This is a genomic window from Achromobacter sp. JUb104 (assembly GCF_024806975.1).
GTDB lineage: Bacteria > Pseudomonadota > Gammaproteobacteria > Burkholderiales > Burkholderiaceae_B > Achromobacter > Achromobacter spanius.
The window spans coordinates 113,219-169,648 of the sequence record NZ_JANUEY010000002.1; the positions used below are offsets into that span (position 1 = coordinate 113,219).

Consider the following 56,430-nt stretch of genomic DNA (forward strand, 5'->3'; position numbering starts at 1 on the left):
GCCACGGCCAGTGCCAGCGTCATCAACTGCGCGCCCAGCACTTCCCATTGCGCGTCCGTGAAATGCGGGTTGGGGATGTCGCGCACGGCGTTCAGCCGGCGCACCCAGGCGGCCTTGTCGTCCGCCGCTTCCAGCCATGCCACAAAGGGTTCCTTGTGCGCGCACTTGGCCGGAAAGCCCAGGTTTTTGTTGACGGTCTTGCGCAGGCTGCCGGTGCCCGTCAGCAGCAGATGGGCCACGGCGCGCCACTGGTCCAGCATGTCCGCATCAGGCGGCAGCTCTTCCGTCCAGTCCAACAGCGCCAGCAGCTTGTTGTCGTCTTCGCCGTCTTGCAGATGAGCCGCGGCCAACCGGGCCGGGCCGCACAGCGCGTCGGCCCAGCCATAAGGCATGGCTTCGCAAAGCGCGTCCAGGTCTTCGCCGATGGCCTCGGCCAGCATGGCTTGCATGCCGGCTCGGTCGGAACCGTGGCGCAGCAGCGGCAGCCATTGGTCGCGCTGACCCAGCATGTCGGCGATGGCGTCCTTGGCCGCTTGCACGTCCACGTCCAGATGCTGCAACAGAATGCGCACGGCGTCGTAGTCGTCGGCCAGGTCCAGCGTGGCGCGGGCCGCTGCTTCGTAATGGGCGCGCGCGTCGTCGGTGATGTCCGGCATGCCGCCCAGTTCGGACAGCCACGGCATGCTGCGCACCAGCCCCGCGCAGAACGAGTCGATGGTGCGGATTGCCAGGCGCGCCGGGTGGTCCAGCAGATGCCAGCCCTGCTCGGCGTTGCGGGCCAGCGCGGCGCGCGCCAGTTCCCAACTGTGGCGTTCGTGCATGGCCTCGGGCGGCCCGTCCAGCCCGCGCCGCAGCTTGCTGAGCACGCGCGCATGCATCTCGGACGCGGCCTTGCGCGTGAACGTGATGGCGACGATTTCCTCGGGCCGGTTCACCGTGGCCAGCAGGGCCAGGATGCGGTCGGTCAGCAGCTCGGTCTTGCCGGAGCCGGCCGGGGCTTGCACCAGGAATGAGCGGGTGGGGTCCAGCGCGTCGGTGCGCGCGGCGTGATCCTGTGGCAGGCGTTCTGTGTCGGCCATGGCTCAGGCGTCCTCGTCGTCAAGATGCAGACGCAAGAACGGCAATGCATCGCAGTATTTCAGGTCATCGCGGCGGTAGGCCACATTGCTGGCCACGCCCGCCACGTATTCATCGGCCAGCGCCTCGATGGCCACCCGCCACCGCTGCCGGATCTCCGGCCAGGTCAGGCCGTCGAAAAACTTGCTGTCGCTGGCCAGCGTCACGCCGGGCACGCCCAGGTCTTCGTCGGCCAGGCCTTGCGCGGCCACTTGCCGCGCGTGAATCTGCGCCAGCACCAGGCCCGCGACCTCGCCGCCCGCGGCATCGGCCAGCACCGACGCATAAAACGGCAACTGCACGTTCACGGGACGGCTGCGCGACCAATCGGGTTCGGGCTTGGCGGCGGCCACGCCGGTCTTGTAGTCGACGATGACGTTGCGGCCATCGGCCAGGCTATCGATGCGGTCCAGCCGCAGCTTCAAGGTCAACGCGCCGCGCTGCCACTGGTGGCTCTTTTCGACCTGCGCCACCGCGAACGGCAGGCGCTGCGCCTCCATGTGGAGCCACGACGCCAGCACGGTCTGCGCGCGCTGGCACTCCAGCGTCTTCAACGCGGGCGCATAGTCCTTGAGTTCTTCATCGGCGGCCTGGGCCACGGCTTGTTCCAGCAAGGCGGCCAGCCGCTGGGTGGCGATGACCTCGTGCAGCGCGTCCTGGTCGGGCATCATGCCCCACACCAATTCCAGTGCCTTGTGCAGGAACTGGCCCCGCACGTTGACGGTGGCGCTGTCGGCATAAGGCGCCAGCTCGCGACCGCCCAGGCGGTGCCGCACGAAGGCCCAAAGCGGATTGCGCGCCTGCGTGTCCAGCACGTCCAGCCCGCCGCCACCACGGTTGCCCGCCGCCAAGGGCGGGCCCTGCCTGTCGTCCAGCGATTCCTGCGGCAGCGCCGCCGTGGCTTCGACCAGCGGCGGCGTCCAATCGGTCAAAGTAGCGCCGGCAATCAGCGGCGAGGGCCGCAGCTCGCGTTCGCCATCCATATGGGCATGGCTGACGATGATGTCGGGTGCGCAGCGGCACAGCGCGGCATACATGCCTTCGGCCCATTCGCGTTCACGTTCCGGCGTGGCGCGCGGGGCCTTGGCCTGGCGCAGCACGGCCAAGGGCAACAGCGGGTTGGGCTTGGGCGACGCGGGCAGTACATCGTCGGTCAGCCCCAGCATCCACACGCCGTCCCAGTAGCCGCCTTCGGCCTCCAGCAAGCCCAGCACGTCCAGCCGCGCGGTGGGATCGCGCTGCGGCTGGAACGACGCCGACCGCGCCACGCTTTGCAGCAGGTTGACCGCCGCCACACCACCCAGTCGGCCGGCCGCCGGCGCCAGCGCCGAAAAGCTGCCCAGTGCATCACCCAAAGCGCCCATGACCTGATACGCCACGCTGTCCAGCGCGCCTTCGCCCGGAAAACCCAGCGCCGTCAACGCCGCCTTCATGCGCAGCATCCAGACGTCGCACGTGGCCTGGCGGCCGCCCTGGGTCCAGATGTCCAAGGCCTGGTTCCAGGCCTGCGCCAAGGCGGGCGTGTCGGCCAGCAGCTTCTTCCAATCGTTCGGGCTGACGCGCTGCACCGCCTGACGGCGCCAACGCGCGTCGATAGCAGCCAGACGCGCGCGGTCGCGCACGTCGCCGGCGCAATGGCCGGCCAGCAGCGCCGCGCCCAGCACGTCCACGCCGCAGCCCTTGCCGCCCGCGCATTCGGCCAACGCGCGCAGCCACGCCAGCGCGGCCCGCGCCATCGGCCAGTCATTCAGCGGCCGGCCCACGGCCACGTTGAAGGCATAAGCCGGCGCGCCGTCGCGTCCGGCCAAGGCCTGGCTCAAGACACGGCGCGCAAACGGGGATTCGGCTTCCAACTGTGGGGACACGATGGCAAACCGCCCCTGCGGATGCGCCCGCAACTGGCTGGCGGCCCAAGCCGCCGCCGCGCGCCATTCCGCGCCCTGGTCGGCGGCTTCGAAGCGGCGGGCCACGGTTTCAACGCGCTGTTCGTCGCGCCATTGCGCAACCCGGCAGCCCTGGTCTTCAAAGGCGCGCAGCAGGCGGCGAAAACGTGGCGATACGTCGGTGAAGCCGGCCAGCACCAATTGCCCGGGAATGGGCAAGCGGCCTTCTTCCAAGGCGCGCAGCACGCGGGCATAGCCTTGGTTGGCGTCCTCGGCGTCGATACCCGCCAGCGTTTGCCGGTAGCGCTCGCGCCACTTGGCAAAGCCGCGGTATTCATCGGTGTCGGCGCCGGAGGGTACATGCAAGTCCCATTCGTCCATCAGCAGGTCGGCGTCCATGGACAGCTTGGCTGCCTGGCTGGCGTCCAGCAGCACGCGCTCGGCCTCTTCGGCGCGGATGGCTTCGGTCCAGACCAATTGCGTGGCGAAGCTATCCAGCCGGTAGGCGGGCACGTCGTCGTCGGCTTCAAACGCCAGTTCGTTCGCGGATTCGGCAAGCCAGGCGGACAAGGGCAAGATGCGCGGCAGCTCGCTGACCTGGCGTTCCAGGCGAAGCAGGCCGGCCAGTTCCAGCGTCAGCCGGCGCGACAGGCGGTTGTTCACCGTCAGCACCAACGTGTCGGCGGCGGCCAGGGCGCCGATGTCCGGCAGGGACAGCAGGGATGCTGAAAGCAAAGGAGGGGAAAGCGGCGCGTCCTGCATGGGCATCCGAAAAAGAAGCGGCTAGAAGCCGCACAGGGCGGCCAGATTTTCCCAATGCAGCTGCATGTCGGGCGTGGTGTAGCCCCAGAACGCCAGGCCCAGCACCGCCACCAGCGCCAACACGCCCACGGCGCGCCAGCCTCGATGGCGGCGGACGGTGGGGGGAGTGGCGTGCGGCATGGTCAGGGGTTCCATAGGGCAGGCAGGCGGCAGGCGGGTAGCGGACGTCGGTGACGGCAGGGTTGCAGTCGGTCGGGTTGCAGTCGGGTCGCGGCGATATCAAGTTGCCACGGGTCGGGGTTCGGCCACATTCACCGGCTGCTCGCGCACCGGCAGGCACAGCAGCGCGGCAATGATGGCAAGCGCCAAGCCCAGCCACCAGACCATATCGTAATTGCCGGTCTTGGCGTAAGCATACCCGCCCAGCCAGACGCCGATAAAGCTGCCCAACTGGTGCCCCAAAAAGACAATGCCCGACAGCGTAGCGGCGTAGCGCAGGCCGTAGATCTGCCCGATCAGCCCTTGCGTAAGCGGCACGGTGCCCAGCCAGAACAAGCCCATCCACGCCGCGAACACATACAGCACCCAGGCCGACAGCGGCACCGCCAACAGCAGCACGATGCCAAAGGCGCGCATGAAATACACCAGGGCCAACAGGCGCTTCTTGCTGTATTTGCCGCCCAGCTTGCCGGCATAGAAAGAGCCCACCACATTGAACAGCCCGATCAGCGCCACCGCGGTCGCGCCCTGCCCGGCCGTCAAGCCGCCGTCGGTCACGTAGGCGGGCAAGTGCAGCGTGATAAAGGCCGTGTGAAAGCCACAGACGAAGTAGCTCAGGAACAGGAAGTGGAACGACGGGTGACGCACCGCCTGGCGCACGGCGGCGGCCAGCGATTGCTGCGGACCCGACTGCGCTTGCGGGCGGCCGCGCAGGAAGTAAGCCAGCGGCGCGGCGCAGGCCACGAACAGCGACAGCACCCATAACGCGCCCGGCCAGTCCATGCCGGTGATGAGCGCCTGCCCGGTCGGCACCACCGCGAACTGGCCCAACGAGCCGCCCGCGCTGGCGATGCCCATGGCCGTGCTGCGGTAGGCGGGCGGCACCGCGCGCGCCACCACCGGCAGGATCACCGGGAACGTGGTGCCCGCCTGGCCCAGCCCGACCAGTACGCCCGCCGTCAGGTACAGCGTGGCTTCGTCGGTGGCGAAGCGGGTACCGATCATGCCCAGCATGTAGAGCACCGCGCCCAGCGCGATCGTGCGGCCGGAGCCGTAGCGGTCGGCCAGGATGCCCATGAAGATACAGGCCACGCCCCAGACCAGGTTCTGCAGCGCGAACGCCATCGAGAACACGTCGCGCCCCCAACCGTGCGCCAGGCCCATCGGCTGCATGAAGAGGCCAAAAGTGGCGCGCACGCCCATCGCAAGCAGCACCACCAAGGTGCCCAGGATGAGGGTGCGCGTGGAAATCGTATCGGTTTGGTTAGACATGAAACCCGTGTCTGGTTGTTGTTTGGGTTTGCGTCCCCTCCTCGGGACCCGGCCAACATCATATACAAGTCGCCGCCCGCGCAAAGGGAATAGCCCTGTTGCCGAATCGCACTTTGCGCGCCCTGTCACTAGGGCCTACCCCCTACGACCAAGGTCGTGTGTGCGAGCCTGTGATGCGTCTCTATATTGGGCAGAGGCCCGCGAGGCATCGCCAAACGAGCCGATCCGGATGCGCTGACGGCGCCCGGCCATAACAACAAGGAGCCCTATCGTGCCCACCCCCAAACACGTGCCTTCACCCCACGTGCCCTCCCCCCACGTGCCCCCCTCCCCCCAAGCACCCGAACCCGAAAGCAGGGTCGCCGCCGTCATGCGACATCCCAAATATCAGGAACTGCTGCGCCGCCGCAGCCGCGCCAGCTTGTTGTTCTTTGCCATCACGGGCGTGATCTACGCCGGTTTCATCCTGACGCTGGCGTTCGACCCCGTGTTCTTCGGCAGCCCGGTACCCGGCATGACGATGAGCATCGGCGTGCTGACGGGCACGCTGGTCGTGTGCAGCGCCGTGGTGCTGATTTCCGCTTACGTGCATATCTCCAATTCCGTGTTCGACCCGCTGCTGGCCGCCATCATCAAGGACGTGTCATGAAAAACAAGAAACTGGGCGCCGCATTGATCTTCATCCTGGGCTGCTCGCTGGCGGGCGCGGCGCGCGCCGCCACCGGCGGGCAGGCCAGCATGTCCGCCATCGTGATGTTCCTGGCGTTCATCGCCGGCACCATGGGCATCACCTACTGGGCCGCCAAGCGCACCCGCACCACGTCCGACTTCTACACGGCGGGCGGCGGGCTGTCGGGCTTTCAGAACGGCCTGGCCATCGCGGGCGACTACCTGTCGGCCGCGTCGTTCCTGGGCATTGCGGGCATGGTCTACGTTAGCGGATTCGACGGCATGATCTACGCCATCGGCTTTCTGTTCGGCTGGCCCGTGGTCATGTTCCTGATCGCCGAACGGCTGCGCAACCTGGGCCGCTACAACTTCGCCGACGTCACCTCGTTCCGGCTGTCGCAGACGCCGATGCGCGTGCTGGCGGCCAGCGCGTCCCTGCTGATCATTGCGCTGTACCTGATTGCGCAGATGGTGGGCGCGGGCAAGCTCATCGTGCTGCTGTTCGGGCTGGACTACAACGTCGCCGTGGTGATCGTCGGGTCGCTGATGATGATCTACGTGGCCTTCGGCGGCATGACCGCCACCACCTGGGTGCAGATCATCAAGGCGGTGCTGATGCTGCTGGGCGCCACGCTGATGACGGTGCTGGTGATGGCCGCGTTCAACTACAGCCCCGACGCCCTGCTGGCGGAAGCCACGCGCGTGCACCCGTCCGGCAGGGAACTGCTGGCGCCGGGTGCGCAGGTCAGCAGCAACCCCTTGAACGCCCTGTCGCTGGGCATTGCGCTGGCGTTCGGCACCGCCGGGCTGCCGCATATCCTGATGCGATTCTTCACCGTGTCCAACGCCAAGGAAGCGCGCAAGTCGGTCATCTACGCCAGCTCATTCATCGGCTACTTCTACCTGCTGACATTCATCATCGGCTTTGGCGCGGTGGCGCTGCTGGTGCGCCATCCCGAGTATTACGTGACGGGCGCGGACGGCCAGTTCGACATGCTGAAAAGCCTGATCGGCGGCACCAACATGGTGGCCGTGCACCTGGCCAATGCCGTGGGCGGCAACCTGCTGCTGGGCTTTCTGGCGGCCGTTACTTTCGCCACCATCGTCGCGGTGGTGGCAGGCCTGGCGCTGGCGGGCGCGGCGGCCATTTCGCATGACCTCTACGCCAACGTCATTGCGCGGGGCCGCGCCACCGAAGCCCAGCAGATGCGCATCTCTCGGCTGTCCACCATTGCGCTGGGCGTCATGGCCATCTTGCTGGGCATCGTGTTCGAAAACCAGAACGTGGCGTTCATGGTGGGCCTGGCGTTCGCGATTGCGGCCAGCGCCAACTTCCCGGTGCTGGTGCTGTCGATTTCCTGGCGCGGCTGCACCACGCGGGGCGCCACCATTGGCGGCTTTCTCGGGCTGGCCTCGGCCACGATCTGGGTGGTGCTGAGCGACACGGTATGGGTCGATGTATTCGGCTTTGCCACGCCCATCACGCCGTTCCCCAACCCCGGCATCCTGTCCATCCCGCTGGCGTTCTTTTCGATCTGGCTGTTCTCCAAGCTGGACAACAGCCCCCGGGCGCATCAGGAAGCCGAGGCCTTCGACGCCTTGACCGTCCGCAGCCAGACAGGCATCGGCGCCACAACCGCCGTCGCCCACTAAACATGCCCATTAGTTACGCCTGTTAGTTACGCCTGTTATTTACGCCCATCAATTACGCCCATCAACCACGCTCAGGAGCCATCATGGAACCCATACGCGATCGCTATCCCGTCCCCCAAGGTTTTGCCGGACCGCACACGGTTACGCAGGACCAGTACGACGCCGCGTACGCGGCCTCGATGCAGGACCCCGATGCGTTCTGGGCGAATGCGGCCAAGCGCCTGCAGTGGTATCGCGAACCCACCCAGATCCGCGACGTCAATCTGTCGCCCGACGACTTTCATATACGCTGGTATGCCGATGGCGAACTGAACGTCAGCGTCAATTGCCTGGATCGACACCTGGCAACACGCGGCGACAAGACCGCGCTGATCTGGGAATCCGACGACCCCGGCACACCGTCGCAACGCCTGACCTACCGCGAACTGCACGCCAAGGTCTGCAAGATGGGCAACGCGTTGCGCCGTCTAGGCATCGGGCGCGGCGACCGCGTCACGATCTATATGCCGATGATTGCCGACACCGTGGTGGCGCTGCTGGCGTGCGCGCGCATCGGCGCGGTGCATAACGTGGTGTTCGGCGGGTTTGCGCCGGCGTCCATTGCCGACCGCGTGCGCAACTGCGGCGCTTGCGCCATCATCACCGCCGACGGCGGCCGCCGCGCGGGCCGCGGCGTTGCGCTGAAAGCCAACGTGGACGCCGCGTTGGACATGCCGGGCATGGAAGGCGTGCGCACCGTGCTGGTGGTGCCGCACACGGGCGAATCCGTCAACATGACGCCCGAACGCGACTACTGGCTGGACCGCCTGATGGAACGCGAACCGGACGACTGCCCGCCTGAACGCATGAACGCCGAAGACCCGCTCTTCATCCTCTACACCTCGGGCAGTACCGGCAAGCCCAAGGGCATGCTGCACACCACGGGCGGCTACCTGGTCTATGCCGCCTACACCCACGCCACGCTCTTTGACATCCGCGACAGCGACGTCTTCTGGTGCACGGCCGACGTGGGCTGGATTACCGGCCACAGCTACCTGGTCTACGGCCCCTTGGCCAACGGCGCCACCACCCTCATGTTCGAAGGCGTGCCCAGCTACCCGGACGCCTCGCGCTTCTGGCAGGTCATCGACAAACACGCCGTCACCATCTTCTACACCGCCCCCACCGCGATTCGCGCGTTGATGCGCGAAGGGTCCGAGCCCGTGCTGCGCACGTCGCGCAAGTCCTTGCGACTGCTGGGGTCGGTGGGCGAACCCATCAACCCCGAAGCCTGGCGCTGGTATCACGACATCGTAGGCGGGGGCCGCTGCCCCATCGTGGACACCTGGTGGCAAACCGAAACGGGCGGCATCTTGATTTCGCCATTGCCCGGCGCCCGCGCCAGCAAGCCGGGCGCGGCCAGCACGCCCTTCTTCGGCATCCGCCCCGAGCTTGTCGATGTGAAAACCGGCGCCATCATCAACGGCCCCGGCGAAGGCAATCTTTTCATCCGCGATTCCTGGCCCGGCCAGGCGCGTTCGGTGTACGGCGACGAGCAGCGCTACATCCAGAGCTGCTTCAAGGATTATCCGGGCATGTACTTCACGGGCGACAGTTGCCGCCGCGACGAAGACGGCGACTACTGGATCACCGGGCGGGTGGACGACGTGCTCAACGTCAGCGGACACCGCTTGGGCACCGCTGAACTGGAAAGCGCATTGGTGTCGCACCCCAAGGTGGCCGAAGCCGCCGCCGTGGGTTTTGCGCACGACATCAAGGGCCAGGGCATCTACGTCTACGTCACGCTGAAAGCCGGCGCGCAGCAGTCCGACACGCTGCGCCAGGAACTGGTGGCGCATGTGCGCCGCGAGATCGGCCCGATTGCAACGCCCGACCACCTGCAATGGGCGCCCAGCCTGCCCAAGACGCGCTCGGGCAAGATCATGCGTCGCATCCTGCGCAAGATTGCCGAGAACACCATCGACGACCTGGGCGACATCACCACGCTGGCCGATCCCACCGTGGTCCAGACGCTGGTGCGCGAGCGGCGTGTGGCATGATCGGCCCATGCCTGTCCTGCTGATCGCCGACGACCACCCGCTGTTTCGTGAAGCCCTGCGAGGGGTGATCGGCCGTGTGTTCCCGGACGCCGTCATACACGAAGCCGACCAGATCTCCGTGCTCTACGATCTGGTTGACTCGTGCCCCAGCGCCGACCTGCTGTTGCTGGACCTGGACATGCCCGGCTCGTTCGGCCTGGGGCCGCTTGGCCATTTGCGCAACCAGCATCCGCAACTGCCTATCGTGATTGTGTCGGCGCATGAAGACCCGCTCTTGATACGCCGCGCGCTGGATCACGGCGCCATGGGCTTCATCCCGAAATCATCAGACGCCGATACGCTGGGCTCGGCCTTGCTGCATGTGATGGACGGCGGTACCTGGGAGCCCGATGCGGGTCACGCCACCATTGCCGCCACCATTACCGCAACCCGCGGCGCCCTGCCGCGCGAGCCGGCCATGGCGGCCCATGTGCGCGAACTGACACCGCAGCAGTTCCGGGTATTGCAGATGGTGGGCGCGGGATTGCTGAACAAGCAGATTGCGCACGAATTGCAGGTATCGGAAGCCACCATCAAAGCCCACATGACCGCCGTGATGCGCAAGCTGCGGGTATCGAATCGCACGCAAGCCGTGCTGATCGCCGCGCGGCTGGGCCTGGGTACGTGGCGCTATGGCGCTATCGCGTCAAACCCCAGGGGTGAAGCGTGATGCGGCCAAGCCATGCTGCTCCGAACTCCGATGCTCCAAACCCTGCGGCGCCAATCCTTGATGCGCCAATTCGTGGTGCGTCAACATCTGCGCGCGCAGCTTTGCCGTCAGCAAGGCACGCAGCGACGCCGGCTTGATGGGCTTGGTCAGCACCCGATAGCCGCGCGCCCGCGCCGCCTGCGCCAAGGCATCCGCGCCATCCGCCACCAGCAGCGCGCCTCGCGCGGCAGGCGAGCCGGCGCGCAGGGCGTCCAGGCTATCCAACCCGTTCATGCGGTCGCGCAGAAGGAAATCCACTAATAGAACATGAGGCTGATGGCGCATCAGCGTCATGGCGTCGTCCAGCGTGGTCGCGCACCACACACTGGCCTGCCAGCCGCCCAACAGCGCTTGCAGGCCGCCGAGCACGTGTGAGTCGTTGTCCAGGCACAGCACCCGCAAGCCCTTTAGCGAGGCATGCACGGGCGGCCATTGCAACCGCGACGCCGCGCCGCTCAAGCGCGCCGGCGCGGGCCTCGGGTTTGCAACGCTGGGCACGCTGACCGAAAACACGCTGCCCCGGCCCAGGGCCGAGCGCGCGTCCAGCCCATGCCCCAGCAACAACGCAAAGCGACGGCATATGGACAACCCCAGGCCGAAGCTGCGCCCTTCCCGGTTCTGCGGCTGTTCGTAGCGCTGAAACTCGTCATAGATGCGGCGCAATTGATGCGGGGGAATGCCCGGCCCGGTGTCCCACACTTGCAGTTGTACTTGCCCACCCCGCGACCGCGCGGACAGCAGAATGCGGCCGTCACCCGTATAGCGCAACGCATTGGCCAGGAAGTTCTGCAAGATGCGGCGCAACAGGCGCGGGTCGCTGCGCACCAGCAGCGAAGGTTTGGCGTGCAGGCGCAACTGCAAGCCGGCCCGCAGCGCCACGTGGCCGTACTGGTCGGCCAGTTGGCGCAGCATCGGCTCCACGTTGAAGTCACTGAATTCAGGCTTGAGCACCCCCGCGTTCAGCCGCGATACGTCCAGCAGGCCGTCAAGCAGTTCTTCCGCCGCGCGCAGCGACGTGTTGATGCGGCCCGCCAGATAGCGCTGTGCCTCGGGCCGGTCTTCCTCGTTCAGCGCCGACGCAAACAGGCGCGCCGCGTTGATGGGCTGCAGCACATCGTGGCTGACGGCTGTCAGGAACTGGGTGCGTGATCGCTGCGCCGCTTCGGCCTCTTGCGCCCGCGCGCTGACGCGTTGCTCAAGCGTGTTGTTGATGTCGCGCAGCGCGCTTTCCACGCGCTTGAAGTCGGTGATGTCGCTATAGCTAGTGACGTAGCCGCCGCGCGGCAATGGCCGGCCACGCAGTTCCACCACGCGCCCTGACCGCAAGGTGCGCTGCCGATGGTAGACGGCGCCGGCTTGCATCAAGGCGATGCGCTTGCCTACCAGGGCGTCGATGTCCAGGCCCGGGTCCGACCCGAACTTGCCGCGATGCGCGTTGAAGCGGATGAGGTCGGCCACGGGTTGGCCCACGCGCAGCAGGCCGTCGGGGTAATCGAACAGGCGCTGATACTGCTGGTTCCACGCCACCAGCCGCATACGCGCATCCACCACGCTTACGCCCTGATCCATGCTGTCCAGCGTGGCCAACAGGTCGGGCATGCGTAGCGGGTTGTGCCTTAGGGCGGCATACGCCAGCAGGGCGAAGGTCAACAAGGCAAGCGCAAGCCAGCCCAGCATCATGGTGAAAGTCTCCTGCGTCAGTGGTCGGGCCGCGGGCGCAGGTTGTAATTGTGTGGCGTCCCGTCGGCACTGCGCGCATTATGACGCCGCCTTGGTACGGGTGGCACATGCCGACGGCATCTGGACCGCAATTTCAGACGAATCCTAAATCGCCAAGCGTGTGCGCTCGGCGGTCACCGCGCTAGTGATTTGCGCCATGGCAACAAGCGGTTCGGTACGGCGGTTAAGCCCCGCGGTTCAGCACGGCAGTTCAGCACGATTCAATGCCGGACACTTCGCATTTCAGAGTGGGGAATAGGCGACAGGCGCGAATGGCCTGGCTGGAAAGAAAGGCAGAAAGACAAGCTGGCGTCTCCGACAGGAATCGAACCTGTATCTAGGACTTAGGAGGTCCTTGTTCTATCCGTTGAACTACGGAGACACGCTGCGGGCGGAATTGTATCGCTTTTCAGGGACGACCCGGCAACGCAAGGCGGATTATGAATTGGGCCCCACGACTCAGGTGCGCAATGTAGCTCGCGTCCGCGTTCGGCCAGGTGGCTAACCTGTTCGGACGGGCCGCCTTGCGAGCTTTGTCTTGAAGTCCTGACGTGTGTCGCAGATGACGTGGATATAGACGATCTTCCCTACCACCTCATAGATGACGCGGTTCTTCGCAGCGATGATTTCGAGGAAATGCGTGGCAGGCAGTTCGAGAGGGGCGTGGCCGACCTGCGGAAACTGCTCGAGGTTAAGGATTGCTTTCTTTATCTTGGCATAAGAAGCCTGCCAAACCGCCTGAGAAAAGTGCTTTCTAATGTAGCGGCGAATTTCATGCAAATCGTCTACAGCGGACTGAAGAAAAACAACCTGGTGGCTCATTCCGAACCTTCTTTGTCCATTGCCTCAATCTGAGCGAAAACATTGGCAGCTGGAACGACCCGGCCCTCTTCAATCTCGCGGCGTCCGCGGGCCAACAGTTGCAGTAGCGCAATCGTTTGTTCTTGCTCTTCGTAGCTCAGAACATCCATCACCACGAGTTTTGCCTCCCCGTTTTGAGTGATGAGCATCGGTTCTCGATTCTCAGAAATCTCCTTGACGATTTCTGCCGCGTGGCTTTTCAGGTAGCTGATGGGCTTGACTTGGGTTGAGTATTTCATGGTTGTCCTCGGATCCAATGAGACTGATTCTAGACTGAATTTAGTCTTCTAAAGACGGCTACTACCGACGTTCAGCCAAATGAGGGTTATTCCGGGCTACGCTCACGCGCGTTCAGCCGTTAGCTTCTCACCTCACGCCTGTGACAAATTGCATCCACGACACATGCGTCACTATTATTTTTTTATGACAAGATCGCGAATCGCCTTGCGCGCCTCTTGATGTACTGTTTAAATTCATCGCGTAAGCCCCTAATTCATCTGGACTTTTCCTGAACCGACGATACGCCGGCTTGCGAAACACTTCTTCACAGACTGATAAGCCTGCTCAACCATGGCATTTTCCTGGACACGTGCAATTGCGAACGCGGTAGCGCCCATGGCGCTGGCGATGTGCGCGCTCCTGCCCCACGCCGCGCAAGCCGCGAAAAATTCCGACCCTTGCAAGACCAACGCCAAATCGGCGGCTTGCAAGGCGCAACAAGCCAAGAAGGCCCCCGCCCCGAAGGCGGCTTCGGGCAAGAGTTCGTCCGGCAAGCAAGCCGCTGCCAAAGCCTCTCCCAGCGCCAAGAAGGCGCCTCCCAAATCTTCATCAAGCGCCAAGAAAGCCCCGCCCAAGTCGTCGTCCACCGCCAAGAAGTCGCCGCCCAAGGGTGGCAAGCAAGTGGCCGCCAAGGGCACGCCGCCCAAGAAGGGCGCCGCCGGCAAGAGTGGCAAACCCAACAAGCCGAACCGCGCGCAACGCGCCGCGGCCCTGGCGGCATCCGCCGCCATGCCGCCCGCCGCTTCGTCGGTGCGCGCTGAAGCCGCCGCGCTGCGCTCCAGCACGGCCTATGTGCAAGACCTGGAAACGTCCACCGTTCTGTTCGCCAAGAACGAAAACGTGGTGCGCCCCATCGCTTCCATCTCGAAGCTGATGACGGCCGTTGTGGTGGTGGACGCCAACTTGCCGATGGATGAAATGCTTGAGATCACCGACGATGACATCGACGGCCTCAAACACACCACGTCACGCTTGCGCGTGGGCACCAAGCTGTCGCGCGGCGACATGCTGCACCTGGCCTTGATGTCGTCCGAGAACCGCGCCGCCAACGCGCTGGGCCGCCACTACCCGGGCGGCCTGCCCGCTTTCGTGGCCGCCATGAACGCCAAGGCGCAATCATTGGGCATGACCAGCACGCGCTTTATCGAGCCCACCGGTTTGTCCAGCGACAACGTGTCGTCGCCGCATGATCTGGCCCGCCTGCTGCGCGCGGCGTCGCAACGCCCCCTGATCCATCGCTACTCGACCGACACCGAGTACGACGTTGAAATCAACAACCGCACGCAAACCTTCCGCAATACGAACCTGCTGGTGCGCAAGCCCGACTGGGACATCAAGGTGTCCAAGACCGGCTACATCAACGAGGCCGGCGAGTGCCTGGTGATGCTGGCGCGCATCAATGGCCGCGACCTGGCCATCGTGCTGCTGGATTCGCAAGGCAAGCTGTCGCGCATTGGCGATGCGGTGCGCATCCGTCGCATCGTACAAAACGAAGTGGCGCTGGCGTCCATACAGCCCGGGGGCTGAACACTGACGGCGGGGGCACCCATAGCGGGCGGCCCCACATCGCGCAACAATGCATAAGGCCCGATCTGATCGGGCCTTATTTTTTTGACCAGCCTAGGCGGCGACGCGCCGTTTGGCGCGCAGCGGTTCCGCGTCGTACATCGATGCCGGCAGTCCTTCCAGCACCGCTTGCGGGTTCAGCGACCGGATCGGCACTGAAGCATCGTGAGGAATGCGCCCATCGGCCTGCAGCAACTGATAGCGCAGGCAGCACACGCGCAGGAACGACGTGAAATTGGCGGCCTCGCCGCGATATTCGATCAGCTCGTCGTACAGCCGTTCGATCAATTGCGTGACGCGCATGCCGTCACGCCCGGCAATTTCTTCCAGCACCTGCCAGAACAACTGCTCCAGCCGCAAGCTGGTCGCCACGCCATGCAGGCGCAGCGAACGGGTTTCGGGCGCGTAGGACTGCTCGCTCGCGCGGATGAAGATTTCACACATATAAGCTCCCGGACGAGAGGTCAGGGGCACCTGCCGGGCCCACCTCGCGAAGAACCACTTTACGACGTTTGCCGCAGCGCTCGCAACACGCCAGGCGGCTTACGTCCCCGACACCCGATCCCGTCAACGCGTTGCGCGAAGCCACCTGTCCCCCACCCTTTGCATGCGGTCCCGATTGATAAAAATCATGGTGTCTACTACGCAAGCGGTCGAGCATAGAAGAACTGACCTGACTTCGGAGCAGACTATGGACAAGACAATGAAGGCCGCGGTTGCACGCGCATTCGGCGAACCCCTGGTGATTGAAGAAGTGGCCGTGCCGCGCCCAGGGCCAGGCGAATTGCTGGTCAAGATAGAAGCCTGCGGCGTGTGCCACACCGACTTGCACGCCGTCCAGGGCGACTGGCCCGTCAAACCCAAGCCGCCCTTCATTCCCGGCCACGAAGGCGTGGGCCACGTGGTGGCGGTGGGCGCCGGGGTAACCCATGTGAAGGAAGGCGACCGCGTGGGCATCCCCTGGCTGTATTCCGCCTGCGGCCATTGCGAACACTGCCTGGGCGGCTGGGAAACATTGTGTGAGCAGCAACAGAACGCCGGCTACTCCGTCAACGGCGGTTTCGCCGAATACGCGCTGGCCGCCGCCGACTACGTGGGGCTGTTGCCCAAGAACGTGAGCTTTGTCGACATTGCCCCCGTGCTGTGCGCGGGCGTCACCGTGTACAAGGGCCTGAAGATGACGGATACGCGGCCGGGCAACTGGGTCGTCATCTCCGGCATCGGTGGGTTGGGCCACATGGCGGTGCAATACGCCCGAGCCATGGGCCTGAACGTGGCCGCGGTGGACATCGACGACAGCAAGCTGGAACTGGCTCGCCGCCTGGGCGCCGAGGTCACCGTCAACGCCAAGACCACCGACCCCGCCGCTTACCTGAAGCGCGAAATCGGTGGCGCGCATGGCGCGCTGATCACGGCGGTATCGCCCAAGGCGTTTGAGCAGGCAATGGGCATGGTGCGGCGCGGCGGCACCGTGGCGCTGAACGGTCTGCCGCCGGGCGACTTCCCGCTGTCGATCTTCGACATGGTGTTGAACGGCGTCACCGTGCGCGGCTCTATCGTCGGGTCGCGGCTGGACCTGCAAGAGTCCTTGCAATTTGCCGAAGCCGGCAAGGTGCGCGCCACGGTGTCCACGGATCGGCTGGAGAACATCAACAGCGTGTTCGACCGCATGAAGCAGGGCCAGATCGAAGGCCGGGTCGTGCTGGACTTTGCCTGATTCCATCCAGCGCGGCCCCGCGCATCAGGGCGTGATCTTCGTGCCCAGCACCACCAGGAATTGCGACAGCCACGCCGGGTGCGCGGGCCAGGCCGGCGCCGTCACCAGGTTGCCATCGGTATAGGCTTGATCGATACCGATCTCGGCATAGGTGCCGCCCGCCAGCCGCACCTCGGGCGCGCACGCGGGGTACGCCGAGCACGTGCGCCCTTTCAGGATGCCGGCCGCCGCCAGCAGTTGCGCGCCGTGGCACACCGCTGCAATGGGTTTGCCGGCCTGATCGAAGTAGCGCACGATATCCAGCACTTTTTCATTCAGTCGCAGGTATTCCGGCGCGCGGCCGCCGGGTATCACCAAGCCGTCGTAGGACGCGGGCTCGACGCGATCGAAGTCGAAGTTCAACGCAAAGTTGTGACCGCGCTTTTCACTGTAGGTCTGCGCGCCTTCGAAATCGTGGATGGCGGTGGCAATGGTGTCGCCGGCCTTCTTGTCCGGGCAGACCGCGTGCACCGTGTGCCCCACGGCCAGCAGCGTCTGGTACGGCACCATGGTTTCGTAGTCTTCGGCGTAATCGCCGACCAGCATCAACAGTCTTTTGCTCATGAATGTCTCCTTGGAATGAAGGGCGCCCGGTTCAGCGCCCAGCATGGGGCTCCGGTTCTTGATGTTGTGGGAGACATTGTGCGCGCGTCCGGCGGGCGGGGGGTGGTAATGGGATACCACACGCTCAGCGCGGCAGTGATGCGCCGCCGCAGATTGCGATGTCCTGACCGGTGATGGCGGCGGCCTGGGGCGACAGCAGGAATTCGACCAGCGCGGCCACCTCCTCGGGTTGGATCAATCTGCCTATCGGCGGCATCCGTGGCGCGCTGGCCGCCCGCGCGGGATCCTGCAACATACCTGTCTGCGTGGCGGCCGGCGACACCACGTTCACGGTGACGCCCTGAGGCGCCAGTTCCGCCGCCCAACTGCGCGCCAGCGCCACCAGCGCGGCCTTGGACGCCGCGTACTGGCTACGGCCGGGCATGCCCTGGGCCGTCCGGCTACCCACCAGCACCACGCGGCCGTCACCACGCTCGGCCATGTCCGGCGTCAGTAGCTGGGCCAGCCTGACGGCAACGTCCACGTGCAGCTTCCACATGCGTTCGCCGTCGGCGGGGTCCAACTGCGCCAAGGGCCCCACCCGCATGATGCCCGCGGCATGTACCAACGCCCGGGCCTGCTTGCAACTATCCAGCGCCTGCCGGGTCGCGGCTTCATCGCACAGGTCAACGGTGATGTGGCGATAGGCCGCGTGCCGCGCCACGGCCGGCCCGATGTCCAGGCCGGCCACCTGCCAGCCCGCGTCCAGCAGGCGCTGCACAATGGCCAGGCCGATACCGCCCGTGGCGCCGGTCACCACCGCCAGTCCGCCCGCCGGATTAATCGACATGGATGTTTCCTTCCTCGATGATCTTGCGCGACCGTGCCATGTCGTCTTTCTGAAAGCGTGCAAACGTCGTGGCCGACCCCGGCGTCAACGACACGCCCAGTTGTTCGTACTTGGCCGTCATGCCGGATGACAAGGCCTTGTTGACCTCGGCGTTCAGCTTCTCGACGATGGGCCCAGGCGTGCCCGCCGGCGCCCACAGCCCGTACCAACTGTAGAACTGATAGCCGGGCAACACTTCGCTGACGGTCGGCACGTCAGGCAGATTGGGCAGGCGCGCGTCAGACGTTACGGCAAGGATCTTCAGCATGCCGCTTTTGTAGTACGACACCGCGCCCAGGACCGGGTCGATGAAGCCATCAATGCGCCCGCCCACCAGATCCTGCAACGCGGGCGACGTGCCGCGATAGGGGATGACCATGTAGTCCAGGCCCCCCTGGCGTTTCAAGAGCTCGGTGGCCAGGTGACCCGCGGATCCGATGGAGCCCACGGCAAAGGTAAGCTGGCCCGGGTTCTTCTTGGCGTAGGCCAGCAATCCGGCCAGGTCGGTAACGGGCAGGTCTTTCTTCACCGAGACCGACAGCGGCGCCTTGCCCGCCATGGCCACCGGCACGAAATTCTTGTCGACGTCGAAGGGCACCGCCTTCATGGTCATGGGCGCCGTCGTGAACGTCGACGCGTTGAACAGCAAGGTGTAGCCATCCGCCGGCGATTTGGCGACGACGTCGGCGCCGATAATGCCGTTGCCGCCCGAACGGTTTTCCACGATGAAGCTTTGGCCGGTCTGTTCGCTGAGCTTCTGCGCCAGGTCGCGGCCCAGCATGTCCAGCGTGCCGCCCGGCGGAAACGGGATCACGAACCGGATCTGCCGTGACGGATAGGCGTCCTGCGCATGGGCCACGCCGCCCCCAATAGCCAGGCACAACGCGACCATGGCGCGCAACGCGATTCTCTTTTGCATGATGTGTCTCCTCTTATTTATTTTGCTTGCGGCATCGTGCAGGGGGTTGGCGTCATGCCACCCCGCTGCATCCGTGCCGCTACAGACGCGAGTGCTTCAGCGAGCCAACAAGCCCGCACCGGTCAACGCAGTGCGCAACGCCTGCATGTCGGCGTCGTTGGGCGCCTCGGTAGGCGGGCGCACGGTCGCGCTTTCCAGCACGCCCGCCAGATACATGCCGGCCTTCATGCGGGCATGGGCTTCCCCGGTGGGTTCGCCGCCGCCGTAAACGGCGTCTTTCAGCGGCGTGATCAAGGCCTGCACCTGCTGCGCGCGCTTCAGGTCGCCTGCCTTGACGGCATCCCACAGGTCGATGATCAGTTGCGGGATGAACGTGGCGAAGCCGACCAGCGCGCCGTCCACGCCCTGCACCATCGACGCCAGCAGATATTCATCGTGGCAGGTCAGGATGGCCTTGGACGCATCGGCGTCGCGCAGCGACTGGATGTCGCGCGCATATTTGTTCATGTCGCGCTGGCCCACCTTGAACGCCTGCACGTAGGGCAAGCGGGCCAAGTCGCCCAGCAGCTTGGACGAATAAGAAGCCCGCGTCCACGCCGGATACACGTGGCACACCAGGTCAAGATCAGGCGCGGCCTCGTGGATCGCCTGGAAATACTCCAGCGCATGACCTGGCGTGAAGCCAAAGCGCAGCCAGTGGTGCGGCGGCATGACGTCCAGCGCGGCGGCGCCCGCTTCGCGCGCCGCGCGGGCATGCTCCTGCGCCTCGGCAATGCCTTCGCAGACAATCGAAGAAATCACCGGCAACTTGCCGCGCAGCTCGTCGGCCACGATGCGAGTCACCTGGGCGCGTTCCGACGGGGTAAGGGAAAACACCTCGCCCGTATGCCCGTTGGTCATGACGGCGACAACACCATCATGTCCCGCCAGCCACGAGGCCAGACGGCGCAGGGCGGGTTCGTCGATACGATGATCGTCGGTAAAGGGGCAGGAAATTGCCGGGATGATGCCGCGGTAATTCGAGATGGAAGCCATCGTTGTCTCCGTATCTTATGGGTAGGGAATGGCAGTTATGATTGCGGCACCCCCATGGGGTCGTCCAATACTCGAAACGCATAGAATTATGTTTGCCATGGCGCACACCTGACATGGGACCTGGAAACCGACCCCTGGACATGAATTGGCTGGAAGACTTTTGTTCTCTGGCCGAAACGGGTAGCTTTTCGCGCGCGGCGGAAGCCCGCGCCATCGCGCAACCGGCGTTCAGCCGACACATCCGCGCGCTGGAAGAATGGGTGGGCGCTGACCTGTTTGACCGCAGCACACACCCCACCGAACTGACCGCCGCGGGCCGAAAATTCTTGCCGCTGCTCAAGCAGGTCATGGCCGACCTTGAAGCCGCGCGCATCAAGGCGCTGGCCGCCCACGCCCAGGAAGGCGCCAGCCTGCGCTTTGCCGCCACCCATCTGCTGTCGTTGACGTTTTTCCCGAAATGGCTGACCCGGCTGGAAGCGGCGCTGGAAGTCGGCGCGATCCAGATGATGTCCGACAGTTTCCAAGCCTGCGAAGACCTGATGGCGCAGCGGCGCGTCCAATTCCTGCTGTGCCACCGCCATCCGCAAGTCGCCAGCCGCCTGGACGAAGCCCCCTACCCCAAGGTGCATCTGGGCACGGACGTGCTGGTGCCGGTCAGCGCGCCGGCTGCCGACGGCCCTGCCGGCGAACCGGCGCACCGGCTTGCCGGCGACGGCGTGGTGCCCTTTCTTGCCTATGGCCCCGCATCCGGCCTGGGCCGCATCGTCAGCCACCAACTGCGGCACAAGGCGATGCCCGTTGAACGCATCCAGACGGCGTTCGTCGGACCGCATGCCACGCTGCTGCGATCCATGGCGATACAGGGGCGAGGCATCGCCTGGCTGCCCGACATGCTGGTGCACGATGACCTGCAACAGGGCAGCTTGATTCGGGCAGGCGGGGAAGAATGGGACATCCCGCTGGAGATCTGCCTGTTTCGGCAGCCTAGTGATATGGCTGCCGTGGCCGAGAATTTGTGGGCGCTGGTGGCTGCGGGAAACCCTCCCCCGCGGGAATAACCCGGGCCGCCCCGGCATTGCGCCATTGCCCTGTTTCCGGCGCTTGCCGCACAAAACCGTTTAGATTACGATCGACATCATAATGAATGCCGCGTGATGGATTTCGACGTCGCGCGGGCTTCGTGTTGACCGCGGCCACCCGGGCGCGCGGCCTTTTATCTGGCCACAGGCTACGCAACCATGCAGGCATTTTTCATCGAGCGCTACAAAGACGTTGGCAAGCTTGGCCAATTGCCCGAGCCCTCTGTCGGCGACAACGACGTCTTGGTGCAGGTGCATGCCGCCAGCGTCAACGCGCTGGACGCCAAGATCCGCAAAGGTGAATTCAAACTCATCCTTCCCTATCGTTTCCCCCTGGTGCTTGGCAACGACCTGGCGGGCGTCGTCGTGGGCGTGGGACGCAATGTGCGCCAGTTCAAGGTGGGCGATGAAGTCTATGGGCGTCCCCCGGACAATCGCATCGGCAGCTTCGCCGAGTTGATCGCCGTAAATGAAGACGCGCTGGCCCTCAAACCCCGCAACCTGGACATGGAACAGGCGGCCTCACTGCCCTTGGTAGCGCTGACCGCCTGGCAGGTGCTGGTCGAGACCGCACAGGTGAAACCAGGGCAAAAAGTCTTCATACACGCAGGGTCCGGTGGTGTCGGAACGATCGCCATCCAGCTTGCCAAACACTTGGGCGCTTTTGTCGCAACGACGACCAGCACCCGGAACGTCGATTGGGTGAAGGGCCTGGGTGCCGACGTTGTCATCGACTACCGCACGCAAGCGTTCGAATCGACACTGCGCGATTACGACGTCGTCCTCAACAGCTTGGGGCCGGACGTACTCGACAAATCGTTTCAGGTGCTCAAGTTCGGATCCGGAGCACGACTGATCTCCATCTCTGGTCCACCCACGCCCGCCTTCGCCGAACAACAAGGGCTGTCTTGGGGATTGAAGCAGGCATTGCGGTTTCTTAGCTGGCGCGTTCGCCGGAAAGCGACCAAGCTCGGCGTCAACTATGACTTCGTATTCATGCGCGCACACGGAGAACAGCTACGACAGATCACTGCGCTGATCGAGTCCGGCGCGATCCGGCCGGTCGTGGACCGTGTGTTCGCATTGGACTCCGCGCAAGAGGCCTTGGCCTATGTCGAAAGCGGTAGGGCGAAGGGCAAGGTGGTGGTGACGCTTGATGCGTGACCTGTCGCCCTACTCCAACGCGACGGACACCGGCTTGGCGCCCAGCACCGTCACCAGCGCATTGGGGTCAATGCCGATCAGGTAACCCCGGCGTCCACCGTTGATATAGACCACGGGGTAAGTCAGCACGTCGGCCTCGACCCACACCGGCATCTTCTTGCGGGTGCCGAAGGGCGAGGTGCCGCCCACCTGGTAACCGGAATGCCGCTGCGCCACCTCGGGCTTGCAGGGCTCGACCCGTTTCAGCCCCGCCTGGCGCGCCAGGTTCTTGGTGGAGACTTCGCGGTCGCCATGCATGACGACGATCAGCGGCTTGGCGGATTCGTCTTCCATCACCAGCGTCTTCACTACCGCGTGCGGGTCCAGGCCCAACTGGCGCGCGGCTTCGCCCGCGCCGCCGTGGTCCACGTAGTCGTAGGTGTGTTCGGTGTAGGGCACCTTGTGCTGCTTGAGGAGTTGCGTGGCGGGGGTTTCGGATACGTGGCGGGCTTTGCTCATGGTTTGCCGGATCAGAATGAAGGATCAGAATGAATAAAGGGAACGTCGTCGCGGGCGTCTAGCCGCGCGGATGGTGCGCGGCGTGCAGCGCCTTCAGGCGCTCGCGCGCGACGTGGGTATAGATTTGCGTGGTGGAAATGTCGGCGTGGCCCAGCAGCATCTGCACCACGCGCAGGTCGGCGCCATGGTTCAGCAGGTGCGTGGCGAAGGCGTGGCGCAAGACGTGCGGCGACAGTGGCGCGTGGATGTCGGCCAGCAAGGCGTACTTCTTTACCAACTGCCAGAACGCCTGGCGCGACATGGCCTCGGCGCGGCCGGTGATGAACAACGCATCGCTCTGGCGGCCGGCCGCCAGTTCGGGGCGCGCGGTCTTCAAATACAGGTCGATCCAGTGGGCCGCCTCGGCGCCCAGCGGCACCAGGCGGTCTTTGCCGCCCTTGCCCAGCACCACGCGCACCACGCCTTCATTCAGGCTGACGTCCAGCGCGCGCACGCCCACCAATTCGGACACACGCAAACCGGTGGCGTACAGCGTTTCCAGCATGGCGCGGTCGCGCAGGCCGCGCGGCTGCGTCACGTCGGGCGCGCGCAGCAAGGCGTCCACTTGTTGCTCGGACAGGGTCTTGGGCAGGCGCGGCGGCTGCTTGGCGGCGATCAGGGTCAGGCAGGGGTCGCGTTCCGAGCGATGTTCGCGCAGCGCCCAGGCAAAGAAGCGGCGCAGCGCGGCCAGGCGGCGGTTGGCGGTGGTGGCGCGGGTTTCTTCGTGGCGGAAGGAGAACCAGGCTTCGATGTCGGCCTTTTGCGCGTCGCACAGCAGTTTGGCCGGCCCCACGGGCAGTGCTTGGGCGCTTGCCGCATCGCCATGGCGATCGGCCATTTCGCGGGCATAGGCTTCCGGGTCTTCCAGCCAGCGGGCGAAACCGGTCAGGTCGCGGCGGTAGGCGGCCAGCGTGTTGGCCGACAGGCCGTCTTCCAGCCACACGGCGTCGATGAAAGCGTCGATATCGGCTTGGGAGGCAAGCGCCGGGCGGGCGGTCGTCATGCCCTGCGGCGCTTCCTTCGCTGTTTGCCTCGGTGTTCCCTTCGTCATTGTCTTCATCGTTCCCCCACCCCCGCCGCCGCGGACTTCAGCCAGGTTTCGAAGAGCTTGAGCGCATCCGACCGCTCGCTGCGCTGTGGATAGCCGAAGTAATATCCCTGGCTGACCGTCAGGGATTGCGGCACCGGCATGGCCAAGGTGCCCTGATCCAGCGCGGGTTGGGCCAGAAAGCGCGGCATCAGCCCCACGCCCAAGCCGGCTTGCACGGCCGCCATCACCATGGTGAAAAGCTCATAACGCGGGCCGCCCGCGGCCTGGGGACCATATAGATGGTTGTTGGCGGCGTACCACTGGCGCCAGGCGTCCGGCCGCGAGGCCAGGTGTAAATGCGTCATGCCGGCCAGCACGCTGACGCCGGCCTCGGCCGTCTTGGCGGCGCGCGCAGCAAGCGCGGGGGCGCAAACGGGCACCAGTTCACGCTCGGGAAACAGCAACCCGCCCTGGGTGCCGGGCCACAAGCCGTCGCCGTGATAAAGCGCGCCGTCAAACGGCTGGTCCTTGAACTGGAACGGCAGGGTGCGCACCGACAGGCTGACGGTGATGTCGGCGTGCGCATTCTGGAAGTCCGCCAGGCGCGGGATGAGCCAGGTGGTGGCCAGCGTGGGCACCACCGCAATGTGAATGCTGCGGCCCATGCCCGTGCGGCTGACCAGGCCAAAGGTGTCTTTTTCGATCTGATCCAGATGGTGACGGATCCGGCCGGCGTATTCGGCGCCGTGATCGGTCAGCACAATGCGCCGCCGCACGCGCGTGAACAACTGCACGCCCAGCCGCGCTTCCAGGCTGGCCACCTGCCGGTAGACGGCGCTATGTGTCAGGGACAGTTCTTCGGCGGCGCGGGAAAAGCTGCCCAGCCGGGCCGATGCCTCGAACGCCTGCAGGGCGGTCAAGTTGGGAATGCCGTTTCTCATGGAGCAAAACTGCCTGAAAGCCAACGGGCACTACGTGCCGGGGAATCAATAGATTGTGCAATTTTATCAATTGCGTTGTGCGGCCAGGGCACATATCCTCAAAGGTCTTATCCTCGGCTACCCACGACACCCCACCATGTCTCAGCAAGATTCCCGCCTTGGCGGTCACATTCTGGTCGACCAACTGGTCGCCCAGGGCGTCAAACACGTTTTCTGCGTTCCGGGCGAGAGCTATCTGGCGGTGCTGGACGGCCTGCACGACGCGGATATCAAAGTTACCGTGTGCCGCCAGGAAGGCGGCGCTGCCATGATGGCCGACGCCCACGGCAAGCTGACCGGTGAACCCGGCATCTGCATGGTTACCCGTGGCCCGGGCGCGTCCAACGCGCTGGCCGGTGTGCACATCGCCAAGCAGGATTCCACGCCGCTGATTCTGTTCGTGGGCCAGATCGAACGCGGCATGCGCGAGCGCGAAGCCTTTCAGGAAATGGACTACCGCGCCGTGTTCGGCACGCAGGCCAAGTGGGTCACCGAGATCGATCAGGTGGAACGCATTCCCGAACTGATCTCGCGCGCGTTCCACATCGCCACGTCCGGCCGCCCCGGCCCTGTCGTGATCGCATTGCCGGAAGACATGCTGGTGGAAGCGGCCAAGGTGGCCGACGCCCCGCGCTATGAATTGATTGAATCCGCGCCCACGGCCGGCCAGTTGGCCGACCTGGAAAAGCTCTTGGCCGACGCCAAGAACCCGGTCGCCATCCTGGGCGGCACGCGTTGGGATGCCCGCGCGGTGCAGCAGTTTTCCGACTTCGCGCAGCGCCATGCGCTGCCCACGGCGGTGTCGTTCCGACGCCAGATGCTGTTCCCGGCTGATCACCCCTGCTTCATCGGCGACGTGGGCCTGGGCATCAACCCCACGCTGCTCAAGCGCGTGGCCGATGCCGACCTGATCCTGCTGGTGGGCGGCCGCATGTCCGAAAACCCCAGCCAGGCCTATACGCTGCTGGACATTCCGGTGCCCAAGCAGAAGCTGGTGCACGTGCATCCCGACACCGCCGAGCTGGGCCGCGTCTATCGCGCCACGCTGGCCATCAACACGTCGCCCTCCGCATTCGCCGAGTCGCTGGGCAGCCTGAAGGCGCCCGCCAAGCCCGTGTGGGCGGAAGGCACGCAGGCCATGCGCGAGTCGTACCTGAAGTGGAGCGACCCGGAAACCGTCACGACGCCGGGCGCGCTGCAAATGGGCCAGGTGATGGCGTATCTGGAAAAGACGCTGCCGGCCGACGCCATCATGACCAACGGCGCGGGCAACTACGCCACCTGGCTGCATCGCTTCCACCGCTTCACGCGCTTTGGCACGCAATTGGCGCCGACGTCGGGCTCGATGGGTTACGGCCTGCCCGCGGCAGTGGGCGCCAAGCGCGTGTGGCCCGATAAGACGGTTGTCTGCTTTGCCGGCGACGGCTGCTTCCTGATGCATGGCCAGGAATTCGCCACCGCCGTCCAGTACGACCTGCCCATCGTCGTGGTGCTGGTGGACAACGGCATGTACGGCACCATCCGCATGCACCAGGAAAAGCACTACCCCGGCCGCGTGTCCGCGACTGAACTGAAAAACCCGGACTTTGCCGATTACGCGCGCGCCTTCGGCGGCCACGGCGAGCGCGTCGAAACCACCGAACAGTTCGGCCCGGCGTTCGAACGCGCGCTGGCCAGCGGCAAGCCGGCCATCCTGCATTGCTTCATCGACCCTGAAACCATCACCCCGTCGACGACCTTGGAAAAGATCCGCGACGCGGCGCTGAAAGCTCAGCACTGAACTCCCGATCGGGCTGGCAAACACGGCGGCGCGCCCAGTCGCGCCGCCCTCGGAAACCCGAACTTGCCGCCCGAATTATTTTAGGTTTAAACTTTCTAGATTCCGAATACGGATCCATAGCGGAGACCCAGCATGTCCTCGAATCCTTCTTTTCAATGGCAAGATCCCCTGTTGCTGGACCAGCAACTGACCGAAGAAGAACGCATGGTGCGCGACGCCGCCTATGCCTATTCGCAGGACAAGCTTGCCCCCCGCGTGCTGAACGCCTTCCGCAACGAGAAGACCGATCCGGAAATCTTCTCGGAAATGGGTGAACTGGGCCTGTTGGGCGCGACCATTCCTGAAGAATACGGCGGCGCCGGCATGAACTACGTCAGCTACGGCCTGATCGCCCGCGAAGTCGAACGCATCGACTCCGGCTACCGCTCGATGATGAGCGTGCAGTCGTCGCTGGTGATGGTGCCGATCAACGAATTCGGCAGCGAAGCGCAAAAGCAGAAGTACCTGCCCAAGCTGGCTCGCGGCGAGTGGATCGGCTGCTTCGGCCTGACCGAACCCAACCACGGTTCCGACCCCGGCGGCATGGAAACGCGCGCCGTCAAGACGTCCGACGGCTACAAGGTTTCCGGCAACAAGATGTGGATCACGAATTCGCCGATCGCTGACGTGTTCGTGGTGTGGGCCAAGTGCGTGGGCGGCGACTTCGACGGCAAGATCCGCGGCTTCATTCTGGACAAGGGCATGAAGGGCCTGTCGGCCCCGGCCATCCACGGCAAGGTCGGCCTGCGCGCGTCGATCACCGGCGAAATCGTCATGGACGAAGTGGAAGTGTCCGAAGACCAGATGATGCCCGGCGTGTCCGGCCTGAAGGGTCCGTTCACCTGCTTGAATTCCGCCCGCTACGGCATCGCCTGGGGCGCTGTCGGCGCCGCTGAAGCTTGCTGGCACACGGCTCGCCAGTACACGCTGGACCGCAAGCAATTCGGCCGCCCGCTGGCCGCCAACCAGCTGATCCAGAAGAAGCTGGCCGACATGCAAACCGAAATCACGCTGGCCCTGCAAGGCTGCCTGCGTTTGGGCCGCATGAAGGACGAAGGCACCGCAGCCGTCGAAATCACGTCCATCATGAAGCGCAATTCCTGCGGCAAGGCCCTGGACATCGCCCGCCTGGCGCGCGACATGCTCGGCGGCAACGGCATTTCCGACGAATTCGGCGTGGCCCGCCACCTGGTGAACCTGGAAGTGGTCAACACCTACGAAGGCACCCACGACGTGCACGCCCTGATCCTGGGCCGCGCCCAAACGGGCATCCAGGCGTTCTATTGATCGCTGGTCAGGCTTGAATGAAAAGTCCCGCTTTCGCGATGAAAGCGGGATTTTTTTTGGGTGCGCCGGTTGATGGGTTACGCGCGATACACGACAGGGTCCTTGCCCCGACATTCCCGCGCTCCACCCATCCTACAACGCGGTGCGGCGCGCGATGCGTCGGCCAAAAGCGCAAACCCATCACCCATCACCCATCATCCCATCCCCGCCTAATTCTCCCCCGACAAATCAAACAGACTCGTCGCGTCCATTTCCAGCACGCCTTCGTCGTGTTGATTGATCACCGTCCACGACCACGTGATAATCCCCAGATCCGGGCGTGACGACGACGTTCTTGCCCCTTGCACACGCGCCTCCAAACGCAGGGTATCGCCCGGACGCACCGGCGTGCGCCAGCGCACTTCCCCCAAGCCCGGCGAACCGAACGATTCCGAATCATGCAACGCCGCGTCCACCGCCATGCGCATGGCCAGCGCGCACGTATGCCACCCGCTGGCGATCAGCCCGCCCCAGCGGCCTTCCGCCGCGCGTTGCGGGTCGGTGTGGAACCACTGGGGATCGTACTTGCGGGCGAACTCCAGGATCTCGGCTTCCGTGATGGTGACTGGACCGGCCTTGATCAACATGCCGTCTTTGAATTCAGCGAACTTCATTTATTTTTTCCCCCCGGAAAAACAAACGGCGCGCTCAAGGCGCGCCGTGCTTTTCACGTATGTCACGCTTGTGAATGACGCTAATAGGTCTCGAAATGCAGGCGCCCTTCGCGGCGCAGCACATCGTGCAGGATAGACCAATCCTGGCCCGCTTGCATCGTCACATCGCGCAATGCGTCCAGCACGCCGACTTCCATGCCTTTCAAGCCGCACACATAGATGCAGGTGTTGCGGTCGGCCAGCAAATCGCGCACCTGCCCTGCCCGATCGCGGATCAAATCCTGCACATAACGCTTGGGCTGGCCGGGCTCGCGCGACAGCGCCAGATTGATGTCGATGAAGTCGCGCGGCAGCTTCATCAGCGGTCCGAAATACGGCAGTTCGCGTTCGGTGCGCGCGCCGAAAAACAGCATCAGCTTGCCGTTTTCGCCCGTATCCATACGCCGTCGGTAGCGCTCGGTCATCGCGCGCATCGGCGCTGAACCCGTGCCCGTGCAGATCATGATCAAGTTCGCGCGCGGGTGGTTCGGCATCAGGAACGTATGGCCGAAGGGGCCTATGACCTGCACCGTGTCGTTCTTGGCCAGATCGCACAAATAGTTCGAACACACGCCATGTGCCGCCGCGCCGCCGTGGTCCTCGGTCACGCGCTTAACCGTCAGCGACAGGTTGTTGTAGCCCGCGCGTTCGCCGTCGCGCGGGCTTGCCAGCGAGTACTGGCGCGCATGATGCGGCCGGCCTTGCGCGTCCACCCCGGGCGGCAGGATACCGATGGACTGACCTTCCAGCACGGGAAACGGCAGCTCGCCAAAGTCCAGCACGATGTGATGGATATCGCTTTCCGTATCGGCGCCCGTCACGCGATAGTTGCCAACCACGGTCGCCGTCATCGGCGCCTTGTGCGTGTAAAGATTGACGTAGGGATGCGCGGCCGACCACGGCGGCACGGACGCACCCGGCAGCGTGAAGGCCGCTTGCGCGGAAGGCGGCGCCGCCCCCTCGGAAGCATCATCGGAGGCATCATCGGAAGCAGCGCCAGAAAGCCCCGCCGCAGTGGCCTCTTCCACCACCGGCAGCGCCTTTTCCTTGGGCAACTCTTCCCAGCCGAATTGCTCTTGCACCGAATACGCTTCGCTGCGCACCATCAGCCGCCAGTTGTCGATCGAGCCCGTTGGGCACGGCGGCACACAGGCCATGCAGCCATTGCAGATGTCGGGGTCCACCACATAGTTGTTGGAATCGTGCGTGATCGCGTCAACCGGACAGGTCTCTTCGCACGTGTTGCAGCGGATGCAGATCTCGGGGTCGATCAGGTGCTGCTTGAGCACCTGTGCGGGTAAGGGAGCGTTCATCGCGGTCTTCCCAATGCGCGGGCGGGCGGCACTCGCGCGCCGCCCCGTCGCCTTCAGTTGAAACGGACGTAATCGAAATTCACCGGCTGGCGGTTGACGCCCATGACGGGCGGCGCGATCCAATTGGCGAACTTGCCGGGTTCCGTCACCCGCCCCATCAGCGACGCGACAAACGCGCGGTCTTCGGGCGTGGGCAGCCACTTGTGGCTGTTGGCCTGCCATTGCGCTTCGGACACGATCTCGCCTTCGGGCGACATGCGGATGCCGGCCAGCGTGCCGATCTGCCGGTTGAACGCCTTGTGCGGCACCTGCAGGCGGAACGGGATGCCGCTCTTTTCGATGACCTTGTTCCAGCGGCCAATACCCGCGACCGAATCGCGGATGAAGTCATCGCGCAGCACTTCGTTCAGCGCATTCAGCATGGGCACTTCCACCTCGTTCAGCTTGCCGTTGTTCACGGTCAACACGCGATAAGTGTCGTTCTTCAACTGGTGGTCGTCGGTGCGCTTGGACTCTTCATAGCGGCCCTTCAAGCCCGAGCCATAGAAAATCGCCGCGTTGGAAGATTGGTCCGCGCCGAACAGGTCGATGGTGACGCTGTAGTGGAAATTCAGATAGCGCTGGATGGTCGGCAGATCAATAACGCCGGCCGCGCGCACGCTTTGCGGGTCGTCAGTCTTCAGTTGGTTCATCACTTCGCAGGTGCGCTGGATCACGCGCGAAATGCCCGATTCGCCCACGAACATGTGGTGCGCTTCTTCGGTCAGCATGAACTTGGTGGTGCGCGCCAGCGGGTCGAAGCTGGACTCCGCCAACGCACACAACTGGAACTTGCCGTCGCGGTCGGTGAAGTAAGTGAACATGTAGAAGGCCAGCCAGTCCGGCGTCTTCTCGTTGAAGGCGCCCAGAATGCGCGGGTTGTCGGCATCGCCCGACGTGCGCTGCAACAGCGCGTCGGCCTCTTCACGGCCATCGCGGCCGAAGTAGCGATGCAGCAAATACACCATGGCCCACAGGTGGCGGCCTTCTTCAACGTTGATCTGGAACAGGTTGCGCAGGTCGTACTGCGACGGCGCGGTCAGGCCCAGGTGACGTTGTTGTTCGATCGATGCGGGTTCGGTGTCGCCCTGCGTGACGATGATGCGGCGCAGGTTGGCGCGGTGTTCGCCAGGCACGTCCTGCCACACGTCGCGGCCGATGTTCTCGCCGAAGTGGATCTTGCGCTGCCCGTCCTGCGGCGCCAGGAAGATGCCCCAGCGGTAATCCGGCATGCGCACGTGGTCGAAGTTGGCCCAGCCATCGGGTTCCACGCTGACGGCCGTGCGCAGGTACACGTCGAAGCCATGCGAGCCGTCAGGCCCCATGTCTTGCCACCATTGCAGGTAGTTGGGCTGCCAATGTTCCAGCGCGCGTTGCAAGGTGCGATCGCCGGACAGGTTGACGTTATTGGGGATCTTATCGGTGTAGTTGATTCCAGACATTGTCTCGCTCCTTGTTTGTTTTCCGGCTCGGCTTCGAAGACCGGCTCTTAGACCCGCTTCCAGTCGAACGCAGCCTGCTCGCCCTTGCCGTAGAGCTTTAGCGCGCCCTTGTCGCCGGCCGCGTTGGGGCGGTTGAAGATCCAGTTCTGCCAAGCCGTCAGACGCCCGAAGATCCGCGTTTCCATCGTTTCTTTTCCGCCGAAGCGCAGGTTGGCTTCCAGCCCGGTCAAGGCATCGGGCGACAGCGCGCGGCGTTCTTCCAGCATCATCCGCACCTCGTCGTCCCAGTCGATGCTGTCCGGTGCGTAGGTCACCAGGCCCAGGTTCAGCGCGTCGATGGCGGACAGGGGCTGGCCGGCACGGGCGCGCACGGCTTCCAGCGGCTCGGTCTCTTCATGGAAGCGGCGCTGCAAGCGGCTTTGGCCGTTCACCATCGGATAGGCGCCGAAGTTGCGTTCACCCACAACGATCTGCGCCGCAGGTGCATCAACGTCCGCATCCGCTTCGCTATCCAGCATGTAGCTGCGGTCGGCGGCCAGCGCCAGTTCCAGCAAGGTGCCCACAAAGCAGGAGCCGGGTTCGATCAGCGCGAACAGGCTGCGCGACGTGACGTCCAGACGCGCCAGCGTGCGGCGCAGCATGCCGGCCGTTTCACGCACGAACCAGTTGCCGGCGTGCCGTTGCAGCGCGGCGTCGGCCGCCAGCACGGCCGCAGCGTCGCCTTCGGTCTTGAAGATCCAGGTGCCGATGTCCAGCTCGTTGGTGCGCATCGTCAAGATGGCGTCGTCCAATTCGCGCGCCATCTGCAAGGGCCACCACGCGGCGCCAGCGGCCAGGATGTCCGCCAATTCGGATGGCGCCTCGCCTTCCGGCGCGCGCACGGTCCAGGTTGCCAGGCGCTTGTCGCGGTCAACCTGAATATCCACGTAGCGGTACGACAAATGGTTCGCGCCTTCGGTGCGTTCGATCGGCGTCAGCGCAATGCCGGGCCCACTCGCTTGGCGGTCGCTGCCTTCGGCCAGCGCCATGGCCCGTTCACGCACGGCCTCTTCAAAGCGCGCGGGCTTGACCACGTCGTCCACCAGCCGCCAGTCCTTGGCGCGCTGGCCGCGCACGCCTTCGACCAGCGTGCAGAAGATATCGGCATGGTCATGGCGCACGCGCCGCTTGTCGGTCACGCGCGTCAGCCCGCCCGTGCCGGGCAGCACGCCCAAGAGCGGCACTTCGGGCAGCGCCACCGAGGACGAGCGGTCGTCCACCAGCAGGATTTCATCGCAGGCCAAGGCCAGCTCGTAACCGCCGCCCGCGCAGGCGCCGTTCAGCGCGGCGATGAATTTCAGGCCGCTATGGCGGCTGGAATCTTCGATGCCGTTGCGGGTTTCGTTGGTGAACTTGCAGAAGTTCACCTTCCAGGCGTGCGACGACAAGCCCAGCATGAAGATATTGGCGCCCGAACAGAAGATGCGGTCTTTCATGCTGGTGACGACCACGCTTTTCACTTCGGGGTGTTCGAAGCGGATGCGTTGCAGGGCGTCGTGCAGTTCGATGTCCACGCCCAGGTCGTAGGAATTCAGCTTGAGCTTGTAGCCAGGGCGCAGGCCGCCGTCTTCGGCGACATCCATGGCCAGGGTGGCGACGGGGCCGTCGAACGACAGGCGCCAATGGCGGTATTGGTCGGGCTGGGTGCGGAAATCGACGCGGGCCTCTGCCAGAGATTCTGGCCGAACTTCAAGCCGGGATTCCGCCCCAGTTGCGGTGCTGCTCATCGTGTGTCTCCTCGTACGCCCTGCCTGGACAGGAAAAATACTGCATCACATGAATTATTGTGCAGATTAGTTCAGGCAAAAAGGCACGTCAAGCAAGACATGCAGAAAAGTGCAGTTTTATAGCGGCAGGCCGCAGGCCTTGCGAACCTGGGTGCGCAGGCCGGCAAAGCTCTCCTGCACTTCCAGGTTGCTGGTGACCCAGGTCAGGTCGGCCTTCTCGTAGAACGCCTCGCGCCCGGCCAGGATGCGTTTCAGGTCGGCCATGGCTTCGTTATTGCCCGACATGGGGCGGAAATCACCCTGCGCCATGACGCGGCCCATGTGCTCTTCGGGCGTGGCGCGCAGCCACACCGTGTAGCAGTGCGCCAGCAGCAGGTTCAGCGTGGCCGGTTCGGACACCAGCCCGCCGGGGGTGGCCAGCACCATTTCCGGGTAGATCTGCACGGCCTCTTCCAGCGCCCGCCGTTCGTAGCGGCGGTAGGCGTTGGGGCCGTACAGGTTATGGATTTCCAGGATGCTGCACCCCGCCACGCGCTCGATCTCGCGGTTGAGTTCGACAAAGGGGTAGCCCAGGTCGTCGGCCAGCATCTGGCCCAAGGTGGACTTGCCCGCGCCACGCAGGCCGATCAGCGCCACGCGCTGCGTGCGGTTGGGCCGCTGCGCGCCCGCGCCCACGCCAAACAGTTGCGTCAAGGCTTCGCGTGCGCGTTGCAGATCGGATTCGGTGCGGCCGCTGAGCAATTCGCGGATCAGCAGCCAGTCGGGCGATTCGGTGGTGACATCGCCCACCAGTTCAGCCAGCGCGCAATTGAAGGCGCGGGCAATCTGCAGCAGCACCAGGATGGACGCATTGCCCACCCCATGTTCAAGATTGGCCAAATGCCGTTCCGACACCCCTGTCACCTGCGACAGGCTTTTGCGGGTCATGCCGCGTATGGCTCGCAGGCGGCGCACGCGCTCGCCCAATGCCACCAGGAAAGCTTCCCGCCTGGGTTCGGATGGCGCCGTATCTAGCGCTTGATTCATGTTTGGCTGACTCCGCAAATACCCTGATACGCGATGTTTTATGCACTATAGTGCTTGACCCTTTCGTATGGAAGCACTATTTTTCCTTCCAAGCAGTTCCAAGCCGTCATCGCGCAACAAAGCAGCATTCCAATTCATGCCGCTTCCAAAGCGCCGACAGTGTAAAGGAGGAGTCCCGGTGAGCACGCCAGATCAATTCCATGCCCTGATGCGCGAGGCCACGCGCCTGGTGGCGAACCAGCCGCTGGATGACGGCTTGCAGGCGATGCTGAACCGCGAGGCCGGCCCCGGCAGCGCGCTGTATCAGAACATCTTCGCCGCCTGTAGGCAGGGCGTGGCCGACGGCTGGATGTGCAACCGCGAAGGCGGCGGCATCCGCTACGGGCGCGTCATCAAGCCGGCGGAAGACCTGGCCGGCTGTTCGGTGGACGTGGTCGACATGAACGACCTGGCCGGCCCGCATCACGCGCATCCCAATGGCGAGATAGACCTGATCATGCCGCTTACCGCCGACGCGCGCTTTGACGGCCATGGCGCCGGCTGGCTGGTCTACGGCCCCGGCAGCGCACACCGCCCCACCGTGACGCAAGGCCGCGCGCTGGTGCTGTACCTGCTGCCCGGCGGCGCCATCGCGTTCACACCGCCCGACGGCTGACGCCGACGCCCACCCGCCATGGCAACCAAAAAAACACAGCCATGGCGCGCCCCCACCAGGACATCAGGAGACAACCGTGAACACCTGCCCCGCCGAACTCAACTTCGCCAGCCATCTGGCTGCCCTGAACGCCGCTCGCGCCGCCAAGCCCGCCTATATCGACGACAGCCGCCAGCTTAGCTACGGCGAACTGGCCGAGCGGGTCGCGCGCATGGCGGGCGCCTTGCGGCAGTTGGGACTGCGCCGCGAAGAACGCATTCTGCTGCTGATGCAGGACACGGTGGACTGGCCCGTAGCCTTCCTGGGCGCGCTACATGCCGGCGTGGTGCCCGTGGCCGTCAACACCCTGCTGACGCCCGACGATTACGCCTACATCATCACGCACAGCCGCGTGCGCGCCGTGTTTGTCTCGGGCGCGCTGCTGCCGGCCTTGCAGGCGGCATTGGCCCAATCGCCCGGCGACGTCGAACACGTGGTCGTGTCACAGCCAAACAACGCACAGCCAAATACTGCACAGCCAAATACTGCACAGCCCAATACGGCGCAACCCAACAATGCGCACCCCGTGGGCACCCTGCCCGCCCCCGTCCAGGACTTCGACTCCCTGCTGGCCGCCGCGCCGCTGGCCCCCGCCGTGCGCACGCTATCCGACGAGATCGCGTTCTGGTTGTATTCGTCGGGCTCCACCGGCAAGCCCAAGGGCGTGGTGCATACGCATGGCAACCTTTGGCACACGGCCGAACTCTATGCCAAGCCCGTGCTGGGCATCCGCGAGGATGACGTGGTGTTTTCCGCCGCCAAGCTGTTCTTTGCGTACGGTCTAGGCAACGGCCTGACCTTCCCGCTGTCGGTTGGCGCCACCGTCATCCTGATGGGCGAACGCCCCACGCCGCAGGCCGTGTTCCAGCGCTTGACGCGGCATCGCCCCACCGTGTTCTACGGCGTGCCCACCTTGTACGCCAGCATGCTGGCGTCGCCCGATCTGCCGCCACGCGAGCAGGTGTCGATGCGGGTGTGCACGTCGGCCGGCGAAGCCTTGCCGCGCGACATCGGCGAACGCTTCACGCGGCATTTTGGCTGCGAGATCCTGGACGGGATCGGCTCCACCGAGATGCTGCACATCTTCATTTCGAACCAAAGCGGACAGATCCGCTACGGCACCACCGGCAAACCCGTGCCGGGCTATGAAGTGCAGTTGCGCGACGACAGCGGCGCGCCCGTGGCGGCCGGCACCATCGGCGACCTCTACATCAAAGGCCCCAGCGCCGCGCTGATGTACTGGAACAACCGCGACAAGACGCGCCAGTGCTTTCTGGGCGACTGGTTGAAAAGCGGCGACAAATACACCTGTGACGCCGACGGCTACTACACCTACGCCGGCCGCAGCGACGACATGATCAAGGTCAGCGGCCAGTATGTGTCGCCGGTGGAAGTAGAAAACGTGCTGGTGCAGCACGAGGCCGTGCTGGAAGCCGCCGTGATCGGCGTGCCGGACCACGACGGCCTGGTCAAGACCAAGGCCTACGTAGTGCTGCGCCCCGGCTTCGAGCCTGACGCCCAGACCGGCGCCGCGCTGCAAAGCTATGTGAAGCAGCATCTGGCGCCCTTCAAGTATCCGCGCCAGATCAACTTCACCGAAGAGCTGCCCAAGACGGCCACGGGAAAGATCCAACGCTTCCGGCTGCGTCAGTTGGAAGAAGCAACGCTATGAATCCCCCTCGCCGGCATTGTCGGCGCGTTGGTTAAACCCGGCCGGCCTTGTGCCAGCCCATGACAAAGCACGGAGACAAACCATGAACCACGCCCTGACCCGGGCTGCGATTGCCGCGGCCCTGACGTTTGCCGCCACCGGCGCGCAGGCCGCCGACAAGATCAAAGTCGGTTTCATGCTGCCCTATAGCGGCACCTACGCCGCGCTGGGCAACGCCATCGAAAACGGCTTCAAGCTGTACGTTGCCGAACAAGGCGGCAAGCTGGGTGGGCGCGAGATCGAATACTTCAAGGTGGATGACGAGTCCAACCCCGCCAAGGCCGCTGAAAACGCCAACCGCCTGATCAAGCGCGACCAGGTCGACGTGCTGATCGGCACGGTGCACTCTGGCGTGGCGATGGCGTTGGCCAAGGCCGCGAAAGACAGCGACACCACGCTGATCGTCACCAACGCGGGCGCCAACGCCATCACCGGCCCGCTGTGCGGCCCCGGCATCTTCCGCACATCGTTCACCAACTGGCAGCCGGCCTATGCCATGGGCCCCGTGGCCTACGCCAAGGGCCACAAGACCGCCGTCACCATCACCTGGAAATACGCCGCGGGCGACGAGGCCATTGGCGGCTTCAAGGAAGGCTTCGAGAAAGCGGGCGGCAAGGTCGTCAAGGAATTGAGCTTGCCGTTTCCCAACGTGGAGTTCCAATCGCTCTTGACCGACATCGCGGCCACCAAGCCCGACATGGTGTTCACCTTCTTTGCGGGCGGCGGCGCGGTGAAATTCGTGCAGGACTATCACGCCGCGGGCCTGGACAAGACCATTCCGCTGTACGGCTCGGGCTTCCTCACCGACGGCACCTTGCAGGCGCAAGGCGCATCGGCGCAAGGCCTCTTGACCACGCTGCACTATGCCGACGGCCTGAACACGCCGCGCGACAACGCCTTCCGCGCCGACTACGCCAAGAACTACAAGGTGCAGCCTGACGTGTACGCCGTCCAAGGCTACGACGCCGCGCAACTGATGCAGTCGGGCCTGTCGGCCGTAAAGGGCGACTTCGCCAAAAAGGCGGACTTCCGCCAGGCGATGCGCGGCGCCACCGTGGACAGCCCGCGCGGCCCCTTCACGCTGTCGGCCGCGGGCAACCCGGTGCAGGACATCTATCTGCGCCGGGTGGATGGCCTGGAGAACAAGGTCGTCGAAGTCGCCGCCAAAAAGCTGGCCGACCCCGCGCGCGGCTGCAAGCTCTGACGCCCCCAGGCCATAAGGACGCCCCATGGACATCAGCATCCTGCTTATTCAAAGCCTGAACGCATTCCAGTACGGCTTGCTGCTGTTCCTGGTGGCCAGCGGACTCACGCTGATCTTCGGCATCATGGGCATCATCAACCTGGCCCATGGCAGCTTCTACATGATCGGCGCCTACATGGCGTTTGCGCTGGGGCCGCTGGTTGACCGCTGGCTGGGTGGCGGCTTCATCGCCACCCTGGCCGTGTGCGTGCTGCTGGCCGGGGTGCTGGGCTATGTGCTGGAAGCGGCGTTCTTCAGTTACCTGTACCACCGCAACCACTTGCAGCAGGTGCTGATGACCTATGGGCTGATTTTGGTCTTTGAGGAACTGCGCAGCATCCTGGTGGGCAACGACGTGCACGGCGTGCCGCTGCCCGCGTGGCTGCAAGGCAGTATCTCGCTGGGCGGCGTGATGACGTATCCGGTGTATCGGCTGTTCATCTCGGCTGTAGGCATTGCGGTGGCGCTGCTGCTGTATTGGGTTATTTCGCGTACCCGGCTGGGCATGATGCTGCGCGCCGGCGCCAGCAACCGCGAAATGACGGCATCCCTGGGCATCGACGTCAACAAGCTGTACCGGCTGGTGTTCGCGGCCGGCGTGGCCTTGGCCGCGCTGGCCGGCACCATTGCCGCGCCCGTGTCGTCGGTGTATCCCGGCATGGGCAACGGGGTGCTGATCATCTGCTTCGTGGTGGTGGTGATAGGCGGCATCGGCTCGATACGCGGCGCGTTCCTGGCCGCGATGTTGGTGGGCTTTGTGGAAACCTTCGGCCAGGTGCTGTTCCCGTCCGCCGCGGGCGTGCTGGTGTACCTGCTGATGGCCTTCATTCTTCTATGCAAGCCCGAAGGGCTGTTCAAACAGGGCTAGCCATGCAGAGATTTCTTCCCCTTGCAACGTTGCTGGCACTGGCCGCGTTTGCCTACAGTGGCAGCGACTACTACACCGGCCTGGCCATCAAGGTGATGATCTACGCCATCTTCGCGCTAAGCCTGCAACTGCTGGTGGGCGGCGTGGGGCTGGTCAGCCTGGGGCATGCCGCCTTCTTCGGCATTGGCGCGTATGCGGCGGCGCTGCTGTCGCCCGAGTCCCAGGCGGGCAACCTGTGGTGGTTATTGCCCGCGGCCATGTTGGCGGCGGCGGCCTATGCGTTGGTGACCGGCGCGCTGGCGCTGCGCACGCGCGGCGTGTACTTCATCATGGTGACGCTGGCCTTTGCGCAGATGGCCTATTACGTTTTCCACGACACCGACTTCGGCGGCGGCAGCGATGGCATCTACCTGTACTTCCGTCCTGAACTGTCGGTAGCGGGCTGGATGCCGTTCGACCTGAGCAACGCCACCACCTTCTACTTCTTCGTGCTGGCCTGCCTGGCGCTGACCTGGGGCTTTCTGGCGCTGCTGCGGCGGTCGCCCTTTGGCGCGGCACTGGCCGGCATCCGCATCAACGAACAACGCATGCGCGCGGCCGGCTATTCCACGTATCCGTACAAGCTGACCGCCTACGTGGTGGGCGCCACGCTGGCCAGCCTGGCGGGCTTTCTGTTCGCGCTGAAAGACGGCTTTGTCACTCCGGAACTGCTGGCTTGGGAACAATCGGGCCTGGTGTTGTTGATGGTGATCCTGGGCGGCATGGCCAGCCTGGGCGGCGCGGTGATCGGCACGGTGGCGCTGGTGCTGATGCAAGAGTTGTTCCAGTCGCAGGCGCTGTTTGGCGACTACGCACGCCATTGGCACCTGCCGCTGGGCATTGCCATCATTGCGTTGGTGGCGCTGCTGCCCAATGGCATTGCGGGCCTGCCCGCGCAATGGCGCCAGCGTCGCGAGGCACGCGCCGCCAACGCGCATGCGGCCTCCGGCGCCGGCACACAGGCCCTGGCCCCTTCCGCCTCCCCTTCCCCTTCCGCCTCCATGCGCTCCGCTGCCCGTCTGCCCATCCAGGAAGAACGCCATGTCTGATTGCCTGCTTGCCGCCACCGGCGTCACACGCCGCTTTGGCGGGCTGACTGCCGTCAACGACGTATCGTTAGCACTGGCGCGTGGCCAGGTGCATGCCGTCATCGGCACCAACGGCGCGGGCAAGTCCACGCTGATCAACATCCTGTCGGGCGAACTGGCGCCCAGCAGCGGCCAGGTGATGCTGGGCGGACGCGACATCACCCCCTGGCGCCAGCCGCAACGGGCGCGTGCCGGACTGGGCCGCAGCTACCAGCGTTCGACGCTGTTTCCCGAACTGAGCGTGTTCGAGAACTGTCGCTTGACGGCGCAGGCGGCGCGCCAGCGCTTCTGGCATTGGTGGCGTCCGGCATCTGACTGCCGGCGCAGCGCGGAACTGGCGCATCACGCGCTGGAACGCACGGGGCTGGCGGACGACGCCGCGCGCCCCGCCGGCCTGCTGCCACACGGCCGCAAGCGCCAGCTTGAAATCGCCATGTGCCTGGCAGGCGAACCCCAGGTACTGCTGCTGGATGAACCCTTGGCCGGCATGGGACCGGAAGAAACGGACCGCATTCTGGACCTGCTGCAAAGCTTGAAGGCAGGCCACGCGATTTTGCTCGTGGAGCACGACATGGACGCGGTGTTCCGCATTGCCGAAACCATCACCGTGATGGTCAACGGCACCGCCATCGCCAGCGGCCCGCCCGCCGACATTCGCGCCAACGCGGACGTGCGCACGGCTTACCTGGGCGAAGACACCCGCCCCGGCCACACCCAAGGAGACCCCGCATGCACACCTTGATCGAAGCGGGCGGCCTGCATGTGTACTACGGCGCCAGCCATGTGCTGCGCGGCGTGGACATGCACATCGCCCCGGGTGAATCCGTGGGGCTGGTGGGACGCAACGGCATGGGCAAGACCACGCTGATCCGCAGCCTGATGGGCCAAGTGAAAAGCACGCGCGGCCAGGTGCGCGTGGCTGGTCGCGATTGCACCCGCGCGCCGGCCCATGCCATTGCGCGCATGGGCGTCGCGTACGTGCCTGAAGGGCGCGGCATTTTCCCCAATCTGAACGTGCGTGAAAACCTGCAAGTGGCGGCGCGGCCCAGCGTAGGTGGCAAGCGCGCCTGGACCTATACGCGCGTGCTGGACACCTTTCCTCGGCTGCGCGAACGGCTGGGCCATGGAGGGCAGCAGTTGTCGGGTGGCGAACAGCAGATGCTGGCCATTGGCCGCGCGCTGATGACCAACCCCGACCTGCTGATTCTGGATGAAGCCACCGAAGGGCTGGCCCCGCTGATCGTGGCCGAGATCTGGCGCATCATCCGCGAGATTCGCGCGACGGGGATGTCTACGTTGATCGTGGACCGCAACTATCGCGCGGTGCTTGAACACACCGACCGCTGCCTGGTGATGGAAAAAGGGCTGATCGTGGAAGACGGCGATAGCGCGTCGCTGGCCCGGCAACCGGAACAACTGACGCGCTATCTGGGCGTGTAGAGGTAGGCAACTCAGGCATGCCGACCGGATATGCCGACCGGAATGCGGCCTGGGGTTCGACCTTTGCGTGCAGCCCCGGGGACGTCCCAGGAGTGCCGCCCGGCTATGCCGCCTTAGATGATGGCTTCGATCAGGAATGGCCCACGGCGCTTCAGGCCGTCGGCCAGCGCGCGCGCAAAGCCTTCCACCGTATCCACGCTGACCGCCTCCACGCCCATGCCGCGCGCCAGGTGCGTCCAATCCAGATAGGGCTCTTCCAGGTCCAGCATGCGGCGGGCGTTGCGGCCCGGTTCCTTCACGCCCACGTTTTTCATTTCGCCATGCAGCGTGGCGTAAGAGCGATTGGCCAGGATGACCGTAAGGCAATCCAGGTTTTCACGCGCCTGCGTCCACAGCGCTTGCAAGGTGTACATGCCGCTGCCGTCGGCTTGCAGCGTGATGACCTTGCGGTCCGGGCAGGCCACGGCAGCGCCGGTTGCCAGCGGCAGGCCGATGCCGATGGCGCCCCCGGTCAGCATCAGCCAATCGTGCGGGGCGCTACTGGCGCTGTAGATGGGAAATTCGCGGCCCTGCGTGATGGACTCGTCGCACACAATGGCCTGCTCGGGCAAGGTGTGGGCGACAAGAATGTTCACGGCGGCGCCGGTCAGCTTGCCGGAGGACGGCACTTCATAGGCTGCGGCCGGGGTGGCCAGGCGCGGTGCGTCGGCGGCAATGCCAAGCTCATCGGCCAGCCATTCCAGCGCGTGGGCAAGATCTTGTTCGGCGGACGCCAGCACCACCTGGTTGCTGTCGGGCGGCGCCAGCAGGCTGGGCTTGCCGGGGTAGGCAAAGAACCCCACCGGCGCCTTGGCGCCCGCCAGCACCAGGTGCTTCACGTCTTTCAGCTTGGCCACGGCCAGGTCGATCGGATACGGCAGCCGGTCAACCGGCGTGCGCGCGCCGCCGCGCTCGATGCGGCGGTTGGAGGTTTCGGACATCAGGCGCACGCCGGTGGCGCGGGCGATACGGCCAGCGGCGTTCAAGGCGCGTTCACGCAGCGCCGCGCCGCCCAGCATCAGCACGGTGACTTCGCCCGAGCGGATGGCGGCGGCCGCCGCGCGCACGGCTTCGGCGGAGGTCTGGGCCAAGGGCAAGTCCTTCACTTGCACCGGCGCGGGCGCGCTGTCGGGCAGGTCTGTCCAGGCGGTGTCGGCGGGCAGGATCAGGGTGGCGATGTTGCCGGGCGCCTGACGCGCCACGCCAATGGCCTCGGCGGCATCCGCCGACACGGCGGCGGCCGTCATCGTGCGCTTGACCCAATGCGACATGGGACGCGCCACGCCTTCCACGTCGCTGGTCAGCGGCGCGTCGTATTGCACGTGATAGGTGGCGTGGTCGCCCACGATATTGACCATGGGCGTCCGCGCGCGCTTGGCGTTATGCAGATTGGCCAGGCCATTGCCCAGGCCGGGGCCCAGGTGCAGCAAGGTGGCGGCCGGCTTGTCGGCCATGCGCGCGTAACCGTCGGCCGCGCCCGTCACCACGCCTTCGAACAGGCCCAGCACGCAGCGCATCTTGGGTTTGCGATCCAAGGCCGCGACAAAGTGCATTTCGGATGTGCCGGGGTTGGCAAAACACACGTCCACATCGTTGGCCAGCAAGGTATCGCAGAGACTGTCAGCGCCGTTCATGATTTTCCCTAGTCGTTTTCAATGGCGATGCGGGCGCATGCGCGCCCGCCTGATATGCATGATAGGGAGCGTATCAAAATCGCGATAGACCCATTTCAGCTTGTGGGCATGGAACCATTCTTGGCTCATTCCGCCTGCCGGAATAAAAAGGGCCTGCGTGAAGCAGGCCCGTGTATTCAGCCCAGTTGCATCACCGGATCGGCCACGGATACATGGCGCCGCCGTTGCTCCACAGCGCATTGGTGCCCCGTTGCAGGCCCAGCTTGCTGTCCTTGCCGACGTTGCGCTCGAACACTTCGCTGTAGTTGCCCACGGCCTTGATGGCGTTGTAGGCCCATTTTTCATCCAGGCCCATGTTCTTGCCCGCCCCCGGCGTCACGCCCAGGATGCGCAAGACGTTCGGGTTCTTGCTCTTCAACATCTCATCCACGTTCTTCTGCGTGACGCCGTATTCCTCGGCTTCCTGCAGCGCGAACAAGGTCCAGCGCACGATGCCCAGCCAGTTCTCGTCGCCCTGGCGCACCATGGGGCCCAGCGGTTCTTTCGAAAAGCGTTCGGGCAGGATTTCGTAGTCGTCCGGGTTGGCCACCTGCGTGGCGCGCACGGCGGCCAGTTGCGAGGAGTCGTCGGTGAAGGCGTCGCAGCGGCCGGATTCAAAGGCGCGCACCACTTCCGTCACCTTGTCGATCACCACGGGCTTGAATTCGATGCCGTTCGCGCGGAACCAGTCGGCCAGGTTCAATTCGGTGGTGGTGCCCGGCTGCACGCAGATGGTGGCGCCGTTGAGTTCCTTGGCGCTTTTCACGCCCAGCTTCTTGCTGACCAGGATGCCTTGGCCGTCAAAGAAGCTGGGGGCCACGGCAGACAGCCCCAGGGACGTGTCGCGCGTCTGGGTCAGGGTAACGGTGCGCAGCAATACGTCCACTTCGCCCGACTGCAGCGCGGTAAAGCGTTGCTGGGTGGACAGCGCCGTGCCCTTGAATTTGGTCGGGTCACCGAACACGGCCGCCGCCACCGCGCGGCAGATGTCCACGTCCATGCCTTCCCATTCGCCCTTGCTGTTGGTGGCCGAGAACCCGGAGACGCCGTCGGTCAGGCCGCACTGCACAAATCCCTTTTTCTTCACCGCATCCAGGGTGGGGCCGGCAAGCGCCGCCTGGGACGCGCACGCCAGGGCCAAAGCGCCGGCTGCAAACCACGTTGACCGCTTCATTGTGCTTCTCCTGAGGGTGAAATTCGAGCCAGATTACGCCATGTCCACCCCGTGAACAACGCGGCTTTCCCTAGTGCAAACCCCAGGAATGACGAGTCAGATAGATTTGGCTATTTGTCCGGTGATCGAACTTAATCAGACCCTTACACCCCAATCGGCGCGCCCCCGCATGCCATACTTTTTTTGCGTCGATGTCCGATACGCGGCATCACCGCAAACCCTTAAAAACGCCGAGCGCGCCACTAGAAAAACCCGGGCGCGCATCGATATTCGGTCGATTCATGGAGGAGACAAATCCATGGCTACAGTTTGCAAATCGCAGCCCCGCCGCCTTGCCCTGAAAACCCTGTTGTGCTCGGCCCTGGCCACCATCGGCCTGGCCGCCGGCCCGTCCCAGGCCGCGGATGACTGGCCCACCAAACCCATCAAGATCATCGTGCCGTACACCCCCGGCGGCTCCACGGACATCGTCACCCGCATCGTGGTGGAAAAGCTGGCGCCGCGCCTGGGCCAGACGATCATTGTCGAGAACAAGCCGGGCGCCAACAGCAGCGTGGGCTCGGCCATTGCCGCCAAGGCGGACCCGGACGGCTACACCTTCCTGGCCATGCTGCCGGCCTACCTGGTCAACTTCCATCTGTACAAGCTGAACTTCAAGCCCACGGACCTGGTGCCCGTCGTGCAAATGGCCGACCTGCCTTTGTTCCTGTTCGTGGCCGAAGACCTGCCGGTCAACACCGTGGCGGAATTGGTCGATTACGGGCGCAAGCATCCCGACAAGCTCACCTATGCGTCCAGCGGCACGGGTTCCAATGCGCACCTGACCGGCGCGCGGTTTGCATCGAAGAACCAGATTGCGATGACGCACGTGGCCTACAAGGGCAGCGCGCCGATTCTGACGGACCTGCTGGGAGGGCGCGTGTCGATGGTGTTCGACCCGATTCTGGTGCCGATGCAGTACGTGAAGCAGAACCGGCTGAAGGCGCTGGCCTTCACCGGCAAAGCGCGCTGGCCCGACGAACCAAGCATTCCCACCATGGGCGAAGCGGGCCAGCCGGGCTTTGAAACGGGTTCGTGGGCGGGGCTGCTGGCGCCGGCCAACACGCCCCAGCCCATCATCGACCGCATGGCGCGCGAGGTCGCGGAAGTGGTGAAAGACCCCGAGGTGCGGCGTAAATTCATCGACGTCGGCTTCATGCCGGTGGGGGGCACGACGGCGCAGTTCGCCGAATTCATGCGGCAAGAGTCCGCCCACTACGCCGACGTCGTCAAGCAAGTCGGCATCACCGCGAACTGAACGAAGCCGGGGCGCGGCGGCAACGCCGTGGCCCCTGCTGATCGGAACCCACACCATGATCAACAAGTTCATCGACACGCCCGAGGCCGCGGTCTCGGACATTCACGACGGCGCCACGATACTGATCAGCGGTTTCGGCGGTGCCGGCATGCCCACCGAACTGATCCATGCACTGATCGACCAGGGCGCGCGCGAGCTCACCGTGGTCAGCAACAACGCGGGCAACCACGAAACGGGCCTGGCCGCGTTGATCAAGGCCGGCCGCGTGCGCAAAGTGATCTGCTCGTTTCCCAAGGCGTCCCACTCCTGGGTCTTCGACGACCTGTACCGGCGCGGCGGCATTGAACTGGAATGCGTACCGCAGGGCACCATCGCCGAGCGGCTGCGCGCGGCGGGCGCGGGGCTGGGCGGATTCTTCACGCCCACCGCCTACGGCACCGAACTGGCCCAAGGCAAGGAAACGCGCATGATCAACGGACGCGGCCATGTGTTCGAGACGCCGCTGCATGGCGACTTTGCGCTGGTCAAGGCCGACCAGGGCGACCGCTGGGGCAACCTGACTTATCACAAGAGCGCGCGCAACTTCGGGCCGATCATGTGCATGGCGGCCAAGACCACCATCGTGCAGGTGCGCGCCAAGGCCGAACTGGGCGAATTGCCGCCCGAAGCCATCGTGACGCCGGGCATCTTCGTCAAGCGCGTCACCGAGGTGGCCAACGCCGCCTTTTCCAGTTGAAGGACAGCCATGTATCAACCCCTGACCCGCGAGGCCATGGCGCGCCGCCTGGCCCTGGACATTCCCGACGGCAGCTACGTCAATCTGGGCATCGGCATGCCGGTGCTGGTGGCCGCGCACCTGCCGGACGACCGCGAGATTGTGCTGCATAGCGAAAACGGCATCCTGGGCATGGGCCCGCCGCCCGCTGACGACGCCATCAACCTGGATTTGATCAACGCCGGCAAGCAGCCCGTGACCTTGCTTGCGGGCGGCGCGTATTTTCACCACGCCGATTCCTTCGCGATGATGCGTGGCGGCCACCTGGACATCTGCGTCATGGGCGGCATGCAGGTCGCGGCCAATGGGGATCTGGCCAACTGGTCGCTGGCCAAGCCGGGCGAAGCGCCCGCCGTGGGCGGCGCGATGGACCTGGCAGTAGGTGCGCGCAGCGTGTTCATCATGATGGAGCACAACAGCAAGAACGGCGATCCGAAGATCGTCGAACGCTGCACTTATCCTCTGACGGGCGCGGGCGTGGTGGACCGCATCTATACCGATCTGGCGGTCATCGATGTCACGCCGGATGGCCTGGTGGTTCGGGATATGATCCACGGCATGACGCTGACCGAACTGCAAGGACGCACCGGCGCGCCGCTGCGCGCGGGCTGATGCTGCCTAATCTGCCCCCGCCCGGCTACGCCGCGCCGTTGGCCGCTGACGACCATCCCGACCAGTTCCGGGGCGACCCGGACTACATGCTGACCCTGGCGCGCGGCCTGCACGTGATCCGCGCGTTCGGCACGCGGCGCCATCCGCAAACGGCGGCGGAACTGAGCCGTCGCGCAGGCCTGCCGCGCGCGGTGGTGCAGCGATGTCTGCACACGCTGGTGCTGCTGGGCATTGCTGAGCAGCATGGCAGGTTGTATGTGCTGACGCCGCGCATCCTGGGCCTGGGCTATGCGTATTTTTCGTCGACGCCGTTTGTGTCGCTGGCCCAACCCGTGCTGGAAGAACTGAGCGCCACGGTCAACGAGACCTGCGCGTTGGCCATCATGGAAGGCCACGAAATGTTGTACCTGGCGCGTTCCGAAGTGAATCGCCTGCTGGCAACCTCAATGGGCCTGGGCAGCCGCCTGCCGGCTTACTGCACGTCGATCGGGCGCGTGTTGCTGGCCGAATTGCCCGAGCCCGCCCTGGCCCGCTATTTCGCCGCGACCGACTTGCAGCCCTATACGGAATTCACGCTGAACACCGAAGCGAAATTGCGCGCGGAATTGGCGCGTATCCGCGAGCAAGGCTACGCGGTGGTCGATCAGGAATTGGAATTGAACGTGCGCGCGATTTCAGTCGCCGTCCGTTCCGCCAGCGGCAAAGCCTGCGGCGCGGTGAACGTCAGCGTCAAGGCAGCACGCGTGCCGCTGACGCGCCTGACGGAAGAGTTCTTGCCCCCGTTACGGCAGGCTGTGGAAAGAATCGGGGAATTTTTGGTGGCGTGAAGAAGTGGGCGGCACCGTCCGATGGGTTACGCGCGTTACGCACCGTGCCCCATCTGACCGCCATGCCGCGCTTCACCCATCCTACAAGTCCGGGCCGTAGGATGGGTGCAGCGCGAGAAAACCAGCATAAGAAATCCAGCAAAGTTCGCGCGAAACCCATCAAGCCACCGCCCAAGAGTCCCGCAAACCCCATCAAGCAACCTAGCCCAACCCCTTCAAGCAACCTAGCCCAACCCCGTCATATCCAGCGAAAACGCGGCAGCCGCGCGACCAATCCGGTCATTAACTGCATGCCATTCATCGCTAGCAGGCGGCGCCTGCACGATGATCCGCGAATAACCCTGTTTATCCAGATCGCGCAGCAAGCCATACAAGGCCTGCGCATAGCGCGCCGGGTCCGCCGGAACAGGCTGCCATTGCAAACGCTCATCCAACGCTTCAGGCCTGGCCCCATACGCCACTACCACCACCGTGCCTGACGGCAGATTCCGTCCTTGCACCACCTCTTGCAGCCGCTCATCCGATGCCAGCTCCAACGGCGTGCGCGGCGCATAGTGCGCCTTCAACGTACCCGACGCCCTAGGCGCGGCGGCGTCCGGTGCGAACACCTGCACGCCCAGCACCGCTTCAATCTGCGCCGCACTGATATGACCCGGACGCAGCAGCACGGGACCCGCACCGCGATCCAGGCGCGACAGGTCAAGAATGGTCGACTCGATACCCACTTCCGACGCCCCGCCTTCCAGCACCGGCATGCCCGCCGCGACTTCCTCGGGAAATTCGCTGCGCACATGCTCGGCGCGCGTGGGCGACACCTGGCCGAACTTGTTGGCCGACGGCGCGGCCACGCCGCCCTGCCCGTTCGGCTTGCCCGCCGCGAACGCCGCCAGCAGCGCCTGCGCCACCGGGTGCGATGGGCAGCGGATGCCGATGCTGTCCTGGCCGCCGCTAACCGTATCAACGATATGCGGCGCGCGCTTCAGGATCAGTGTCAGCGGCCCCGGCCAAAACGCATCGATCAGCAGGCGCGCCTCGGGCGGCACGTCCGCCGCCCAATACGACACATCACCACCGGGCGCGATGTGCACGATGACGGGATGATTCGACGGGCGGCCCTTGGCCGCATAGATCTTCGCCACTGCTTGCGGGTTTTCCGCGTCCGCGCCCAGGCCGTAGACGGTCTCGGTGGGAAAGGCGGCGAGCTCGCCGTCCAGCAGGCGCTGCGCGGCGTGGGCGATGTCCGCGTCGCGCGCGGAATCGAGCGTAGGCAAGGAAGGCATCGCGGTTTACTCGGGGGCTTGCATGCCCAGCGCGGCGGCCACACGGGCGGCGTCGCTACGGGCTTCATCCAGCGTGGGCGCCACGATGGTGATGTGGCCCATCTTGCGGGCTCGCCGCGCGTCATGCTTGCCGTACAAGTGCAGCTTGGCGGTGGGCACCGCCAGCGCGGCGGCCCAGTCAGGTTCGCGCTGGGTCGTGGCCGTGGCCGATTCGTACCAGATGTCGCCCAGGATGTTCAGCATGACGGCAGGCGCCAGCAGCGCCGTGCTGCCCAAGGGCAAGCCGGCCATCGCGCGCGCCTGCTGTTCGAACTGGCTGGTGACGCAGGCGTTCATCGTGTAGTGGCCGCTGTTGTGCGGGCGCGGCGCGATCTCGTTGACGATGAGGCTGCCGTCCTTCAAGACAAAGAACTCCACGCACAGCACGCCGTGATAGCCCAGGCCTTGCGCAATGGACTGCGCCGCCTCGGTGGCGCGGGCCTGCCGTTCGGCATGGGCCGCGTCCGACTGCACGGGCGCCGCCGTCGACACCGCCAGGATGCCGTCGCGATGCACGTTGCGCGCCACCGGGAACACCACGCTGGCGCCATCGAAACCGCGCGCCAGCACCACCGAGATTTCATAATCCAGCGGCATCAACGCTTCCAGCACGCAGGCCACACCGCCGAATTCAGCGAAAGCAGCAAGCGCTTCGTCGCGCGTGCTGATGCGGGCCTGACCCTTGCCGTCATAGCCCAGGCGGGCCACTTTCAGAATGCCGGGGAACAAGGCGTCTGGCGCGGCGCGCAGGTCCGCTTCGCTGCGGATGGCGGCGTGCGGCGCAACGGGAATGCCTTGCGCGGCGATGAAGGTTTTTTCGGCGATACGGTCCTGCACGATGGCCACGGCGTCGGCGGCGGGGCTGACGCGGCAGCGCGTGGCCAGCGTGCGCAGGCTGTCGGCCGGCACGTTTTCAAATTCGGTGGTGACGGCCTGACAGGTTTGGGCCAGGCGGGCCAGTCCGGCTTCGTCGTCGTAGGCCGCCTGGATGTGCAGGTCGGCCACCATGCCGGCGGGGCATTCGTCGGCCGGGTCCAGCACGGCAACCTTGTAGCCCAGGCTTTGCGCCGCGTGGCAGAACATGCGGCCCAATTGGCCGCCGCCCAGCAAGCCCAGCCAGCCGCCGGGGGCAATCATGAAGGAAGTGGATTTGCTCATACGATCGATGCCTCGGGCGGAACCTTCATGTCGCGCGCGGCTTGCGTCTGGCGTGCGCGGAAAGCCACCAGCTTCTGATGCAAGCCCGCGTCGGTGCCGGCCAGCGTGGCAATCACGTGCAGCGCCGCGTTGGCCGCGCCGGCTTCGCCGATGGCAAACGTGGCCACCGGCACGCCCTTGGGCATCTGCACAATGGACAGCAGCGAATCTTCGCCGCGCAGGTACTTGGACGGCACCGGCACGCCAAACACCGGCACTTCGGTCAGCGCCGCCATCATGCCCGGCAGGTGGGCCGCGCCACCGGCGCCGGCGATGATGCCGCGCAGGCCGCGGCCATGCGCCGCCGCGCCGTACTCGGCCATGTCCTGCGGCATGCGATGCGCGGAAATCACGCGCGCCTCGTAAGCCACGCCGAAATCCTCCAGCATGGTCACCGCGTGCTTCATGACCTCCCAATCGCTGGAAGATCCCATAATCACGCCCACCACGGGGGTGGCCTCTGCCGCTGCGGAAGTCTTGGCTGTCATAACCGGTGTCAAAGAGGTAAGACCGCGGAAACCTGCCCGCGGAATGTCAAAGGACCGCGGACGCAATCCGCGAAACCCGGTATTTTACCCGGCGCGCGGTCGAAGCTAGCGCGCGGCCGGTGACGACAGCCACAGATAGCTGTCGGGATTGTCCGGGCAAGGCCCGAAACCGCATTCCAGCGTGGTGCCGCCCACGTTGGCCAGCGTCATGATGAAAAACAGGGCCATGACGATAATGCCCAGCACCGACACCGGCTTTTTCAGCATGCTGTCGCCCCATTTGCGGTCGGCCGTCTGCATCAGGATGCAGAAAACGATGATGGCGCTAAAGGCGATGAAGGCCCAGGTGTAGAAGTGCATGCCCAGGAACGGCGAGCCATAACCGGGGTCACCCGGCGCCATGTGCAGCAGCACTTGCCGGCCCGACGCCAGCATGCCGCCCAGCGACGCCGCGATACTCATCGCGTAGTGCATGGGCGATGGCCCCAAGCGCATGTTCAGCAGGAACCCCACCCCGGCAAGTATCAGCGCCACGCGCTGCAACAGGCATAGCGGGCACGGCAGTTCGTCATAAATGAACTGCCAGGCGAAGGCCATGCCCAGGATGCCGGTGATGCCCAGCAGCGCCAGGCCGTTCAACACTCGCGAGCCGCGCGCCGGATTGCGGGAAAAGATCATCGCCCGGCCTTTACAGCGACAACGCCAGGGGCGTGTTCATGTGGTGCACGCACCAGGCGGCAAAGATCGCCAGCGTCAGCATCCAGAAAGTCACGCAGGGGCGGCGCTTGCCAAGCACCCCGAACCACACGGCGACCAATCCGGTCAGAAAGGGCAACATCATGATCATGCGGAAGGCTCCTGTCGGCGGCGTCCTGCTAAGCAGCCGACGAGTATAACGTAACAATCCGACATATTTGTTATCGAAAGCCCTGATGCGCGCGGCGCCGGCTTATGCCTTGGAGGCATAAAAAAACCCGCTCACTGTGCATGAGCGGGTTGTTTTGACCACGAAGGCCTGATGCCGTAAGGCGGATCAGGCGATCAGGCGATCCAGCGCTTCGCGGTACTTGGCGGCCGTCTTCACCAGTACGTCTTGCGGCAGGCGCGGGGCGGGCGGGGTCTTGTCCCAGGTTTGGGTTTCGAGCCAGTCGCGCACGAACTGCTTGTCGAACGACGGGGGGCTGATGCCCACGCGGTAGCCGTCGGCGGGCCAGAAACGCGAGGAATCGGGCGTCAGCACTTCGTCCATCAAGTGCAGCGTGCCGTTGTCGTCCAGGCCGAATTCGAACTTGGTGTCGGCAATGATGATGCCCTTGGTGGCGGCGAACTTGGCCGCTTCCGTGTACAGCTTGAGCGTGACGTCGCGGATGCGCTCGGCCATTTCCTGGCCAACTTCCTTGACCACGTGCGCAAAGTCCACGTTTTCGTCGTGCATGCCGAATTCGGCCTTGGCGGCGGGCGTGAAGATGGGTTCGGGCAACTGGCTGGCCTGTTGCAGGCCGGCGGGCAGTTGGATGCCGCAGACGGCGCCGGTGGCCTGGTAGTCCTTCCAGCCGGAACCGATCAGGTAGCCACGGGCAACCGCTTCCACCAGGATCGGCTTCAAGCGCTTGACCACAACGGCGCGGCCGCGCACCTGGTCGACTTCGTCCGGGGCCACCACGTCTTCGGGCTGCACGCCCGTGGAGTGGTTCGGCAGGATGTGGGCCAGCTTCTGCAACCAGAATTCGGTCAGCTCGGTCAGCACCTGCCCCTTGCCGGGGATGGGGTCGTCAAGGATCACGTCGAAAGCGGAGATACGATCCGACGCGACGATCAGCAACTTGTCGTCGCCCACCGCGTACATATCGCGCACCTTACCGCGGCCCAGCAGCGGCAAGGACTTGATGCTGGATTGATGCAAAGCAGAAGTCACGGGAATGGCCTATGGCAAAAATGAAGATTCCCGCCACGGGCGAGCGCCAGGGCGGGAAGTAGAACGAAATCGGAACCTGCGCAAAAGGCGGCATGGCCTCTGCAAGACGCATAGATTACTGCAAATAAGCCCGTCTTGCCGGGCGGCGGGGGCCGGGTTAGGCTCTGATTTCCGACTCACAATTCGCGCCGGCCGCCTTTGGGCGTCACGTCGCAGACCTTACGCCCGGAGACAAAGTCGTATGCAGGAAGCTTCCCTCAAACGCCCGCCCGCCGCCGACGCGCCGGTACACCTGACTGGCGGTTGCCAGTGCGGCGCGATCCGTTACGCCGTTACCGACGAGCCCATCACCGCCGCCACCTGTCATTGCCGCGACTGCCAATATTCCAGCGGCGGCGCCCCGGCCCATGCGTTGATCTTCCCCGCCGGCTCGGTGACGATGCTGCGCGGCCAGGCCAAGGAACACCGCTACAAGGGAGACTCCGGGCACACCGTCATGCGCAGCTTCTGCGCCGCCTGTGGCACGCCGCTGTTCGGCGGCTCGGAAGGCATGGGATACGAAGTGGTGCGCGCGGGCTCGCTAGACGACCCCGAAGCCTTTCACGTCAAGGCCAGCCTGTGGACGAGTTCGGCGCCGTCCTGGCACCACGTGGACCGCAGCGTGCCGCACTTCCCGCAAAACTCGCCGCCCGCCTGACGCGCGGGGCTGACGCGGCCAGCCGATACGCCCGTCTTGGCTGCCGGCCAAAACAAAGGGGTGGGTCCATGACGGACCCACCCCTTTTTGCTACCTCGGCGCCCCCCGAAGGCGGCGCTGGACAGGTTTACTGCACCACTTGCGACAGCTTGCCCGAGGCGTACTGCGCGGCGATTTCGGTCAGCGGCAGCGCCTTGATCTTGCTGGCGTTGCCGGCCGTGCCGAATTCCGTATAGCGAGCCACACAGATCGCCTTGGCGGCGGCGCGGGCAGGCTTCAGGTATTCGCGCGGGTCGAACTTTTCGGGGTTCTCGGCGAAGAAGCGGCGGATGGCGCCGGTCATGGCCAGACGAATATCGGTGTCGATATTGATCTTGCGCACGCCGTACTTGATGGCTTCCTGGATTTCCTCGACCGGCACGCCGTAGGTTTCCTTCATGTTGCCGCCGAATTCACGGATCTCGGCCAGCAGTTCCTGCGGCACGCTGGAGCTGCCGTGCATCACCAGGTGGGTGTTGGGCAGGCGGGCGTGGATTTCCTTGATGCGGGAAATCGACAGGATGTCGCCGGTGGGCTTGCGCGTGAACTTGTAGGCGCCGTGGCTGGTGCCGATGGCAATCGCCAGCGCGTCCAACTGGGTGCGGCGCACGAAGTCGGCGGCTTGTTCCGGATCGGTCAGCAGTTGATCCATGGTCAGCTTGCCGTCGGCGCCGTGGCCGTCTTCCTTGTCGCCTTCCATGGTTTCCAGGGAACCCAGGCAGCCGAGTTCGCCTTCAACCGTCACGCCCAGCTTGTGGGCGACGTCCACCACCTTCTTGGTGACTTCGACGTTGTAGTCGTAGTCGGCGATGGTCTTGCCGTCTTCTTTCAGCGAACCGTCCATCATCACGCTGGAGAAACCGAGGTCGATGGCGCCTTGGCAGACCTTGGGCGACTGGCCGTGATCCTGGTGCATGACGACGGGAATGTGCGGATAGGATTCCACCGCGGCCTGGATCAGGTGCTTCAGGAAGCCCTCGCCCGCGTATTTGCGTGCGCCGGCCGAAGCTTGCATGATCACCGGGCTATCGGTCTCCGCAGCGGCTTCCATGATGGCCTGGACCTGTTCCAGGTTATTGACGTTGAAAGCCGGAATGCCGTAGCCGTTCTCGGCGGCGTGGTCGAGCAACTGGCGCATGGAGACTAGGGCCATGAGTGGTCCTCCTATGAACTGTCTATGGAATGATGGTTGAAGCCTTGCTGAATGGCGTGATTTTACGGGGGAATCGCTGAAAGGTCTTGCAACCGCCGGTATCCGGTCCATTCAGCCGATGGCAAAGCGGCGCAAGCCGCGCGCAGGTCGTCCGGACGCATGAGGGACAAGGGGCGGCCAAAGCCGCCCCGACACGCGAAGTTTCACTTTCGGGGGCTGTTCCCCCGACTCCGTCCCTAGACAGGCTGCGGCACGGCGATGCGTCCCGCCCAGGGCTGGGCAGTTTCCAGTTGGGCCGACAAGGCCAGCACCACGGCTTCGTCGCCATAACGGCCCACCACCTGTACGCCCACCGGCAGACCCGCGTCAGTCCAGACCAGCGGCAAGCTGGCGGCCGGCTGGCCCGACGCATTGAACGCCAACGAGAACGTGCCGTAAGTGGCGACCTTGCGGCGGAAGTCCAGGAACGTGCCCTGGGCCGTGGACAATTCGCCCAACTTCAACGGCAGTTGCGTCAGCGAGGGCGACAGGATGGCGTCGTAGCCCTCCATATAGTTGTCAAGAATGCGGCCGATGGCATGGAAGCGGTTCACGCTGCCGATGTACTGCGCCGCCGGCAGCGACTTGCCGTATTCATAGCCTTGGCGCAGCACGGGTTCCAGGTCGTCGTCGGCCAAGGGCTGGCCGGTCAGGCCCAGCCGCGTGTCCACCGACAGCACGATGTTTCCGGCCAGCACATTGGCGTGGGCCTGCACGAAGGCGTCGTACTCGATGTCCGGTGGCGTGCCGTCCACGACCTCGTGGCCCAGCTCCCGGCATAGCGCCGCCGCGCGCTCGACAGCGGCAACGCATTCGGGCGCCACGGCCACGCCATTGAAGGCGCTGCGCCACACGACGATGCGCAGTTTGCGCGGGGGGGCAGACAACAGTTCCAGATAAGACCCCGGGGCGGCGGGCGCCGCATAGGGCGCGCCCGGCTCCGGGGCACACACGGCGTCCAGCGCGGCCGCCGTGTCGCGCACCGAGCGCGACAACACCCCATCCGTCGCCAGGCCGCCCCAGCCTTCGCCGCGCAACGGACCCATGGGCACGCGGCCCCGCGACACCTTCAACCCATACACGCCACAAGCAGCGGCCGGGATGCGGATGGAACCCCCGCCGTCGCTGCCATGCGCCAAGGGCACGATGCCTGCCGCCACCGCCGCCGCCGCGCCACCGCTGGACCCGCCCGTCGAGCGCGTCGGGTCCCAGGGGTTGCGGGTGGGGCCGCCGTTACGCGCCGCCTCGGTGGTGGGCGCCATGCAGAATTCGGGCACGGTGGTGCGGGCAAACGGGATCAGGCCGGCAGCTTCAAAGCGGTCGGCCAGGGTGGCGTTACGGGCATAGCGCGTATCGTTCAACAGGCGGGAACCCAGGCTGGACGGAAAGCGCGTGTGCGCCAGACCGGAATCCTTCAGCAGAAACGGGATCGCGCCGAACACGCCCCGGGCCTGCCAGGCGCGCGCCACGTCCAGCGATTCTTCATAGCGCTCGTAGCAGAGCGCATTCATGGCCGGCGCGCGTTCCCGCGCCAGCTTGATGGCGCAGGCCATCAGGTCTTCGGGGCTGACTTCGCGCCTTGCCAACAAGTCCGCCAGCGCCAGCCCGTCCAGCGCCTGATACTCGGTGTCACGCATACTGCTTGCTCCTTGAGGGGTCTGACAGCGCTTCCAGATCGGGTTTGTTCCAGGCCTTGCCCGGCACCGATTCGATCAGGCGGCGCGTGTATTCATGTTGTGGGTGGTAGAAAATCGTGGCCGCGCGTTCCAGCTCCACCAGTTGCCCCTGCCGCATGACGGCAATGCGGTCGCAGATCTGGGCCGCGACACGCAGATCGTGGGTGATGAACAGCACGGACAAATCGAACTGCCCGCTTACTGTCTTAAGCAGGTCCAGCACCTGCGCCTGGATGGACACGTCCAGCGCCGACACGGCTTCGTCCGCCACCAGCAGCCGGGGCTTCAAGGCCAGGGCGCGCGCGATGCCCACGCGCTGGCGCTG

53 protein-coding genes and 1 tRNA gene (2 of these 54 only partly in view) are annotated in these 56,430 nt (G+C 65.0%); 22 read left to right on the plus strand and 32 right to left on the minus strand.

Annotated features, from left to right (window positions below; genetic code table 11):
* The 4 genes from M2361_RS12425 to M2361_RS12440 all read right to left on the minus strand — a co-directional run.
* Positions 1-1,079, minus strand: the 5' portion of a protein-coding gene (locus M2361_RS12425) for an exodeoxyribonuclease V subunit beta (RefSeq protein WP_259249364.1). It extends 2,401 nt beyond the left edge of the window; only the first 1,079 of its 3,480 coding nucleotides appear in the window; it begins with the start codon at positions 1,077-1,079; its stop codon lies beyond the left edge, outside the window.
* Positions 1,080-1,082: 3 nt separating this feature from the next.
* Entirely contained in the window at positions 1,083-3,761 is a 2,679-nt protein-coding gene (locus M2361_RS12430) for a PD-(D/E)XK nuclease family protein (RefSeq protein WP_259249365.1), read from the minus strand.
* A gap of 21 nt (positions 3,762-3,782) precedes the next feature.
* Positions 3,783-3,941, minus strand: a complete 159-nt coding sequence (locus M2361_RS12435; protein ID WP_259249366.1) for a hypothetical protein — start codon at positions 3,939-3,941, stop codon at positions 3,783-3,785.
* A 99-nt stretch (positions 3,942-4,040) separates the two neighbouring features.
* Complete coding sequence (locus tag M2361_RS12440) at positions 4,041-5,252, minus strand: MFS transporter (RefSeq protein ID WP_259249367.1); 1,212 nt, start codon at positions 5,250-5,252, stop codon at positions 4,041-4,043.
* A 370-nt stretch (positions 5,253-5,622) separates the two neighbouring features.
* On the opposite strand from M2361_RS12440, the gene M2361_RS12445 reads away from it, so the two are divergent.
* From M2361_RS12445 to M2361_RS12460, 4 genes are all read left to right on the plus strand, one after another.
* Positions 5,623-5,901, plus strand: coding sequence for a DUF485 domain-containing protein (locus tag M2361_RS12445; RefSeq protein WP_050449774.1), 279 nt, complete (start codon positions 5,623-5,625; stop codon positions 5,899-5,901).
* Positions 5,898-7,574, plus strand: coding sequence for a cation/acetate symporter ActP (gene actP / locus M2361_RS12450; protein WP_259249368.1), 1,677 nt, complete (start codon positions 5,898-5,900; stop codon positions 7,572-7,574). Before M2361_RS12445 ends, actP begins: the two co-directional genes overlap by 4 nt.
* Before the next feature lie 83 nt (positions 7,575-7,657).
* The gene (acs, locus tag M2361_RS12455; RefSeq protein WP_259249369.1) at positions 7,658-9,613 is read left to right on the plus strand and encodes an acetate--CoA ligase; all 1,956 of its coding nucleotides are present in this window, start codon (positions 7,658-7,660) and stop codon (positions 9,611-9,613) included.
* A gap of 7 nt (positions 9,614-9,620) precedes the next feature.
* On the plus strand, positions 9,621-10,322 hold the full coding sequence (locus tag M2361_RS12460; protein ID WP_259249370.1) for a response regulator transcription factor: 702 nt from the start codon (positions 9,621-9,623) through the stop codon (positions 10,320-10,322).
* On the opposite strand, the gene M2361_RS12465 is transcribed toward M2361_RS12460, so the two are convergent.
* The 4 genes from M2361_RS12465 to M2361_RS12480 all read right to left on the minus strand — a co-directional run bounded on the left by M2361_RS12465 (position 10,299) and on the right by M2361_RS12480 (position 13,180).
* Positions 10,299-12,041 carry a PAS-domain containing protein gene (locus tag M2361_RS12465; protein WP_259249371.1) on the minus strand — a complete coding sequence of 581 codons (1,743 nt, stop codon included), beginning with the start codon at positions 12,039-12,041 and terminating at the stop codon, positions 10,299-10,301. The genes M2361_RS12460 and M2361_RS12465 overlap by 24 nt on opposite strands.
* A gap of 346 nt (positions 12,042-12,387) precedes the next feature.
* Positions 12,388-12,462, minus strand: a tRNA-Arg gene (locus M2361_RS12470).
* Positions 12,463-12,581: 119 nt separating this feature from the next.
* The gene (locus M2361_RS12475; RefSeq protein ID WP_100854927.1) at positions 12,582-12,902 is read right to left on the minus strand and encodes a type II toxin-antitoxin system RelE/ParE family toxin; all 321 of its coding nucleotides are present in this window, start codon (positions 12,900-12,902) and stop codon (positions 12,582-12,584) included.
* Positions 12,899-13,180 (minus strand): type II toxin-antitoxin system Phd/YefM family antitoxin, encoded by a 282-nt coding sequence (locus M2361_RS12480; RefSeq protein ID WP_100854926.1) that lies wholly within the window; start codon positions 13,178-13,180, stop codon positions 12,899-12,901. The genes M2361_RS12475 and M2361_RS12480 overlap by 4 nt, the downstream gene beginning before the upstream one ends.
* Positions 13,181-13,511: 331 nt before the next feature.
* Between M2361_RS12480 and pbpG the strand changes: the two genes are divergently transcribed.
* On the plus strand, positions 13,512-14,747 hold the full coding sequence (gene pbpG / locus M2361_RS12485; RefSeq protein ID WP_259249372.1) for a D-alanyl-D-alanine endopeptidase: 1,236 nt from the start codon (positions 13,512-13,514) through the stop codon (positions 14,745-14,747).
* A 93-nt stretch (positions 14,748-14,840) separates the two neighbouring features.
* On the opposite strand, the gene M2361_RS12490 is transcribed toward pbpG, so the two are convergent.
* On the minus strand, positions 14,841-15,230 hold the full coding sequence (locus M2361_RS12490; protein ID WP_100854924.1) for a ribbon-helix-helix domain-containing protein: 390 nt from the start codon (positions 15,228-15,230) through the stop codon (positions 14,841-14,843).
* Between the two features lie 247 nt (positions 15,231-15,477).
* Between M2361_RS12490 and adhP the strand changes: the two genes are divergently transcribed.
* Positions 15,478-16,503, plus strand: a complete 1,026-nt coding sequence (gene adhP, locus M2361_RS12495) for an alcohol dehydrogenase AdhP (RefSeq protein WP_259249373.1) — start codon at positions 15,478-15,480, stop codon at positions 16,501-16,503.
* Positions 16,504-16,527: 24 nt separating this feature from the next.
* On the opposite strand, the gene M2361_RS12500 is transcribed toward adhP, so the two are convergent.
* From M2361_RS12500 to M2361_RS12515, 4 genes are all read right to left on the minus strand, one after another.
* Entirely contained in the window at positions 16,528-17,106 is a 579-nt protein-coding gene (locus M2361_RS12500; protein WP_259249374.1) for a DJ-1/PfpI family protein, read from the minus strand.
* Positions 17,107-17,230: 124 nt separating this feature from the next.
* Positions 17,231-17,935, minus strand: a complete 705-nt coding sequence (locus M2361_RS12505; protein ID WP_259249375.1) for an SDR family NAD(P)-dependent oxidoreductase — start codon at positions 17,933-17,935, stop codon at positions 17,231-17,233.
* Positions 17,925-18,893: a tripartite tricarboxylate transporter substrate binding protein gene (locus M2361_RS12510; protein ID WP_259249376.1), complete on the minus strand. Its 969-nt coding sequence runs from the start codon at positions 18,891-18,893 to the stop codon at positions 17,925-17,927. Before M2361_RS12510 ends, M2361_RS12505 begins: the two co-directional genes overlap by 11 nt.
* Positions 18,894-18,989: 96 nt before the next feature.
* On the minus strand, positions 18,990-19,928 hold the full coding sequence (locus M2361_RS12515) for a dihydrodipicolinate synthase family protein (protein ID WP_259249377.1): 939 nt from the start codon (positions 19,926-19,928) through the stop codon (positions 18,990-18,992).
* Between the two features lie 140 nt (positions 19,929-20,068).
* On the opposite strand from M2361_RS12515, the gene M2361_RS12520 reads away from it, so the two are divergent.
* Both M2361_RS12520 and M2361_RS12525 read left to right on the plus strand, forming a co-directional pair.
* Complete coding sequence (locus tag M2361_RS12520; RefSeq protein ID WP_259249378.1) at positions 20,069-20,986, plus strand: LysR family transcriptional regulator; 918 nt, start codon at positions 20,069-20,071, stop codon at positions 20,984-20,986.
* A 180-nt stretch (positions 20,987-21,166) separates the two neighbouring features.
* Complete coding sequence (locus M2361_RS12525; RefSeq protein WP_259249379.1) at positions 21,167-22,171, plus strand: NADP-dependent oxidoreductase; 1,005 nt, start codon at positions 21,167-21,169, stop codon at positions 22,169-22,171.
* A gap of 9 nt (positions 22,172-22,180) precedes the next feature.
* On the opposite strand, the gene ybaK is transcribed toward M2361_RS12525, so the two are convergent.
* Genes ybaK through M2361_RS12540 form a run of 3 tightly spaced genes read right to left on the minus strand, consistent with a single transcriptional unit; the run spans position 22,181 to position 24,679 of the window.
* Positions 22,181-22,669 (minus strand): Cys-tRNA(Pro) deacylase, encoded by a 489-nt coding sequence (ybaK, locus tag M2361_RS12530; protein WP_100854909.1) that lies wholly within the window; start codon positions 22,667-22,669, stop codon positions 22,181-22,183.
* A 58-nt stretch (positions 22,670-22,727) separates the two neighbouring features.
* Positions 22,728-23,711, minus strand: coding sequence for a site-specific tyrosine recombinase XerD (gene xerD / locus M2361_RS12535; protein WP_259249380.1), 984 nt, complete (start codon positions 23,709-23,711; stop codon positions 22,728-22,730).
* Positions 23,712-23,764: 53 nt separating this feature from the next.
* Positions 23,765-24,679: a LysR substrate-binding domain-containing protein gene (locus M2361_RS12540; protein ID WP_259249381.1), complete on the minus strand. Its 915-nt coding sequence runs from the start codon at positions 24,677-24,679 to the stop codon at positions 23,765-23,767.
* Positions 24,680-24,815: 136 nt separating this feature from the next.
* Between M2361_RS12540 and M2361_RS12545 the strand changes: the two genes are divergently transcribed.
* Together M2361_RS12545 and M2361_RS12550 are read left to right on the plus strand one after the other, a co-directional pair.
* Positions 24,816-26,498, plus strand: coding sequence for a thiamine pyrophosphate-binding protein (locus M2361_RS12545; RefSeq protein ID WP_259249382.1), 1,683 nt, complete (start codon positions 24,816-24,818; stop codon positions 26,496-26,498).
* 132 nt (positions 26,499-26,630) lie between these two features.
* Positions 26,631-27,824 carry an acyl-CoA dehydrogenase gene (locus tag M2361_RS12550; RefSeq protein ID WP_259249383.1) on the plus strand — a complete coding sequence of 398 codons (1,194 nt, stop codon included), beginning with the start codon at positions 26,631-26,633 and terminating at the stop codon, positions 27,822-27,824.
* Positions 27,825-28,033: 209 nt separating this feature from the next.
* Here the strand turns inward: M2361_RS12550 and M2361_RS12555 are convergent, their stop codons facing one another.
* From M2361_RS12555 to M2361_RS12575, 5 genes are all read right to left on the minus strand, one after another.
* Positions 28,034-28,477 (minus strand): MaoC family dehydratase, encoded by a 444-nt coding sequence (locus tag M2361_RS12555; protein ID WP_259249384.1) that lies wholly within the window; start codon positions 28,475-28,477, stop codon positions 28,034-28,036.
* 80 nt (positions 28,478-28,557) lie between these two features.
* Positions 28,558-29,829 (minus strand): benzoyl-CoA 2,3-epoxidase subunit BoxA, encoded by a 1,272-nt coding sequence (gene boxA / locus M2361_RS12560; RefSeq protein ID WP_259249385.1) that lies wholly within the window; start codon positions 29,827-29,829, stop codon positions 28,558-28,560.
* Between the two features lie 53 nt (positions 29,830-29,882).
* Positions 29,883-31,310 (minus strand): benzoyl-CoA 2,3-epoxidase subunit BoxB, encoded by a 1,428-nt coding sequence (gene boxB, locus M2361_RS12565; protein WP_100854903.1) that lies wholly within the window; start codon positions 31,308-31,310, stop codon positions 29,883-29,885.
* 47 nt (positions 31,311-31,357) lie between these two features.
* On the minus strand, positions 31,358-33,076 hold the full coding sequence (gene boxC / locus M2361_RS12570; protein ID WP_259249386.1) for a 2,3-epoxybenzoyl-CoA dihydrolase: 1,719 nt from the start codon (positions 33,074-33,076) through the stop codon (positions 31,358-31,360).
* A gap of 117 nt (positions 33,077-33,193) precedes the next feature.
* Positions 33,194-34,102 (minus strand): helix-turn-helix transcriptional regulator, encoded by a 909-nt coding sequence (locus M2361_RS12575; protein WP_259249387.1) that lies wholly within the window; start codon positions 34,100-34,102, stop codon positions 33,194-33,196.
* A gap of 178 nt (positions 34,103-34,280) precedes the next feature.
* Between M2361_RS12575 and M2361_RS12580 the strand changes: the two genes are divergently transcribed.
* The 7 genes from M2361_RS12580 to M2361_RS12610 all read left to right on the plus strand — a co-directional run bounded on the left by M2361_RS12580 (position 34,281) and on the right by M2361_RS12610 (position 41,185).
* Positions 34,281-34,757: a DUF4863 family protein gene (locus M2361_RS12580; RefSeq protein WP_259249388.1), complete on the plus strand. Its 477-nt coding sequence runs from the start codon at positions 34,281-34,283 to the stop codon at positions 34,755-34,757.
* Between the two features lie 76 nt (positions 34,758-34,833).
* The gene (locus M2361_RS12585) at positions 34,834-36,468 is read left to right on the plus strand and encodes a benzoate-CoA ligase family protein (RefSeq protein WP_259249389.1); all 1,635 of its coding nucleotides are present in this window, start codon (positions 34,834-34,836) and stop codon (positions 36,466-36,468) included.
* Between the two features lie 82 nt (positions 36,469-36,550).
* Positions 36,551-37,711 (plus strand): ABC transporter substrate-binding protein, encoded by a 1,161-nt coding sequence (locus M2361_RS12590; RefSeq protein WP_259249390.1) that lies wholly within the window; start codon positions 36,551-36,553, stop codon positions 37,709-37,711.
* Between the two features lie 25 nt (positions 37,712-37,736).
* Positions 37,737-38,618 carry a branched-chain amino acid ABC transporter permease gene (locus M2361_RS12595; protein WP_259249391.1) on the plus strand — a complete coding sequence of 294 codons (882 nt, stop codon included), beginning with the start codon at positions 37,737-37,739 and terminating at the stop codon, positions 38,616-38,618.
* 2 nt (positions 38,619-38,620) lie between these two features.
* Positions 38,621-39,706 (plus strand): branched-chain amino acid ABC transporter permease, encoded by a 1,086-nt coding sequence (locus M2361_RS12600; protein ID WP_259249392.1) that lies wholly within the window; start codon positions 38,621-38,623, stop codon positions 39,704-39,706.
* The gene (locus M2361_RS12605) at positions 39,699-40,487 is read left to right on the plus strand and encodes an ABC transporter ATP-binding protein (RefSeq protein WP_259249393.1); all 789 of its coding nucleotides are present in this window, start codon (positions 39,699-39,701) and stop codon (positions 40,485-40,487) included. Before M2361_RS12600 ends, M2361_RS12605 begins: the two co-directional genes overlap by 8 nt.
* Complete coding sequence (locus M2361_RS12610; RefSeq protein WP_259249394.1) at positions 40,475-41,185, plus strand: ABC transporter ATP-binding protein; 711 nt, start codon at positions 40,475-40,477, stop codon at positions 41,183-41,185. The genes M2361_RS12605 and M2361_RS12610 overlap by 13 nt, the downstream gene beginning before the upstream one ends.
* Positions 41,186-41,298: 113 nt before the next feature.
* On the opposite strand, the gene M2361_RS12615 is transcribed toward M2361_RS12610, so the two are convergent.
* Both M2361_RS12615 and M2361_RS12620 read right to left on the minus strand, forming a co-directional pair.
* Positions 41,299-42,858, minus strand: a complete 1,560-nt coding sequence (locus M2361_RS12615; RefSeq protein WP_259249395.1) for an acetolactate synthase large subunit — start codon at positions 42,856-42,858, stop codon at positions 41,299-41,301.
* A 190-nt stretch (positions 42,859-43,048) separates the two neighbouring features.
* A complete protein-coding gene (locus tag M2361_RS12620) occupies positions 43,049-44,071 on the minus strand; it encodes an amino acid ABC transporter substrate-binding protein (RefSeq protein WP_259249396.1) in 1,023 nt (340 codons plus the stop codon).
* Positions 44,072-44,369: 298 nt separating this feature from the next.
* Between M2361_RS12620 and M2361_RS12625 the strand changes: the two genes are divergently transcribed.
* Genes M2361_RS12625 through M2361_RS12640 form a run of 4 tightly spaced genes read left to right on the plus strand, consistent with a single transcriptional unit; the run spans position 44,370 to position 47,582 of the window.
* The gene (locus tag M2361_RS12625) at positions 44,370-45,368 is read left to right on the plus strand and encodes a tripartite tricarboxylate transporter substrate binding protein (RefSeq protein ID WP_259249397.1); all 999 of its coding nucleotides are present in this window, start codon (positions 44,370-44,372) and stop codon (positions 45,366-45,368) included.
* Positions 45,369-45,423: 55 nt separating this feature from the next.
* On the plus strand, positions 45,424-46,104 hold the full coding sequence (locus tag M2361_RS12630) for a 3-oxoacid CoA-transferase subunit A (protein ID WP_127185482.1): 681 nt from the start codon (positions 45,424-45,426) through the stop codon (positions 46,102-46,104).
* Between the two features lie 9 nt (positions 46,105-46,113).
* Positions 46,114-46,755, plus strand: coding sequence for a 3-oxoacid CoA-transferase subunit B (locus tag M2361_RS12635; protein ID WP_259249399.1), 642 nt, complete (start codon positions 46,114-46,116; stop codon positions 46,753-46,755).
* Positions 46,755-47,582: an IclR family transcriptional regulator C-terminal domain-containing protein gene (locus M2361_RS12640; RefSeq protein WP_259249400.1), complete on the plus strand. Its 828-nt coding sequence runs from the start codon at positions 46,755-46,757 to the stop codon at positions 47,580-47,582. Before M2361_RS12635 ends, M2361_RS12640 begins: the two co-directional genes overlap by 1 nt.
* A 224-nt stretch (positions 47,583-47,806) precedes the next feature.
* Here M2361_RS12640 and M2361_RS12645 read toward each other — a convergent pair whose 3' ends face one another.
* From M2361_RS12645 to M2361_RS12670, 6 genes are all read right to left on the minus strand, one after another.
* A complete protein-coding gene (locus tag M2361_RS12645; RefSeq protein ID WP_259249403.1) occupies positions 47,807-48,862 on the minus strand; it encodes an L-threonylcarbamoyladenylate synthase in 1,056 nt (351 codons plus the stop codon).
* Between the two features lie 6 nt (positions 48,863-48,868).
* Positions 48,869-50,059, minus strand: coding sequence for a 5-(carboxyamino)imidazole ribonucleotide synthase (locus tag M2361_RS12650; RefSeq protein WP_259249404.1), 1,191 nt, complete (start codon positions 50,057-50,059; stop codon positions 48,869-48,871).
* Positions 50,056-50,586, minus strand: coding sequence for a 5-(carboxyamino)imidazole ribonucleotide mutase (gene purE, locus M2361_RS12655; RefSeq protein WP_167400993.1), 531 nt, complete (start codon positions 50,584-50,586; stop codon positions 50,056-50,058). Before purE ends, M2361_RS12650 begins: the two co-directional genes overlap by 4 nt.
* Positions 50,587-50,691: 105 nt before the next feature.
* Positions 50,692-51,264: a disulfide bond formation protein B gene (locus M2361_RS12660; RefSeq protein WP_259249408.1), complete on the minus strand. Its 573-nt coding sequence runs from the start codon at positions 51,262-51,264 to the stop codon at positions 50,692-50,694.
* 10 nt (positions 51,265-51,274) lie between these two features.
* The gene (locus M2361_RS12665; protein WP_167400992.1) at positions 51,275-51,433 is read right to left on the minus strand and encodes a DUF5993 family protein; all 159 of its coding nucleotides are present in this window, start codon (positions 51,431-51,433) and stop codon (positions 51,275-51,277) included.
* Between the two features lie 186 nt (positions 51,434-51,619).
* Entirely contained in the window at positions 51,620-52,501 is an 882-nt protein-coding gene (locus M2361_RS12670) for a phosphoribosylaminoimidazolesuccinocarboxamide synthase (protein WP_259249412.1), read from the minus strand.
* A gap of 241 nt (positions 52,502-52,742) precedes the next feature.
* Between M2361_RS12670 and M2361_RS12675 the strand changes: the two genes are divergently transcribed.
* Entirely contained in the window at positions 52,743-53,198 is a 456-nt protein-coding gene (locus tag M2361_RS12675; RefSeq protein ID WP_259249414.1) for a GFA family protein, read from the plus strand.
* A 127-nt stretch (positions 53,199-53,325) separates the two neighbouring features.
* On the opposite strand, the gene fba is transcribed toward M2361_RS12675, so the two are convergent.
* The 3 genes from fba to M2361_RS12690 all read right to left on the minus strand — a co-directional run.
* On the minus strand, positions 53,326-54,390 hold the full coding sequence (fba, locus tag M2361_RS12680; protein WP_050448830.1) for a class II fructose-bisphosphate aldolase: 1,065 nt from the start codon (positions 54,388-54,390) through the stop codon (positions 53,326-53,328).
* Between the two features lie 236 nt (positions 54,391-54,626).
* A complete protein-coding gene (locus tag M2361_RS12685) occupies positions 54,627-56,066 on the minus strand; it encodes an amidase (protein WP_259249417.1) in 1,440 nt (479 codons plus the stop codon).
* Positions 56,059-56,430: the final stretch of an ABC transporter ATP-binding protein gene (locus M2361_RS12690; protein ID WP_259249418.1), read on the minus strand. 1,272 nt of this gene lie beyond the right edge of the window; the window shows 372 of its 1,644 coding nt (coding positions 1,273-1,644); the start codon falls outside the window, past its right edge; it ends in the stop codon at positions 56,059-56,061. Before M2361_RS12690 ends, M2361_RS12685 begins: the two co-directional genes overlap by 8 nt.

Bases quoted from the DNA above. Each gene is read 5' to 3' on its own strand.
- ybaK (WP_100854909.1), bottom strand. From the start codon at position 22,669: ATGAGCAAAGCCCGCCACGTATCCGAAACCCCCGCCACGCAACTCCTC.
- M2361_RS12615 (WP_259249395.1), bottom strand. From the start codon at position 42,858: ATGAACGGCGCTGACAGTCTCTGCGATACCTTGCTGGCCAACGATGTG.
- M2361_RS12575 (WP_259249387.1), bottom strand. From the start codon at position 34,102: ATGAATCAAGCGCTAGATACGGCGCCATCCGAACCCAGGCGGGAAGCT.
- purE (WP_167400993.1), bottom strand. From the start codon at position 50,586: ATGACAGCCAAGACTTCCGCAGCGGCAGAGGCCACCCCCGTGGTGGGC.
- M2361_RS12610 (WP_259249394.1), top strand. From the start codon at position 40,475: ATGCACACCTTGATCGAAGCGGGCGGCCTGCATGTGTACTACGGCGCC.
- M2361_RS12475 (WP_100854927.1), bottom strand. From the start codon at position 12,902: ATGAGCCACCAGGTTGTTTTTCTTCAGTCCGCTGTAGACGATTTGCAT.
- M2361_RS12630 (WP_127185482.1), top strand. From the start codon at position 45,424: ATGATCAACAAGTTCATCGACACGCCCGAGGCCGCGGTCTCGGACATT.
- M2361_RS12675 (WP_259249414.1), top strand. From the start codon at position 52,743: ATGCAGGAAGCTTCCCTCAAACGCCCGCCCGCCGCCGACGCGCCGGTA.
- M2361_RS12595 (WP_259249391.1), top strand. From the start codon at position 37,737: ATGGACATCAGCATCCTGCTTATTCAAAGCCTGAACGCATTCCAGTAC.
- M2361_RS12435 (WP_259249366.1), bottom strand. From the start codon at position 3,941: ATGCCGCACGCCACTCCCCCCACCGTCCGCCGCCATCGAGGCTGGCGC.
- M2361_RS12465 (WP_259249371.1), bottom strand. From the start codon at position 12,041: ATGATGCTGGGCTGGCTTGCGCTTGCCTTGTTGACCTTCGCCCTGCTG.
- M2361_RS12620 (WP_259249396.1), bottom strand. From the start codon at position 44,071: ATGAAGCGGTCAACGTGGTTTGCAGCCGGCGCTTTGGCCCTGGCGTGC.
- M2361_RS12510 (WP_259249376.1), bottom strand. From the start codon at position 18,893: ATGCAAAAGAGAATCGCGTTGCGCGCCATGGTCGCGTTGTGCCTGGCT.
- M2361_RS12460 (WP_259249370.1), top strand. From the start codon at position 9,621: ATGCCTGTCCTGCTGATCGCCGACGACCACCCGCTGTTTCGTGAAGCC.
- M2361_RS12430 (WP_259249365.1), bottom strand. From the start codon at position 3,761: ATGCAGGACGCGCCGCTTTCCCCTCCTTTGCTTTCAGCATCCCTGCTG.
- M2361_RS12685 (WP_259249417.1), bottom strand. From the start codon at position 56,066: ATGCGTGACACCGAGTATCAGGCGCTGGACGGGCTGGCGCTGGCGGAC.
- fba (WP_050448830.1), bottom strand. From the start codon at position 54,390: ATGGCCCTAGTCTCCATGCGCCAGTTGCTCGACCACGCCGCCGAGAAC.
- M2361_RS12445 (WP_050449774.1), top strand. From the start codon at position 5,623: ATGCGACATCCCAAATATCAGGAACTGCTGCGCCGCCGCAGCCGCGCC.
- M2361_RS12545 (WP_259249382.1), top strand. From the start codon at position 24,816: ATGTCTCAGCAAGATTCCCGCCTTGGCGGTCACATTCTGGTCGACCAA.
- M2361_RS12480 (WP_100854926.1), bottom strand. From the start codon at position 13,180: ATGAAATACTCAACCCAAGTCAAGCCCATCAGCTACCTGAAAAGCCAC.
- M2361_RS12590 (WP_259249390.1), top strand. From the start codon at position 36,551: ATGAACCACGCCCTGACCCGGGCTGCGATTGCCGCGGCCCTGACGTTT.
- M2361_RS12635 (WP_259249399.1), top strand. From the start codon at position 46,114: ATGTATCAACCCCTGACCCGCGAGGCCATGGCGCGCCGCCTGGCCCTG.
- M2361_RS12515 (WP_259249377.1), bottom strand. From the start codon at position 19,928: ATGGCTTCCATCTCGAATTACCGCGGCATCATCCCGGCAATTTCCTGC.
- M2361_RS12505 (WP_259249375.1), bottom strand. From the start codon at position 17,935: ATGTCGATTAATCCGGCGGGCGGACTGGCGGTGGTGACCGGCGCCACG.
- boxB (WP_100854903.1), bottom strand. From the start codon at position 31,310: ATGTCTGGAATCAACTACACCGATAAGATCCCCAATAACGTCAACCTG.
- M2361_RS12650 (WP_259249404.1), bottom strand. From the start codon at position 50,059: ATGAGCAAATCCACTTCCTTCATGATTGCCCCCGGCGGCTGGCTGGGC.
- M2361_RS12500 (WP_259249374.1), bottom strand. From the start codon at position 17,106: ATGAGCAAAAGACTGTTGATGCTGGTCGGCGATTACGCCGAAGACTAC.
- M2361_RS12600 (WP_259249392.1), top strand. From the start codon at position 38,621: ATGCAGAGATTTCTTCCCCTTGCAACGTTGCTGGCACTGGCCGCGTTT.
- M2361_RS12490 (WP_100854924.1), bottom strand. From the start codon at position 15,230: ATGTGTGAAATCTTCATCCGCGCGAGCGAGCAGTCCTACGCGCCCGAA.
- M2361_RS12640 (WP_259249400.1), top strand. From the start codon at position 46,755: ATGCTGCCTAATCTGCCCCCGCCCGGCTACGCCGCGCCGTTGGCCGCT.
- adhP (WP_259249373.1), top strand. From the start codon at position 15,478: ATGGACAAGACAATGAAGGCCGCGGTTGCACGCGCATTCGGCGAACCC.
- M2361_RS12525 (WP_259249379.1), top strand. From the start codon at position 21,167: ATGCAGGCATTTTTCATCGAGCGCTACAAAGACGTTGGCAAGCTTGGC.
- boxC (WP_259249386.1), bottom strand. From the start codon at position 33,076: ATGAGCAGCACCGCAACTGGGGCGGAATCCCGGCTTGAAGTTCGGCCA.
- M2361_RS12520 (WP_259249378.1), top strand. From the start codon at position 20,069: ATGAATTGGCTGGAAGACTTTTGTTCTCTGGCCGAAACGGGTAGCTTT.
- M2361_RS12550 (WP_259249383.1), top strand. From the start codon at position 26,631: ATGTCCTCGAATCCTTCTTTTCAATGGCAAGATCCCCTGTTGCTGGAC.
- M2361_RS12555 (WP_259249384.1), bottom strand. From the start codon at position 28,477: ATGAAGTTCGCTGAATTCAAAGACGGCATGTTGATCAAGGCCGGTCCA.
- acs (WP_259249369.1), top strand. From the start codon at position 7,658: ATGGAACCCATACGCGATCGCTATCCCGTCCCCCAAGGTTTTGCCGGA.
- M2361_RS12440 (WP_259249367.1), bottom strand. From the start codon at position 5,252: ATGTCTAACCAAACCGATACGATTTCCACGCGCACCCTCATCCTGGGC.
- xerD (WP_259249380.1), bottom strand. From the start codon at position 23,711: ATGACGACCGCCCGCCCGGCGCTTGCCTCCCAAGCCGATATCGACGCT.
- M2361_RS12605 (WP_259249393.1), top strand. From the start codon at position 39,699: ATGTCTGATTGCCTGCTTGCCGCCACCGGCGTCACACGCCGCTTTGGC.
- M2361_RS12660 (WP_259249408.1), bottom strand. From the start codon at position 51,264: ATGATCTTTTCCCGCAATCCGGCGCGCGGCTCGCGAGTGTTGAACGGC.
- actP (WP_259249368.1), top strand. From the start codon at position 5,898: ATGAAAAACAAGAAACTGGGCGCCGCATTGATCTTCATCCTGGGCTGC.
- M2361_RS12540 (WP_259249381.1), bottom strand. From the start codon at position 24,679: ATGAGAAACGGCATTCCCAACTTGACCGCCCTGCAGGCGTTCGAGGCA.
- pbpG (WP_259249372.1), top strand. From the start codon at position 13,512: ATGGCATTTTCCTGGACACGTGCAATTGCGAACGCGGTAGCGCCCATG.
- M2361_RS12645 (WP_259249403.1), bottom strand. From the start codon at position 48,862: ATGCCTTCCTTGCCTACGCTCGATTCCGCGCGCGACGCGGACATCGCC.
- M2361_RS12625 (WP_259249397.1), top strand. From the start codon at position 44,370: ATGGCTACAGTTTGCAAATCGCAGCCCCGCCGCCTTGCCCTGAAAACC.
- boxA (WP_259249385.1), bottom strand. From the start codon at position 29,829: ATGAACGCTCCCTTACCCGCACAGGTGCTCAAGCAGCACCTGATCGAC.
- M2361_RS12665 (WP_167400992.1), bottom strand. From the start codon at position 51,433: ATGATCATGATGTTGCCCTTTCTGACCGGATTGGTCGCCGTGTGGTTC.